54 protein-coding genes and 4 tRNA genes (2 of these 58 only partly in view) are annotated in these 57671 nt (G+C 30.4%); 47 read left to right on the top strand and 11 right to left on the bottom strand.

The window, feature by feature from the left end; translation table 11 throughout:
- The 3 genes from BUA86_RS01580 to BUA86_RS01570 form a co-directional block, all read right to left on the bottom strand.
- Positions 1–577, bottom strand: partial view of a Bax inhibitor-1/YccA family protein gene (locus BUA86_RS01580; RefSeq protein WP_072929206.1) — the 5' portion only. It extends 128 nt beyond the left edge of the window; the window shows 577 of its 705 coding nt (coding positions 1–577); the start codon lies at positions 575–577; the stop codon falls past the left edge of the window.
- Positions 578–645: 68 nt separating this feature from the next.
- Positions 646–1329, bottom strand: coding sequence for a nicotinamide riboside transporter PnuC (pnuC, locus tag BUA86_RS01575; protein WP_072929204.1), 684 nt, complete (start codon positions 1327–1329; stop codon positions 646–648).
- Positions 1322–1951, bottom strand: a complete 630-nt coding sequence (locus BUA86_RS01570; RefSeq protein WP_072929202.1) for a 4'-phosphopantetheinyl transferase family protein — start codon at positions 1949–1951, stop codon at positions 1322–1324. Before BUA86_RS01570 ends, pnuC begins: the two co-directional genes overlap by 8 nt.
- Before the next feature lie 79 nt (positions 1952–2030).
- Here BUA86_RS01570 and ahcY point away from each other — a divergent pair, with 79 nt between their 5' ends.
- Positions 2031–3344 (top strand): adenosylhomocysteinase, encoded by a 1314-nt coding sequence (ahcY, locus tag BUA86_RS01565; RefSeq protein ID WP_072929200.1) that lies wholly within the window; start codon positions 2031–2033, stop codon positions 3342–3344.
- Between the two features lie 245 nt (positions 3345–3589).
- Here ahcY and BUA86_RS01560 read toward each other — a convergent pair whose 3' ends face one another.
- From BUA86_RS01560 to hutH, 3 genes are all read right to left on the bottom strand, one after another.
- Entirely contained in the window at positions 3590–5569 is a 1980-nt protein-coding gene (locus BUA86_RS01560; RefSeq protein WP_072929198.1) for a urocanate hydratase, read from the bottom strand.
- Positions 5570–5578: 9 nt separating this feature from the next.
- Complete coding sequence (locus BUA86_RS01555; protein WP_072929196.1) at positions 5579–5959, bottom strand: ribosomal maturation YjgA family protein; 381 nt, start codon at positions 5957–5959, stop codon at positions 5579–5581.
- 98 nt (positions 5960–6057) lie between these two features.
- Positions 6058–7563, bottom strand: a complete 1506-nt coding sequence (gene hutH / locus BUA86_RS01550) for a histidine ammonia-lyase (protein ID WP_072929194.1) — start codon at positions 7561–7563, stop codon at positions 6058–6060.
- Positions 7564–7702: 139 nt separating this feature from the next.
- Between hutH and folE the strand changes: the two genes are divergently transcribed.
- The 10 genes from folE to BUA86_RS01500 all read left to right on the top strand — a co-directional run bounded on the left by folE (position 7703) and on the right by BUA86_RS01500 (position 18218).
- On the top strand, positions 7703–8380 hold the full coding sequence (folE, locus tag BUA86_RS01545; protein WP_072929192.1) for a GTP cyclohydrolase I FolE: 678 nt from the start codon (positions 7703–7705) through the stop codon (positions 8378–8380).
- An 18-nt stretch (positions 8381–8398) separates the two neighbouring features.
- The gene (cysS, locus tag BUA86_RS01540) at positions 8399–9871 is read left to right on the top strand and encodes a cysteine--tRNA ligase (RefSeq protein WP_072929190.1); all 1473 of its coding nucleotides are present in this window, start codon (positions 8399–8401) and stop codon (positions 9869–9871) included.
- A gap of 94 nt (positions 9872–9965) precedes the next feature.
- Positions 9966–11927: a putative porin gene (locus BUA86_RS01535; protein WP_072929188.1), complete on the top strand. Its 1962-nt coding sequence runs from the start codon at positions 9966–9968 to the stop codon at positions 11925–11927.
- 128 nt (positions 11928–12055) lie between these two features.
- Complete coding sequence (locus tag BUA86_RS01530; RefSeq protein WP_072929186.1) at positions 12056–13117, top strand: DUF2891 domain-containing protein; 1062 nt, start codon at positions 12056–12058, stop codon at positions 13115–13117.
- 303 nt (positions 13118–13420) lie between these two features.
- Positions 13421–14029 carry a helix-turn-helix transcriptional regulator gene (locus tag BUA86_RS01525; protein ID WP_143147215.1) on the top strand — a complete coding sequence of 203 codons (609 nt, stop codon included), beginning with the start codon at positions 13421–13423 and terminating at the stop codon, positions 14027–14029.
- A 292-nt stretch (positions 14030–14321) separates the two neighbouring features.
- Complete coding sequence (locus BUA86_RS01520; protein ID WP_072929182.1) at positions 14322–15116, top strand: hypothetical protein; 795 nt, start codon at positions 14322–14324, stop codon at positions 15114–15116.
- A 2-nt stretch (positions 15117–15118) separates the two neighbouring features.
- The gene (locus tag BUA86_RS01515) at positions 15119–15919 is read left to right on the top strand and encodes a hypothetical protein (protein WP_072929180.1); all 801 of its coding nucleotides are present in this window, start codon (positions 15119–15121) and stop codon (positions 15917–15919) included.
- Between the two features lie 15 nt (positions 15920–15934).
- Complete coding sequence (locus tag BUA86_RS01510) at positions 15935–16663, top strand: hypothetical protein (RefSeq protein WP_072929178.1); 729 nt, start codon at positions 15935–15937, stop codon at positions 16661–16663.
- A gap of 94 nt (positions 16664–16757) precedes the next feature.
- A complete protein-coding gene (locus BUA86_RS01505) occupies positions 16758–17330 on the top strand; it encodes a Crp/Fnr family transcriptional regulator (RefSeq protein WP_072929176.1) in 573 nt (190 codons plus the stop codon).
- Positions 17331–17402: 72 nt separating this feature from the next.
- A complete protein-coding gene (locus BUA86_RS01500; protein ID WP_072929175.1) occupies positions 17403–18218 on the top strand; it encodes an alpha/beta hydrolase in 816 nt (271 codons plus the stop codon).
- Between the two features lie 186 nt (positions 18219–18404).
- Here BUA86_RS01500 and dusB read toward each other — a convergent pair whose 3' ends face one another.
- Complete coding sequence (gene dusB, locus BUA86_RS01495; RefSeq protein WP_072929173.1) at positions 18405–19403, bottom strand: tRNA dihydrouridine synthase DusB; 999 nt, start codon at positions 19401–19403, stop codon at positions 18405–18407.
- A gap of 31 nt (positions 19404–19434) precedes the next feature.
- Here dusB and BUA86_RS01490 point away from each other — a divergent pair, with 31 nt between their 5' ends.
- From BUA86_RS01490 to atpG, 8 genes are all read left to right on the top strand, one after another.
- Positions 19435–19650, top strand: a complete 216-nt coding sequence (locus BUA86_RS01490) for an AtpZ/AtpI family protein (protein ID WP_072929171.1) — start codon at positions 19435–19437, stop codon at positions 19648–19650.
- A gap of 3 nt (positions 19651–19653) precedes the next feature.
- On the top strand, positions 19654–20034 hold the full coding sequence (locus BUA86_RS01485) for a hypothetical protein (RefSeq protein WP_143147214.1): 381 nt from the start codon (positions 19654–19656) through the stop codon (positions 20032–20034).
- Positions 20035–20112: 78 nt separating this feature from the next.
- Entirely contained in the window at positions 20113–21249 is a 1137-nt protein-coding gene (gene atpB, locus BUA86_RS01480) for a F0F1 ATP synthase subunit A (RefSeq protein ID WP_083580266.1), read from the top strand.
- Positions 21250–21297: 48 nt separating this feature from the next.
- Positions 21298–21507: an ATP synthase F0 subunit C gene (atpE, locus tag BUA86_RS01475; RefSeq protein ID WP_013598300.1), complete on the top strand. Its 210-nt coding sequence runs from the start codon at positions 21298–21300 to the stop codon at positions 21505–21507.
- A gap of 94 nt (positions 21508–21601) precedes the next feature.
- Positions 21602–22096 (top strand): F0F1 ATP synthase subunit B, encoded by a 495-nt coding sequence (locus BUA86_RS01470; protein WP_072929167.1) that lies wholly within the window; start codon positions 21602–21604, stop codon positions 22094–22096.
- 2 nt (positions 22097–22098) lie between these two features.
- Positions 22099–22659, top strand: coding sequence for an ATP synthase F1 subunit delta (gene atpH, locus BUA86_RS01465; protein WP_072929165.1), 561 nt, complete (start codon positions 22099–22101; stop codon positions 22657–22659).
- An 11-nt stretch (positions 22660–22670) separates the two neighbouring features.
- Positions 22671–24245: a F0F1 ATP synthase subunit alpha gene (atpA, locus tag BUA86_RS01460; RefSeq protein ID WP_072929164.1), complete on the top strand. Its 1575-nt coding sequence runs from the start codon at positions 22671–22673 to the stop codon at positions 24243–24245.
- Between the two features lie 74 nt (positions 24246–24319).
- Positions 24320–25189: an ATP synthase F1 subunit gamma gene (gene atpG / locus BUA86_RS01455; protein ID WP_072929162.1), complete on the top strand. Its 870-nt coding sequence runs from the start codon at positions 24320–24322 to the stop codon at positions 25187–25189.
- 154 nt (positions 25190–25343) lie between these two features.
- On the opposite strand, the gene glyA is transcribed toward atpG, so the two are convergent.
- Entirely contained in the window at positions 25344–26618 is a 1275-nt protein-coding gene (gene glyA, locus BUA86_RS01450; protein ID WP_072929160.1) for a serine hydroxymethyltransferase, read from the bottom strand.
- A 349-nt stretch (positions 26619–26967) separates the two neighbouring features.
- On the opposite strand from glyA, the gene BUA86_RS01445 reads away from it, so the two are divergent.
- Positions 26968–28326, top strand: coding sequence for a porin (locus BUA86_RS01445; protein WP_072929158.1), 1359 nt, complete (start codon positions 26968–26970; stop codon positions 28324–28326).
- 165 nt (positions 28327–28491) lie between these two features.
- On the opposite strand, the gene BUA86_RS01440 is transcribed toward BUA86_RS01445, so the two are convergent.
- Both BUA86_RS01440 and BUA86_RS01435 read right to left on the bottom strand, forming a co-directional pair.
- A complete protein-coding gene (locus BUA86_RS01440; RefSeq protein ID WP_072929156.1) occupies positions 28492–29091 on the bottom strand; it encodes an HD domain-containing protein in 600 nt (199 codons plus the stop codon).
- A 127-nt stretch (positions 29092–29218) separates the two neighbouring features.
- Complete coding sequence (locus tag BUA86_RS01435; RefSeq protein ID WP_072929154.1) at positions 29219–29818, bottom strand: NAD(P)H-dependent oxidoreductase; 600 nt, start codon at positions 29816–29818, stop codon at positions 29219–29221.
- Positions 29819–29910: 92 nt separating this feature from the next.
- On the opposite strand from BUA86_RS01435, the gene BUA86_RS01430 reads away from it, so the two are divergent.
- The 27 genes from BUA86_RS01430 to BUA86_RS01300 all read left to right on the top strand — a co-directional run bounded on the left by BUA86_RS01430 (position 29911) and on the right by BUA86_RS01300 (position 56556).
- Entirely contained in the window at positions 29911–30267 is a 357-nt protein-coding gene (locus BUA86_RS01430; protein WP_072929153.1) for a winged helix-turn-helix transcriptional regulator, read from the top strand.
- 121 nt (positions 30268–30388) lie between these two features.
- The gene (locus BUA86_RS01425; protein WP_072929151.1) at positions 30389–31438 is read left to right on the top strand and encodes a saccharopine dehydrogenase NADP-binding domain-containing protein; all 1050 of its coding nucleotides are present in this window, start codon (positions 30389–30391) and stop codon (positions 31436–31438) included.
- Between the two features lie 33 nt (positions 31439–31471).
- On the top strand, positions 31472–31951 hold the full coding sequence (locus tag BUA86_RS01420; protein ID WP_072929149.1) for a hypothetical protein: 480 nt from the start codon (positions 31472–31474) through the stop codon (positions 31949–31951).
- Between the two features lie 133 nt (positions 31952–32084).
- Positions 32085–32837: a helix-turn-helix domain-containing protein gene (locus tag BUA86_RS01415; protein ID WP_072929147.1), complete on the top strand. Its 753-nt coding sequence runs from the start codon at positions 32085–32087 to the stop codon at positions 32835–32837.
- Between the two features lie 22 nt (positions 32838–32859).
- Positions 32860–34023: an FAD-dependent oxidoreductase gene (locus BUA86_RS01410; protein ID WP_072929145.1), complete on the top strand. Its 1164-nt coding sequence runs from the start codon at positions 32860–32862 to the stop codon at positions 34021–34023.
- Between the two features lie 74 nt (positions 34024–34097).
- Positions 34098–34631: a DUF4269 domain-containing protein gene (locus BUA86_RS01405; protein WP_072929143.1), complete on the top strand. Its 534-nt coding sequence runs from the start codon at positions 34098–34100 to the stop codon at positions 34629–34631.
- A gap of 149 nt (positions 34632–34780) precedes the next feature.
- Positions 34781–35836 (top strand): anhydro-N-acetylmuramic acid kinase, encoded by a 1056-nt coding sequence (locus tag BUA86_RS01400; RefSeq protein ID WP_072929141.1) that lies wholly within the window; start codon positions 34781–34783, stop codon positions 35834–35836.
- A 69-nt stretch (positions 35837–35905) separates the two neighbouring features.
- Positions 35906–36619, top strand: a complete 714-nt coding sequence (locus BUA86_RS01395) for an alpha/beta fold hydrolase (RefSeq protein ID WP_072929139.1) — start codon at positions 35906–35908, stop codon at positions 36617–36619.
- A gap of 3 nt (positions 36620–36622) precedes the next feature.
- A complete protein-coding gene (locus tag BUA86_RS01390) occupies positions 36623–37837 on the top strand; it encodes a sterol desaturase family protein (protein ID WP_072929137.1) in 1215 nt (404 codons plus the stop codon).
- A 28-nt stretch (positions 37838–37865) separates the two neighbouring features.
- Entirely contained in the window at positions 37866–39026 is a 1161-nt protein-coding gene (gene nhaA, locus BUA86_RS01385; RefSeq protein WP_072929135.1) for a Na+/H+ antiporter NhaA, read from the top strand.
- 99 nt (positions 39027–39125) lie between these two features.
- Positions 39126–40346, top strand: coding sequence for a bifunctional folylpolyglutamate synthase/dihydrofolate synthase (locus tag BUA86_RS01380; RefSeq protein ID WP_072929134.1), 1221 nt, complete (start codon positions 39126–39128; stop codon positions 40344–40346).
- A gap of 162 nt (positions 40347–40508) precedes the next feature.
- Complete coding sequence (locus tag BUA86_RS01375; RefSeq protein WP_072929132.1) at positions 40509–41231, top strand: protein kinase family protein; 723 nt, start codon at positions 40509–40511, stop codon at positions 41229–41231.
- Positions 41232–41275: 44 nt separating this feature from the next.
- Positions 41276–43537 carry a hypothetical protein gene (locus BUA86_RS01370; RefSeq protein ID WP_072929130.1) on the top strand — a complete coding sequence of 754 codons (2262 nt, stop codon included), beginning with the start codon at positions 41276–41278 and terminating at the stop codon, positions 43535–43537.
- Positions 43538–43694: 157 nt separating this feature from the next.
- Positions 43695–48095, top strand: a complete 4401-nt coding sequence (gene dnaE / locus BUA86_RS01365) for a DNA polymerase III subunit alpha (protein ID WP_072929128.1) — start codon at positions 43695–43697, stop codon at positions 48093–48095.
- Between the two features lie 110 nt (positions 48096–48205).
- A complete protein-coding gene (gene trxA, locus BUA86_RS01360) occupies positions 48206–48523 on the top strand; it encodes a thioredoxin (protein WP_072929126.1) in 318 nt (105 codons plus the stop codon).
- 128 nt (positions 48524–48651) lie between these two features.
- Positions 48652–48725 (top strand) — tRNA-Asp (locus BUA86_RS01355).
- 44 nt (positions 48726–48769) lie between these two features.
- Positions 48770–48843: transfer RNA gene (locus BUA86_RS01350), tRNA-Asp, on the top strand.
- A gap of 46 nt (positions 48844–48889) precedes the next feature.
- Positions 48890–48963: transfer RNA gene (locus tag BUA86_RS01345), tRNA-Asp, on the top strand.
- A 59-nt stretch (positions 48964–49022) separates the two neighbouring features.
- Positions 49023–49099, top strand: a tRNA-Asp gene (locus BUA86_RS01340).
- A gap of 518 nt (positions 49100–49617) precedes the next feature.
- Positions 49618–50334, top strand: coding sequence for an outer membrane beta-barrel protein (locus BUA86_RS01335; RefSeq protein WP_072929124.1), 717 nt, complete (start codon positions 49618–49620; stop codon positions 50332–50334).
- A 12-nt stretch (positions 50335–50346) separates the two neighbouring features.
- Positions 50347–52017 carry a S41 family peptidase gene (locus BUA86_RS01330; RefSeq protein WP_072929122.1) on the top strand — a complete coding sequence of 557 codons (1671 nt, stop codon included), beginning with the start codon at positions 50347–50349 and terminating at the stop codon, positions 52015–52017.
- A 220-nt stretch (positions 52018–52237) separates the two neighbouring features.
- On the top strand, positions 52238–52954 hold the full coding sequence (locus tag BUA86_RS16025; protein WP_072929121.1) for an outer membrane beta-barrel protein: 717 nt from the start codon (positions 52238–52240) through the stop codon (positions 52952–52954).
- A 12-nt stretch (positions 52955–52966) separates the two neighbouring features.
- Positions 52967–54643, top strand: a complete 1677-nt coding sequence (locus BUA86_RS01320) for a S41 family peptidase (protein ID WP_072929120.1) — start codon at positions 52967–52969, stop codon at positions 54641–54643.
- A gap of 82 nt (positions 54644–54725) precedes the next feature.
- Positions 54726–55133, top strand: a complete 408-nt coding sequence (locus BUA86_RS01315; protein WP_072929118.1) for an NUDIX hydrolase — start codon at positions 54726–54728, stop codon at positions 55131–55133.
- 73 nt (positions 55134–55206) lie between these two features.
- The gene (locus BUA86_RS01310) at positions 55207–55470 is read left to right on the top strand and encodes a hypothetical protein (protein ID WP_072929116.1); all 264 of its coding nucleotides are present in this window, start codon (positions 55207–55209) and stop codon (positions 55468–55470) included.
- 74 nt (positions 55471–55544) lie between these two features.
- Positions 55545–55976, top strand: coding sequence for an RNA polymerase sigma factor (locus tag BUA86_RS01305; RefSeq protein ID WP_229731815.1), 432 nt, complete (start codon positions 55545–55547; stop codon positions 55974–55976).
- On the top strand, positions 55960–56556 hold the full coding sequence (locus BUA86_RS01300) for a PH domain-containing protein (protein ID WP_143147213.1): 597 nt from the start codon (positions 55960–55962) through the stop codon (positions 56554–56556). The genes BUA86_RS01305 and BUA86_RS01300 overlap by 17 nt, the downstream gene beginning before the upstream one ends.
- Before the next feature lie 57 nt (positions 56557–56613).
- On the opposite strand, the gene BUA86_RS01295 is transcribed toward BUA86_RS01300, so the two are convergent.
- Positions 56614–57671 carry the 3' portion of a dihydroxyacetone kinase subunit DhaK gene (locus BUA86_RS01295; protein WP_072929110.1) on the bottom strand. Its footprint extends 568 nt past the window's final position, so the window shows 1058 of its 1626 coding nt (coding positions 569–1626); the start codon falls outside the window, past its right edge; it ends in the stop codon at positions 56614–56616.

Below are 57671 nucleotides of genomic sequence, written 5' to 3'. Positions count from 1 at the left end.
AAATTGCTCCACCAGCTAATGCACACATTCCTACAGAGAACCATAATCCTAAATCGAATCCGAATAGCATTCCAGCAATAACTAGTCCTATTGCTAAGAAGAATCCAATTGTTAAAGCTCCTCTTAAAACAGAGAAATCAGCTTTTGTAAGAAATACAATTGCAGATAAACCTACAAATAATCCTCCTGTAACAACAGCAGCTTGTTTAATAACAAAAGTTCCGCCATAGTATAAAGCTATATAAAGCATAGGAACAAATATTAATGCTTCAGCAATAATATATAAAAGATATCCTAAATATTGTTTAGACTTAGATAAAGATCCGTAAGCCATTTTTTGTGCTACCCAAGTAATTCCCATAAAACCACCAAGTAAAGCTAACCAAAGATATCCATGTGTTAAACTCAACATAAATGTAACCAATGGGTCTATTTGTAATAATAACGACTCTATAATTACAAAAACTAGAACACCTCCAGCAACATGACCATACGTGTGTTTGTAAAAATTAGCTCTTTCCACATTCGTAGCATCTGCTACCAATTGGTTTGCGTTATAAAATTGTTGATTTTCCATCTTATTTTTCGTTTAGTTTTTTATCAGTTATTTAAATTTGATGCTAAAATAATGATTTTTTGAGACATTTATATTATCTCTTGTCGAGTGGACTTGTAAACTTTGATCCAATCTATTAGTCCAATTACAGATAAAACTAGTAAAACCGCATATTGGCTAGACGTTATAACAGCTCCTTTATAAATCATTAATGGAATCATAATAATATCACCAACAATCCAAAAAATCCAATTTTCTATTTTTCTTCTTGCCATCATCCACATTCCGATAAGAAAAGTAGCTGTAACAGTAGCATCTATAAAATCAATCGGTGAGTAATGAAACTTACATTGATTAATATAACTCCAATCAAAACCATTCTGAATAACAGGGCGGAAATAATAAATGCTTAGAATAAATAAAAAGCTTGCTATAAAAAGAATAGAAGCTAGGAAGTATTCTTTTTTATTAGCCCAAAAGACATCTACATGTATATGGTCTTCTTCAAGATTTTTTTGCCACAAAATCCAACCATAAATAGCCATTACTGTATAGTAAAAATTAATAATGGTTTCACCATATAAACCCCAACTAAAAAATAAATAGATAAATATAAAAGTAGAGATTACAGTAGTAGGGTAAACCCAAATATTTCTTTTATAAGTAAAGTAAACAGATATAATTCCAAATAAGGTAGCAATAATTTCTAAAACAATATTTAATGTAGAATATGTTTTATAAGGAGCTAATATATAATCTATAAAATTATTCATAATCCAATACCCAAATTAAATAATGCTCATTTACTATTTTATAAAAAGCATGATATTTTCTACTTTTTACTTCATCAGAAATCCAACAAACAATTGGTTTATTTTCTATTAAATCAAATTCTTCAATACGATAATGATTTAAGAAATTCCATAAATTTCCGCCATTCAATTTATATAGTCCTTCCTTTATTCCCCAAATAATATGCAGAAATTCTATTTCTTCATCTTTCGGAATCCACTCTATTTCATCTGCTCGAGCAAATTTATGCTTAATGTTAAGAATTTTTTTCGGACGAGATAATTCAATATCAATTCCTATGTTAAATTCGCTAACACCAACAGCAACTAATCCGTAAGAATGGGTAATAGAAATTTCTTTATTTGTGGGCAAATAAGGCTTACCTCTTTCATCGTAAAGCACATCATAATCTAAATCCAATTTCTTTAAACAAGCCCTTAATCCTAGGTATTCACGTGCTTGTTTTGGGCGAAGATTATGAAATTTCTCCACTCTATAATCCTTCAGTTGAAGATACTCTAACATTTCTTCATTACTTTCGCTTACATCCCAAGTAATTATGCGAGTATGTTTATGGTCGTTTATATAATCAATGACTGGCATTTTTATAATCGTAAATTAGTTTGTAAATTTGTATCTTATAAATTTAATAAAATTAAAAGTTAGTTAAATATATCAATTGATGGATACAAAAACGCAATACATTCCTTACAAAGTTAAAGATATTTCTTTAGCTGAATGGGGAAGAAAGGAAATTACGTTGGCCGAGGCGGAAATGCCAGGGTTAATGGCTATCCGTGAAGAGTATAAAGCTGCTCAACCTTTGAAAGGTTCTCGCATCGCGGGTTGTTTACATATGACAATCCAAACTGCTGTACTTATCGAAACGTTAGTTGCTTTAGGAGCAGATGTTACATGGTCTTCATGTAATATTTTCTCTACACAAGATCATGCTGCTGCTGCAATTGCTGCTGCTGGTATTCCTGTGTATGCTTGGAAAGGGATGAACGAAGAGGAATTCGATTGGTGTATCGAGCAAACATTATTCTTCGGTGAAGATCGCAAACCATTAAACTTAATTTTAGATGATGGTGGAGATTTAACGAATATGGTGATTGATCGTTACCCAGAATTAGTTGCTGAGATCAAAGGATTATCAGAAGAAACAACTACAGGTGTACACCGTCTTTACGAAAGAATGGAAAAAGGTACATTACCAATGCCTGCAATTAATGTAAACGATTCTGTAACAAAATCGAAATTCGATAACAAATACGGATGTCGTGAGTCTGCTGTTGATGCGATTCGTCGTGGAACAGATTTAATGATTGCTGGTAAACGTGTTGTAGTTTGTGGTTTTGGTGATGTAGGTAAAGGAACTGCAGAATCTTTCCGCGGAGCTGGAGCTATTGTTACAGTAACAGAAATCGATCCTATTTGTGCATTACAAGCTGCAATGGAAGGTTACGAAGTTAAAAAATTAGATACAGTTGTTGCTACAGCTGATATTATTATTACAACAACTGGTAACTTTGGAATTGTACGTGCAGAGCATTTCTTAAAAATGAAAGACAAAACTGTAGTATGTAACATTGGTCACTTCGATAATGAAATCGATATGGCTTGGCTAAACAGTAACTACGGAGATACAAAAGATGTAATTAAGCCTCAAGTAGACAAATACAACATCAACGGAAATGATATTATCATTTTAGCTGAAGGTCGTTTAGTTAACTTAGGAATTGCAACAGGACACCCTTCTTTTGTAATGTCTAACTCTTTTTCTAACCAAACGTTAGCGCAAATCGAATTATGGACAAACTCATCTGCTTACGAAAATAAAGTATATACTTTACCTAAGCATTTAGATGAAAAAGTTGCAGAATTACATTTAGCTAAATTGGGAGTTGAATTAGAAGTTTTATCTCAAAAACAAGCAGAATACATTGGTGTACCGGTTGAAGGACCATTCAAACCAGAATATTATAGATATTAATTAATTTTAATTTATTTTTTATTTGAAGTAAAAAAAAGCACACACTTAACTATATATACCCTCGCCCTGAACAAGCGAGGGTTTTTTTATATTATGTAGAAGTTAGATTTTAGATTTTAGAAATTAGAATTTAGATTTTTTTTCACTTTCTACTTTCCATTGTCACATTGAGCCTGCTAAAACCTTAAATGAATTAAGAAAGACTTAAAAACCTAAGAACCTAATAACTTATGTCTTAAATCTAATTAAAGCAATTTCTCATCAACCAAATTAGGTAAAGTAACTTTTAATAATGGTTCCTGTTTCATAGCGCGTTTTATAGCAAAAATAGCTTCATCATTTCTAGCCCAAGATCTGCGGGCAATTCCATTGTTTACATCCCAATGCAACATAGATTTTAAACGATTTTCAGCATCAGTAGAACCATCTAATAACATTCCGAAACCTCCGTTAATTACTTCTCCCCAACCAACGCCACCACCGTTGTGTATAGAAACCCAAGTAGCACCACGGAAACTATCACCAATTACATTATGAATCGCCATATCTGCTGTAAATTTCGATCCATCATAAATATTAGACGTTTCACGGAAAGGAGAATCTGTACCCGAAACATCATGATGATCTCTTCCTAATACTACCGCTCCAATATCACCTTTAGAAATAGCATCATTAAAAGCTTTTGCAATTTTAATTCGTCCCTCAGCATCAGCATATAAAATACGAGCTTGCGAACCAACAACTAATTTATTTTCTTGTGCACCTTTTATCCAAGTAATATTATCTTGCATTTGTTGCTGAATTTCTACAGGAGAATCTTTCATTATTTCTTCTAAAACTTGACAAGCAATTTTATCTGTTTTTTGTAAATCTTCTGGTTTTCCAGAGGTACAAACCCAACGAAATGGTCCAAATCCAAAATCAAAACACATTGGTCCCATAATATCTTGTACATAGCTAGCATATTTAAAGTCTATTCCGTTTTCAGCCATTACATCAGCACCAGCACGAGATGCTTCTAATAAAAATGCATTTCCATAATCAAAGAAATATGTCCCTTTAGCAGTATGTTTATTAACGGCATCGGCATGACGTCGTAAACTTTCTTGTACTTTATCTTTAAATAATGTTGGATTGTCCGCCATCATTTTATTAGCATCTTCAAATGATAATCCAGCTGGATAATAACCACCAGCCCAAGGATTATGTAAAGAAGTTTGATCTGAGCCAAGTTCAATATAAACATTCTCTTTATCAAATTTTTCCCAAACATCTACAATGTTACCATTGTATGCAATAGAAACAACTTCTTTATCCTCTTTTGCTTTACGAACACGAGAAACTAATTCATCTAAATCAGAAATAACTTCATCTACCCAACCTTGTTCGTGTCTTTTCCAAGTAGCAGCAGGGTTTACTTCTGCTGTTACAGAAACTACACCAGCAATGTTTCCAGCTTTTGGTTGAGCACCAGACATACCACCTAAACCAGCTGTAACAAATAATTTTCCAGCTGTTCCGTCAGCGTCTATTTTGCGACAACCATTTAAAACTGTAATTGTAGTGCCATGTACAATACCTTGTGGACCAATATACATGTAACTACCAGCAGTCATTTGTCCATATTGAGAAACACCTAAAGCATTCATTTTTTCCCAATCATCTGGTTGAGAATAATTAGGTATAACCATTCCATTTGTTACAACAACTCTAGGTGCATTTTTATGAGAAGGGAATAAACCCATAGGATGACCAGAATACATAACCAATGTTTGTTCATCTGTCATTTCAGACAAATATTTCATTGTTAATAAATACTGAGCCCAGTTCTGAAAAACAGCTCCATTTCCTCCGTATGTTATTAATTCATCTGGATGTTGTGCAACAGCGGGGTCTAGATTATTCTGAATCATTAACTGAATAGCTTTTGCTTGTTCAGAATTTCCTGGATATTCTGCTATTGGTCTTGCGAATATTTCATAATCGGGTTTTAAACGATGCATATATATTCGTCCAAACTCTTCTAATTCTTGTTTAAATTCAGGAATTAATGTACTATGATGTTGAGGTTCAAAATAACGTAAAGCATTTTTAATTGCTAATTTTTTCTCCTCATCAGTTAATATTTCTTTACGCTTTGGTGCGTGACTTACATTATTATTTCTTTCTTTTTTAACAGGTAAAATAGAAGGAATTCCTTGTTGTATCTGTTCTTGAAATGTCATTTTGAGTTTTTATTTATAGGTTTTTGTCAGTTCTTTTTTGTCAATAAAAAATAAGATAATAAACCCAATAAAGTAGCACAGTAAATCTATCCATGAGAATGATGTTCCAAAAATAATTTTTGCAGCTTTATTATGTTCCAATCCTATTAATATTATAAAGTTAAAGTATTGCAATATTTCTACTACAAAAGAAAAAATTAGAGTAAAAATAGCAATATATAAAGGTTTTATATTGATAAATGCTTTGATGAAATAGTAAATAAAAATCACAACCAAAATATCACCAACAAATGGACGAATAATTTTATCTCTTACATACAATGCAATTATCACCTCGATAATAAAGATGATACTTGCAATGAAAAATGATTTTTTATCAAATCTAAGCATGTTTATTTTTTAGTTGTACCTTATTATTTTACTAAATGTGATGTTGAAATGAATTCAACATGACACTTGATGGATTAAACTTATTTTATAATCAATTACTACGAATTCATAATTAAATCCTTGAAATCATCAGTCTGTAATAAATCTATAATATTATTGATATCATCACCAATTAAACGATCATCTTCTAATTTAGGGCATATTGTACGAACTTTTGCGAAAACTTGTTCTAGATAAGGACTAGATTTTTTTGGACGTCTAAATTCTAAACCTTGACAAGCATACATTAATTCTATTGCTAATATACGTTCTACATTATCTAAAACCTGATTAAATTTTCGTCCAGAAATACTTCCCATAGAAACGTGATCTTCTTGTCCTAAAGAAGTTGGAATACTATCTGCAGAAGCAGGAAAACATAATGTTTTATTTTCTGTACAAAGAGCCGCAGAAGTATACTGAGGAATCATAAAACCAGAATTTAATCCCGAACTTTCTGTTAATAATTTTGGTAATCCATATTTACCTTCAATTAATAAATATTGTCTTCTATCAGAAATATTTCCTAATTCAGATGCAGCAATTGTAGCATAATCTAATGCCATAGCTAAGGGTTGCCCGTGAAAGTTTCCACCAGAAATAGCTTCTTCATCAGAAATAACAATAGGATTATCTGTAACAGAATTTAGCTCAATTTCTGCTAATTCTTGTAAATGGAAAAAAGCATTTCTAGAAGCTCCATGCACCTGAGGTATACAACGTAAAGAGTAAGGGTCTTGAACACGACCACAATCTTGATGTGAATAAGCGATGCCAGAATCTTTTAATAAATTTCTCATTCGTTCAGCAACTAAAACAGTTCCTTTAAAAGCACGAATTTCATGTAATTCCTTTTTAAAAGGACTAGCAGAACCTTCATAAGCTTCTAAAGAAAGAGCGCCAACAACATCTGCTAAGTTTAATAAATATTCAAATTTCTTTAGTCCATGCAGTGCATGAGATAAAATAAATTGCGTACCATTAATTAATCCTAAACCTTCTTTTGCAGATAAATTTAATGGCTCTAAATGATGTTTTGCTAAGGCTTCTTTTGTTGTAATAATTTTATCACCTTCCCATACTTTACCTTCTCCAATTAATGGTAAAAATAAATGAGATAGTGGAGCTAAATCTCCAGATGCACCAACAGAACCTTTTTCTGGAACAACAGGAATAATATCTTTTTCTATCATTAATAGAATACGTTCTACAACTTCCAAAGTAACACCAGAGAATCCTTTAGATAATGCATGAGCTTTTGCTATTAACATCGTTTTGGAAATTTCTTTTTTAATAGGATTACCAACACCAACAGCATGACTAATTAAAAGATTGTGTTGTAGTTGACGTGTTTCTTCTTCCGAAATTTTAGTATCACATAAAGGTCCAAATCCAGTGTTTATTCCATATACTGTTTGTCCAGAAGCAATTATTTTAGCAACATTTTGTTGAGATATTATAATTTGTTCTTTACTTGTTTCATTAAGATTAATGGTACTTTTTCCGTTATCAATTGCTTTAAAATCCTCAAAGGATAAAAAGTCTATACCATAAGTTTTTGTCATTGTATTTTAATTTTGGATATGCCAAATATAACGTTTTCGGGATTATTATAAATAATAGAAATCATACTATAGGTAATTATTGATATTTGATAAGGTTTTATATCGCTATCTTTTATAAATTTGCAGAAATTTTTATGTAATGTGTGATAAACATCTTCATGACGAAATAGGAGACGATCATATGTCAGCAAACTTAGAGACTCCTCTAAGAGATGATGCTTTTGAATTGTCTGCAGAAGAAAAAGTAGAAAAGATAGAGGCGGATTTCCGTAATATCATGGAAACTTTAGGATTAGATTTAACAGATGATAGTTTGAAAGGAACTCCAAAACGAGTAGCAAAAATGTTTGTGAAAGAAATTTTTGGTGGATTATTACCAGAACGCAAACCTGGAATGTCAACTTTCGAAAATAAATATAACTACAACCAAATGTTAGTTGAAAAGGATATCGTAGTTTATTCTACTTGCGAACACCATTTCTTACCTATCGTTGGACGAGCACATGTAGGTTATATTTCGAAAGGAAAAGTAATCGGATTATCAAAAATGAATCGTATTGTAGAATACTATGCAAAACGACCACAAGTACAAGAGCGTTTAACAATGCAAATTGTAAAAGCAATGCAAGAGGCTTTAGGTACAGATGATGTTGCATGTATTGTAGATGCAAAACATTTATGTGTTAACTCACGTGGAATAAAAGACATCGAATCTAGTACAGTTACTGCTGAATATGGTGGAGCTTTCAAAGACAACGAACAATTAAGAAAAGAGTTTATTGCTTACATTGGCATGAAGACTCCTTTTAATGTTTAAAATAATAAACCCTTAAAAATGGTAAAAGAAAATCAATTAAAAGTACATAATTCCTTATCAGGACAAAAAGAAATATTCGAACCTATTAATCAAGATAATGTTGGAATGTATGTCTGTGGTCCTACCGTGTATAGCAATGTACATTTAGGAAACGTGCGAACATTTATGTCTTTTGATATGATTTATCGTTACTTAAAATTTTTAGGTTATAAAGTACGCTACGTTCGTAATATTACAGATGCTGGACATTTAACAGATGATGGTAATGTAGAAAATGATCGTTTTGTAAAACAATCAAAATTAGAGAAGCTAGAACCAATGGAAATTGTACAGAAATATACTGTAGATTTTCACCATGTTTTAGAAAAATTTAATTTACTTCCTCCAACAATAGAGCCAACAGCTACAGGTCATATTTTAGAGCAAATAGAATTAGCTGAAAAGCTAATAGAATTAGGTTTTGCATATGAAGTAAACGGATCTGTTTATTTTGATGTAGAAGCTTACAATAAAAAAGGCTTAAACTATGGTGAATTAAGTAATCGTAATATCGAGGAATTAATTAACAATACGCGCGATTTAGATGGACAGGGAGAAAAGAAAAATCCAGTAGATTTTGCTCTTTGGAAAAATGCTTCACCTGCTCATATTATGCGTTGGACTTCTCCTTGGGGAGAAGGTTTTCCTGGTTGGCACTTAGAGTGTACTGTAATGAGTACAAAATATCTTGGAGATTTCTTCGATATTCACGGAGGAGGAATGGATCTTAAATTCCCTCATCATGAATGTGAGATTGCTCAAGCAAAAGGTTGTAATGGACATGATCCAGTTAAATATTGGATGCATGCTAATATGTTAACCATGAATGGTCAACGTATGAGTAAATCGACAGGGAATTACATTCTACCAATGGAATTAATGACTGGAAATAATAATTTCTTTGAGAAAGCATTTCACCCAAGTATTGTTCGTTTTTGTTTCTTACAAGCACATTACAGAAGTGTTTTAGATATTTCTAATGATGCAATGTTGGCTTCTGAAAAAGGTTATAACCGTTTAATGGAAGCTTTAAAAACATTAGAAAATATTACACCAAAGAAAACGTCTACAGTTAATATTTCTGAGTTAGAAACGAAGTTCTACACAGCAATGGATGACGATTTTAATACACCAATTCTTATCGCTCATTTATTTGATGCAGTAAAAATGATTAATTCTATCAAAGATAGTTTTGAGAATATTACGGCAGAAGATTTAGAAAAATTAAAAACATTAATGAATGGTTTTGTTCGTGATGTTTTAGGATTAGAATCTAACGATGTTAACGAAAGCTCTGAGAAATTAGATGGTGTTGTAAAAATGCTAATCGAAATGCGTAATCAAGCACGTGTTGATAAAAACTGGGCTTTATCCGATCAAATTCGTGATGAATTGAGTGCTTTAGGTATTCAATTAAAAGATGGATCAGAAGGAACAACATACTCTTTTTAAGAGATATTTATAATATTTTTAACCCACTTAGCTATAAGTGGGTTTTTTGTATATTTTAATTTTAGATTACTTTTGTAAGGATTTATTCAAGAGGATGAAAAAAACAATCATTGGTTTATTTTTATTAGGATCAGTTTATGCTGAGGCACAAACAGATTCTACTAGAATTCTAAAACCGCTAAAAGGATCATCTACAAATGATTCTGTAACATATTTCAAAACAAAAATTGAGGATTATAAATTTTGGACAAATAGTAGAAAGCCAGAAATTATTGATACAACATTAAGTATCAAAAACTTTTATAATCAGAATTTTATTCGAAGAGATGCGTTTGGAAAATTATTTTTCCCAAATGTTGGTGGGGCTGTAGTTGATTTAGAATATCAAGATACGCCGTTTTCTACAAGCTTATTACCAACTGGAAAAAAGTATAACTACTATTTTGCAGATGATATAAAGTATTATGATGTAAAAACACCTTACACAGAATTTATTTATGAAAATGGTGTAAAAGAAGGTAACTTCTTATCATCAACATTCTCGCATAATATCAATAAACAATTTAATTATACTTTTCATTATAGAGGTTTAATTTCCGAAGGACGTTTCAGAAATGAAAAAGCACAGAATAATACATTTGTATTTTCATCTAATTATAAAACCAAATCAGAACGCTTTAAATTATGGTGGCATTACGCAGCACAAAATTTAAAGAATAATGAAAATGGAGGAATAAGCGATATTAATGATTTTATTTTGCAAGATGAACGTAGGTTATCTAACCTTCGTAATATTCCAGTAAATTCTCAAACAGCAAAGTCTGATTTTGATGCACGTCGAATTCAAGTTAATGCTTCGTATGGTATTTTAAGAAAATTAAACGAAAAAGATTCAACTTATTTTAATCCAATTCTTTTAAAGAATACAGTAACGTACGAAAAACAAAAATACCGTTACGAAGATTCATCTCCATCAGCACAGTTGTATTTTTCTCCAATAATCCAAGGAATAGGAACGTCTAGTCTAAAAAGTTCAACTGATTTTTCCAATGTTACAACCGCAGGTTTTCAATGGACAGATCGTATACAAATAGAAGCTGGAGTTAAATTTCAGAGTTTAAGAGTTTTCGCAGAACAACCTTTGGTTGCTCGTTTAGAAGATACAAATGGTAATGTTATTTACGATGTAAATAACCCAAGAGAAATTAAAGAAAACTTATTTGGAATTGTAGGAAAAGTTAATTTTGATTGGAATGAAAAATTAAAGCTTTTCGGAAATGTAGAGTATTTGCAAAGTGACAATTATAAAAGTGTTTACAATGTAGATGCGGTTTTAGATATTACACCAATTGCAGGTTATACATTATCTGCAGGAGCATTAATTCAATCTAAGATTCCGTCTTTAAATGCTATTTATAATCAAAGTTTCTATGCAAATTTTAATTATGCGAATCAGTTTCAGACAGAAAATATTCAAAAACTTTTTGCTAAACTGAATTTAGAAAAATTAAATACAACATTAGAAGGAGCTGTTTATAATATAGATAATAAAGTTTATTTAGATGCCGATTTAGTTTATAAGCAGTTAAATGATAATATCAATTACTTTAGATTAAAAGGAGAAAATCACCTTCGTTTCGGAAATATTAATTTAGTTTCTACTTTACAATATCAGAAAGTATCAAAAAATGAAGATATAATGCCTTTACCAGATTTCTTAATACGAGAAACATTATACTGGCAAGGAGAATTATTTAATAAAAATGCACAATTACAAGCTGGAATAAATGCTACATATTTTTCAAAATATAGAGGATTAACTTATAATCCAGTTTTAAATGAATTTGCTATTCAAAATGCAGCAATTCAAAGAATAGGTGCATATCCTATTTTAGATGTTTTTGTTAACTTTAAAGTTCGTAATATGCGTTTTTATATTAGAGGAGAACATTTAAATGCATCGTTTGTTTCACAACCAGATTATTTTTCAACATCTAATGTTCCATATAGAGGATTTAAATTTCAGCTAGGAATTAAATGGAATATTTTTAGTTAAAAAAAAATATATAAAAAAAAGCACCTTCAAAATGGAGGTGTTTTTTTATGCTTCTTTGTATGAATAAGTTGAAATAATTGAATTTTTAAGAATAAAGAATATTTATTAATTTAGGGAAAATTTTTCAGATGAAGTACTTTATCCCGCTTTCTATTTTGTTTTCCGCATCAATATTTGGTCAAAATTTGAATATTGAACAAGCTAAAAAAATATTTGATTTACCTAATCATTGTATTGAAGTTGAGTATCCAAATAAACTTGGAAATGTAATAGGAAGTGAAGAGGATTTAAAGACTCCAAAACAGCTTCGGCCTATATTTTATGGTTGTTTTGATTGGCACTCATCTGTACATGGATTTTGGTCTATTATAAATTTAATGAAAGACTTTCCCGAATTAGATCAAGATAATAGTGTAAGGAATAAATTAAACCATTTAATTACAAAAGAGAATGTCGAAATTGAAATGTCATTTTTTAATGATAGAAATAACAAATCTTTTGAAAGAACATATGGTTGGGCTTGGTTATTGATGTTGCAAATGGAATTAAATAATTGGCAAGATAAGGACGCTAAAATTTGGGCAAATAACTTAAAACCATTAAGTGATTTAATTGTTACAAGGTATAAAGAATATTTACCAAAGTTGGTTTACCCAATTAGAACAGGAACACATGATAATACTGCTTTTGGATTAAGTTTGTCTTTAGATTATGCTCGTTCTGTTGGTGATAAATCTTTTGAAGATGTGATTATTAAAAATGTAAATAGACTATATTCTAAAGATGTGAAATGTAATATAGCTTTTGAGCCTAGTGGGTCTGATTTTTTGTCTCCTTGTTTAGAGGAAGCTTTAGTTATGTCTAAGGTAAAAAATGAAGAAGATTACAAGAATTGGTTAAAGGGATTCTTACCTCAAATGTTTAAGAAGAAATTTGATTTGCAACCAGGTGTTGTTTCTGATAGGACAGATGGTCATTTAGTACATTTGGATGGTTTAAATTTTAGTAGAGCAACCGCGCTATTTAAAATTCAACAAAAATTACCATCATTAAAACATTTGAATGGTATTGCATTAAATCATCTTAATTACTCTTTGAATAATATTACGAATGATGATTATATGGGAAGTCATTGGCTCGGAACTTTTGCACTTTACGCACTAAAAACGAAACACGAAATTAATAAATAGAATCATAGATTAAGATATTTAATAGTCAAATTTATTTATATGCCACAAGATATTTTTATTAAAGGAAAACTTCTTAATCAATATATTTATTCGTTTTTAGCGTTATTAATAATTGTATTCCTTTTAGATATTTTTTTCGCCCAAACTATTCATATTTATATATCTTTAGGTCTATGTATATTACTTATTGTATTTATATATTTAAAAGACCAAATAAAAAATAATACTTTTTTTCGTTTTTGCATTTTGTTTGGTGTTAGCTTTCTAATATTTATATTCGATTCCTATTATTCACCAACAGCCATGGTTTTTTTATCTTATGTTACTTTAGTAGGTACCTTTCCAGTAGTGCTTAATTTAAATAAGGATAAAAATTATATTATTATACTTTTTCTTATTATCGCTTTTCAAATCATACTAAATATATCAACAGATTATAATCTGTTTAGAAATGAAAACTTAACAACTAATGATATAGAATTTAGAAGAGGTAATGAAGTTTTTCAATTGGTTTATTTTATTACCATGAATGTCTATTTTATCTATAAATTACAAACGGCTAAATTGCTTCACATAAAAGAAAAGAGTAGTAAAGTTCTAGAAAGATTACCAGTTCCATTAGATTCAGTAAAAGAATTACAACAATTAGCAATAACAAATAATCCTATTTTTTTATCTGAATTTAGATCTGTTTTTCCTGATTTTGAAATAAAACTTTTAGAGTTAGCTCCAAATATGATTATTTCTGAATTAGAAATTTGTGCATTTGTTAAATTAAATATCACTACAAAAGAAATAGCATCTTATACGAAGTCTTCTATAAGAGCGGTAGAAGGTAAAAAGTATAGAATACGTAAAAAATTAGCCTTAGATAAAGAGACAGATTTATACGTTTACATTAATAAAATTTAGTTCTGCACTAATTACTATGCTAGAATAATTTATTCGTAAGTAATTTTTTTGTTAACAAACAGAATAAAAATAACCTTTTAAGAAGTAGAAATTCTATTTTTTAAAAGGTTATTTTATTTAATATTAGATATTTAAATCGTTAGATTTTATTCATAATTTTTTTATAATAAAAAGTTAAGATTAAATTAAAATATAATTATATTTACTCAAATCGATAAATAAAAAGCGATTGTTTTGCGAATACACATTGTTTGTTTTAGAATAATTGCGATTATAATAATTTAAATTTTTGATGAAAAATACATTTATTTTATTGTTTGGGATTTCAAGTTGTTTAGTATTTGCACAAGTTGGAATTGGAACAAACAATCCAAAAACTACTTTAGATGTAGCAGGAGATCTTAATTTAAGAAGAGAATTAAGAGTAGGAGGTACAGCTTCTGTAAATGGAAATGCTGGGACAGCGGGGCAAGTATTGGTATCTAGTGGAAATAGTGCAGTGCCTACATGGAAATCTGTTAATACTCCATTTGCTTCAGCAGGGGATTATCAATTAGTTAATACAAAAGTATTATTTGATCGTACAGGAATCAATTTTTCAGCTAACACGAATAATACTCCAGCTGCGTATATTAGTACATTAGGAGAAAATATTAGTACAAATGGTTGGGTACAGATACCAGGATTACAAACTACTATACTAGTTGAACAAGAGGGGAATACGCTATCGTTAATATTTCAAACTGGTGTAGAATCTAATTCTGGAGCAAGCACAATTACAGATAATCGTTTAGTAAAGTATATGTGCGGTATTTTTCAAAATGATTTATTAGTGGCTTTTCGTGGAGATGAATTATTAGATGTTCATAGAAAAGACGCAAATAACGAAGGAGTTTATACATTAAGTTATTCTGTTGATGATTTACCAGTAGCAAATCATGTTTTTAAAGTAGCTTGTAGAAGAATACAGACCACGGCTGGAACTTATGAATTTGCAATTGGTAGACCAATAACAAGTTCAGCAATTTCAAATGCTTTCATGTTACAATCAGTTATTAAAATTGAATTATTAGAACCAGTACGTTAAATATGAAAAAAGTATTATCAATTATAGTATTATCATTTGTAATAAATTCATTTGCACAAGTAGGAATTAATACAATAAATCCAAGAGCATCTTTAGATGTACAAGGAGGAGTAACAATAAGAGGAAATATTAGAACGTCAGGGACTGATACAAATAAAGGACAAACAGGTAGAATGTCCAATCTACTTGTTTCAAGAGGAGCAGGTAACTCACCAGAATGGAGATCTCTTCGTCTTCCAATTGTAAAATCGGGACGTTATTACATGTTATTTGCAAATTCATATAGTGATCGAGTTGGAATTAGACCAACAACATTAACAGGAACAACTCCTGTAACTTACGATATGGCTTTACCAACATCATGGTCTGTTATTTCAAATTTAACGCAAACATTTTCAGTAATTAATCCTGTAAACAGAGTTTTTGTTTTATTTGAAGCAGTTGCACAAATAAACTCTTCTGCACAATACCACGGAGTCGATTTTACATGTGGAGTTTTTATTGATGATAAATTGGTTGGAGCTAGAACAGTTGATCTTTATCAAGCAACTACAGCTGGTAACAGTGTTTTTAGGACTTTCACAATTTTAGCAACTACAGATCAACCTTTATCAGTTAGTAATTCTCATGTTATAAAAATTGCTTGTACTAGAAGAAGTAATTACGGAGGATTTACAGGAAATCTTGGGATAGGAATACCTGAATCTGCAACTACAGCTAATATCAATGATTTTATGTCACAATCATCTCTTCGTGTAGAGGTTTTTGAAACACCTGCTAGTACTTTAAATGTTGTTAATTAATAAAAAATATTACATATGCTTAAGAATATATTTTTTACAGTTTTATTTCTTCCCGTTTTTGGATTAGCACAATTGGGGATAGGTACAAGTTTACCTAATGCAATGTTAGATGTTAATGGAGATATGAATGTTCTCAATCAGTTGTCTCTTGGTGGAAGCGAATCTGATGCTGGTAATACTGGTGTTAGTGGACAAATAGTTGCTTCTAACGGAGCAAATCCTGCTTCATGGCAAGATATAAGAGTTCCAGCAGGAACTAGTGCATTAGTTTTATCTTCTAAATATGTTCAAGATGATCAAGTTGGGGTAACGCTTGTTCAAGGGTTGACAACTCCATATCTTGAAAATTCTGATATTTCAGCCGAATGGTTAGTGATTGATGGTTTAACAACCAATTTTGAAGTGAAAAAAACAACGAATAAGGTAAATTTCGCAGCGCAAACTGTTGCGCAAAGAGATAATAGTGATGTAGCGAGTTATGCATGTGCTGTATTTGTTGATGATAAATTAAGAGCAGTACGTACAGATGCTATTAACACAACTGCAGGTGGGTACAGAGTTTATAACATGAATGTTACCTTAAGTAATTTGGCAGTAGGAGTACATGTAGCAAAATTTGCTTGTAGAGGAAGAAATTTTAATAGTACAGGCTCACTAGCTGTAGGAAGAGTTTTAAATGCAACTTATCTTACTCCTGGAATGGCTAAATCTGTTCTAAAAACTATAATACTAGAAACTTTATAATTTTTTTAAATTTTTATTATATTAATTAATCGTCTTTATCATTCCTGATAAGACGATTTTTTTATATCTTGGTTTATATAAAAGAGTAAATTAAATGGAAGTTTTTCTTAATCAATTCGATGATTATTATACACTTTCTCAAAATACCAAAAGCGAATTATTAAAAATTTGCAATACACATCACTATAATAAAAACGAAATTGTTTTATCACAAGGAGATTTAGCATCTAATTATTACATTGTAAAAAAAGGCCTTTTAGGCTATTATACACTCAATGAAAATGGAACAATAATTTATAAGATTTTTTTTGAGGAAAATAGTTTCGTTGCCTCAACAGTTTCTATTATAGAAAATAAACCAAGTGATTTTAGTATAATTGCATTAGAAGATACAGAGTTAATCTCTTTGCCGGCAGAGAAGTTTAGGAAATTATTTTATGAATGTCATGATTTGGCACTTTTTCAGATTAACTATTTAGAGAGAAACTGGGTAGTTGAAAAAGAAAAACTAGAGATTGGATTGAAAACTGATTTAGCAAAGCATAGATATGAAGAGTTATCTAAAAACACTTCGTTAATTAATCGATTAAAACAACATCATATAGCCTCATATTTAGGCATTACACCAACACAATTAAGTAGGATACGTAAAGAATTAAAATTATAAATTTATCAACATATGTAAATGTTTTACTTTTTATTTAAAATTATTTTTGACTAGTATTTAAAACAAAAAGAAATGAAAATATTAAATAATTTGCTTTTAGTTATAGTAATGGCTATAACAGTTTCAGCACAAGAAGTTGTTCGTAAAAATATTCATAGCAATAAGATGAATAAGGATGTAAAAACAATAATTATTGTACCTAAATTACAAAAAGAAAAAAAGTATAAAACAGTTTATATACTGCATGGTTTTAGTGCTTCACCAGAAAGAGCTTATGAACATGATATTCCTAATCTCGAAAAATTAGCCGAAAAATATCAAACCATTTATATTCTGCCAGATGGTAATTACAGTAGTTGGTATGTTGATAGTCCAATAGATTCAAAATCTCAATATGAAACGTTTATTGGCGAAGAATTAGTTCATTATATTGATGAAAATTATCCAACAGAAAGAAATAAAAATTCTAGAGGTATTTTAGGATGGAGTATGGGAGGTTATGGTGCTTTAAGTATCGGTTTGGCTAAACATGAAACATTTTCTGCGGTAGGAAGTGTTTGTGGAGCATTAGATTTTAATCGCTTTGGAGCAAGTTATCATAATTATCAAGTAGATAGCGTTTTGGGAGATTTAAAGAAGTTACCAAGTCAATATTTTACTTTTAATAAGATTGGACAAATGAAAGCTAATGCGCAATATTATATTATTGATTGTGGAACTGAAGACAGTGAAATGATTGAAATGAATAGAGATTTCCATCAACGTTTAACAAAAGAAAAGGTAGAGCATCTTTACATAGAGTCACCTGGGGTTCATAATCCAGATTATTGGAGAAAAGCATTAGGAAATCAATTGGCATTATTTAACGAGCATTTTGATAAATTATAGAATTATAAGTTAGTATTCGATTAAATTTATCAGAGTTTATATTTTGAACTTAATCGTAATTTGTATTTTGTCAAATGAAATAAAAAAGCCTTGTCAAGACTAAATCTTGACAAGGCTTTTATTTATGCTTTACATGAATTAAAGATTTTAGTAGGTTTCTAACCTCTAACCTCTAACCTCTAACCTCTAACCTCTAACCTCTAATGTAGGAATGAATTCAGATTCTATTTCCGAGAATGTTTTTTCCAAATCGATTAAATTATCTTGTGTAACAAGTTTTGTACGATAAGGTTTAAAGTTCGGAATACCTTTAAAATAATTAGTGTAATGCATTCTTGTCTCTAAGATTCCAGTACGCTCACCTTTCCACTCTACAGCCCATTCTAAATGGTTTTTAGCAGCTTCCATTCTTTCGTAAATAGTTGGATCTGGTAAAATTTCTCCAGTTTCACGGTAGTGTTTAATCTGATTAAAAATCCAAGGATAACCAATAGCAGCTCTACCAATCATAATCCCATCAACACCATATTTTTCTTTGTATTCGATTGCTTTTTGAGGCGAATCAATATCTCCATTTCCAAAAATAGGAATTTCAATATTTGGATTTGCTTTTACTCTGGCAATATGCGACCAATCAGAATGACCTTTGTACATTTGTGCACGAGTTCTTCCGTGTATAGCCAATGCTTTTATACCAGTATCTTGTAAGCGTTGTGCAACTTCATCAATATTAATAGAATCATGATCCCAACCTAAACGAGTTTTTACTGTAACAGGTAAATGCGTGCTTTCTACAACCGATTTTGTTAATTTAACCATCAAATCGATATCTTTTAAAACTCCAGCACCAGCACCTTTACAGACTACTTTTTTTACAGGACAACCAAAATTAATATCAACAATATCTGGCTGAACAGTTTCAACAATCTTTGCAGACATTGCCATTGCTTCTTCATCTCCACCAAAAATCTGTATACCAATTGGTCTTTCATAATCAAAAATGTCTAATTTTTGACGACTTTTTATAGCGTCACGAATTAAACCTTCAGATGAAATAAACTCTGTATACATAAGGTCTGCACCGTGCATCTTACATAAACGACGAAATGGTGGATCGCTAACATCTTCCATTGGAGCAAGCAACAAAGGAAAGTCTGGTAACTCTATGTTTCCTATCTTTACCACGATAAAATTTTTTGCAAAATTACAAAAACTTATGAAACAAGAACGAAAGACAGAAGGAGTCAATCAATATTTAAAATTTTCTGCTATGGGAATTCAGATGGCAGTAACGATTGCGCTATTTGCTTGGCTAGGAAATTTTTTAGATAAAAAATACGAAACAGATCAGCCATTCTTCACAGCTGGCTTATCTTTGCTGGGAGTTTTTGTAGCATTATACTTAATGCTAAAACAATTACCAAAAAAATAAAGAATGATAAAAAAGTTTTTATTACTTGGATTTAGTTTTGTGTTAATGGTGACAATTTTTTGTGTCATTCATTACGCAATTGTACTTCAGTTTAATTTTAGCGAAAATCCGCTAATTGTTCCAAAAATGTATTTAATAATTGGATTAATTACTTTAATGATTATACAAATGGGTTGTTTTATTAAAGTAAAATACCCAGAATATGTTGGTTTTTCCTTTATGGGAGGGATGATTGCTAAGATGGCAGTTGTGTTAGCATTGGTTGTTGTAAATCAAGAAATTAAAATAAATATCATACAATTAATTATAAGTTATTTTGTAATTTTGCTTGCCGAAGTTTTAATTTTTATTCGGTTAATTAATTTAAAGTTAAAAAAAGTTTAATGATTTTTAGCATTTGACTTTGGTAAGTGGTTAATTTACTATAATTTTGCACGCAATTTAGAAACAAAGGAATTATACATGAAATTTTCAGCGTTATTAGCGTTTTTATTACTTTTCAACTTCGGATTTGCTTCGACAGCAACTTCGCACGAGAATTTACCAAAAACGTTTGAGGAGTTAATTAAAAGTGAAGAAGTAAAAAGCCACGAAGAAGCTGCTAAAGTGAAAGCTGGCGAATCTACATTTAACCCAGTACCAGTTATTATGCACCACATTGCTGATGCGCACGATTGGCACTTCTGGGGAGAAGGAGAAAAAAGTGTTACTATTCCATTACCAGTTATCTTATGGGATAATAATGGATTAAATGTTTTTATGTCTTCTAAATTTCACCACAACGAAGCAGTTGTTGAAAGCAATGGAAATTACTACATTAATTTTCATGAAAAAGTCTACAAAACAGATGCACAAGGGACAATCCATCCTCATGTAGATGAGAAAGGAGCTCTTCATTTAGAAAATGAAAAACCATTAGATTTTTCAATTACTAAAAATGTTGCATCAATGTTATTATCATTTGTAATCTTAATTTTAGTATTCTCTGCAGTTGCATCTAACTACAAAAAAGGTAATGTTGTACCAAAAGGTATTGCTGGTTTCATAGAACCAATCATAATTTTTGTACGTGACGAAGTAGCAATTCCAAATATTGGAGAGAAAAAATACGCGAAATTCATGCCTTACTTATTAACGTTGTTTTTCTTTATCTGGATTAATAATTTATTAGGGTTATTACCAGGAGCAGCAAACGTTACAGGAAATATCGCAGTTACATTTGTTTTAGCATTTATTGCTTTAATCGTTGTTAATTTTTCAGGAAATAAAGGTTATTGGGGTCACATGTTATGGATGCCAGGAGTTCCAGTTCCAGTAAAATTAATTTTAGCTCCAATTGAATTAATTGGAATTATCACAAAACCTTTCGCTTTAATGATTCGTTTATTTGCGAACATTACTGCAGGTCACATCATCATTATGTCTTTAATCTCGTTAATTTTTATTTTCCAAACAGAAGCAATGTCTGCAGGATCTATTCCTTTAGCTTTATTTATCTACTGTTTAGAATTATTAGTAGCGGCATTACAAGCATTTGTGTTTACAATGTTAGTTTCATTATTCATCGGAACAGCAGTAGCAGAACACGATCATCATTAAGAACAAAAGAACAATAAAATAATTTTTTAATAATTAAATACAATTATCATGACAGGAAGTATTGCAGCAATCGGAGCTGGTTTAGCAGTTTTAGGAGTTGGTTTAGGTATCGGTAAAATCGGTGGATCAGCTATGGAAGGAATCGCTAGACAACCAGAAGCGGCTTCAAAAATTCAAACAGCTATGATTATCGCAGCAGCCTTAATCGAGGGTGCAGGTTTATTTGGTATCGTAGTTGCGTTATTAGGTAACGGATAATATTTGAATTTAAATTAGCTTCAGTAACGGTTGGTTGTTGAAGCTAATTCATTAAAAAATTAATTAAAAAAATAAAATTTAATACATATAAACAATGGATTTAATTACACCTTCAGTTGGTCTTATTTTTTGGACTGCGGTAGTATTTATCATCTTATTAGTATTGTTAAGATCATTAGCGTGGAAACCAATTTTATCTGCTGTTAAAGAAAGAGAGCAATCTATTGAGGATGCATTAAACGCAGCGAAAAAAGCGAAAGAAGAGATGGCTTTATTAAACGCTCAAAACGAGAAAATCTTAAAAGAAGCTCGTGCTGAACGTGATGCAATCTTGAAAGAAGCGCGTGAAATGAAAGAAAATATCATCAACGAGGCGAAAAATGCTGCTACTGTAGAAGCAGACAAATTAATTGAAAACGCGAAAGCGGCTATCCAAAATGAAAAAGCATCGGCTATGGCTGATATCAAAAATCAAGTTGGACAATTATCTATTGAAATTGCTGAAAGAATCTTAACAAAAGAATTGTCAGATAAATCTGCACAAGAATCTTTAGTTAATGATGTTATTGATCAAGTTAAATTTAATTAATCATGGCAGGATTCAGAGCAGCACAAAGATATGCTAAAGGTTTGATGGCTTTTGCTAACGAAGCAAAGCAAACAGACGTAGTGTATGCTGAAATGAATGATGTAAGCAAAGCTATTAAAGAGAACGAAGATTTAAGAATCTTTTTAAATTCTCCAATTATCGATGCTAAGAAAAAAGAGGTTGCTTTAAAAGAAGTTTTTAAATCTTTATCTGTAACTACTCAAACATTCATTTCATTGATCGTACGTCAAGGTAGAGAAAATATTTTATCTAAAATTGCAGAACAATTTATTGCAATCTATGATAACTCAAATAATATTGTTACAGCAGAAATTGTTTCAGCTGTTCAATTAGATCAAAACACAATAGACAACATTATTGCTAAAGCTAAACAAACATTAGCAGTAGGTAGTCAAGTAAAAGTAGAGAACAAAGTAGATGCATCATTAATTGGTGGTTTCGTTTTGAAAATTGGAAATAATCAAGTAGATTCATCAATCAAAACTAAGTTAGCTACATTAAAAAAAGATTTTTCGAAAAACGAATACATTCCTAAATTTTAAATATTTCAGAAATGCCAGAAATAAATCCAGCTGAAGTTTCAGCTATATTAAAACAACAACTTTCAAGCTTTGATTCTGCAGTTGAATTAGCTGAAGTTGGAACCGTTCTAACTGTTGGGGATGGTATTGCTCGCGTTTACGGGTTAGACAATGCTCAATACGGAGAATTAGTAGAATTCTCAAACGGATTAGAAGGAATGGTACAAAACCTTGAAGAAGATAACGTAGGTATTGTACTTTTCGGACCTTCAAAAGGAATTAAAGAAGGGGATACAGTAAAACGTACAAACAAAATTGCTTCTATTAACGTAGGAGAAGGAATGTTAGGACGTGTTGTTGATATGTTAGGAAATCCTATCGATGGGAAAGGTCCTATCGAAGGTCAATTATATGAAATGCCTATCGAGCGTAAAGCTCCTGGAGTTATCTACCGTCAACCAGTAAACGAGCCATTACAAACAGGTATCGTTTCTATTGACTCTATGATTCCAATTGGACGTGGACAACGTGAGTTAATCATTGGTGACCGTCAAACAGGTAAAACTTCTGTTGCTTTAGATGCAATCTTAAATCAAAAAGAATTTTACGATAGAGGTGAAACAGTTTTCTGTATTTACGTAGCAGTAGGACAAAAAGGTTCTACAGTTGCAGGAATTCAAAAAACTTTACAAGATCATGGTGCAGATAAATATACAGTGATTGTTGCAGCTAATGCATCTGATCCTGCTCCAATGCAAGTATATGCTCCAATGGCAGGTGCTGCAATCGGAGAGTTTTTCCGCGATTCTGGTCGTCCAGCATTAATCGTTTATGATGATTTATCTAAACAAGCGGTAGCTTACCGTGAGGTATCATTATTATTACGTCGCCCACCGGGACGTGAAGCTTACCCTGGAGATGTATTTTACTTACACTCTCGTTTATTAGAGCGTGCTGCTAAAGTTATCAAAGATGATGGTATTGCTGCTCAAATGAATGATTTACCAGAATCTATGAAAGGTATCGTAAAAGGTGGTGGTTCTTTAACTGCATTACCAATTATCGAAACGCAAGCTGGTGACGTTTCTGCTTATATCCCAACAAACGTAATTTCGATTACAGATGGACAAATTTTCTTAGAGTCAGATTTATTCAACTCTGGTGTTCGTCCAGCGATTAACGTAGGTATCTCTGTATCTCGTGTTGGTGGTTCTGCACAAACAAAACCAATGAAAAAAGTATCTGGTACATTAAAATTAGACCAAGCTCAATACCGTGAGTTAGAAGCTTTCGCTAAATTTGGTTCTGATTTAGATGCTGCTACAATGAATGTTATTGGAAAAGGTGAGCGTAACGTTGAGTTATTAAAACAAGGTGTTAATTCTCCTATTTCTGTAGAAGAGCAAGTTGCTTTTATCTATGCAGGTACTAACGGATTATTGAAAAATGTTCCAGTTAACCAAGTTAAAGAATGGCAAGCTGATTTTGTTGAATTAATGAGAAACAAATACGCAGACACTTTAACAGCAATCCGTTTAGGTAAATGGACTGACGAAATTATAGAAGTATTGAAGAAAGTTGTTACAGAAACAACTTCTAAATATTAATAAAATATAAAAAGAAACTTGAAAGTTGTTTTTAACTTTTAAGTTTCTTTTAATCCTTCATCTCAAATAGAATTATGCCAAATTTAAAAGATATACGTACACGTATTACTTCTGTAGGTTCTACTATGCAGATTACAAGTGCTATGAAATTAGTATCTGCTGCAAAATTAAAACGTGCTACAGATTCTATAGTACAGTTACGTCCATACGCAGATAAATTACGTGAACTTTTACAAAATGTAAGTTCTACTTTAGAAGCTGAAGTGGGAGGTGCATTAACAGAACAACGTGAAGTAAATAAAGTACTTTTAGTTGTAATAAACTCAAATAGAGGTTTATGTGGAGGATATAACTCAAGCATCATCAAAAGAGTAAATGCTTTATTAGCTGGTGAATTAGCTGGTAAACATGTTGAGCTTTTAACTATTGGTAAAAAAGCAAACGATACTTATAGTAAAACACAAACTATCTACAAAAATGCATCTAGCATTTGGGATAATTTAAATTTTGCAGATGTAGCAGAAGTTGCAGAGGATTTAGTAGCGAAATTTGAAGCTGGTGATTTTGATCAAATCAGAATTATTTACAATCAATTTCAGAATGCAGCAGTACAGATTGTTCAAGATGAACAGTTTTTACCAGTTGTTATTGAAAAATCTCCAGAAACTGCAAATCAAGCCGAGTTAGATTATATCTTTAATCCTTCTAAAGAAGAAATTTTAAAGGATTTAATTCCTCAAACATTAAAAACTCAATTATTTAAAGCTGTATTAGATGCGAATGCTTCTGAACATGGTGCGCGTATGACTGCAATGCATAAAGCAACAGACAATGCAAGCGAGTTACAGAAAGGTTTGAAGATTCAGTACAACAAAGCTCGTCAGGCTGCTATTACAAACGAAATCTTAGAGATCGTTGGTGGAGCAGAGGCATTGAATGCTTAAAAATAAACGACAAATCTTATTTTAAATACGGAGCAACTTCATTTTGGAGTTGCTTTTTTTTATTGATGAGTGTTTTAGATGGAAAAACTTCAACAATAAAAAAAGAGTATCCAACAACTTGAATACTCTCTTCTTGTATTATATATATTAAATCTTAATTCATTTGAAATAATGGACGACTGCTCATAAATTCATTTACTTTATCAGCAATTGTATCAATTAACTCTTCGTTATCAATGTTCATTAAAACCTCATCAATAAAGTCAGCTACTGTTTGCATATCTGCTTCAACTAAACCACGAGTTGTAATTGCTGCAGTACCTAAACGAATACCAGAAGTAACGAACGGAGATTTATCATCAAAAGGAACCATATTTTTGTTACATGTAATTTCAGCTAAAACTAATGCGTTTTCTGCTTGTTTACCAGAAATTCCTTTGTTACGTAAATCAATTAACATACAGTGATTATCTGTTCCTCCAGAAACAATATTGTAACCTTTTGCAATTAATGCAGCAGCTAATGCTTTAGCATTTTTTACAACTTGAACAATGTACTCCATGTAACCATCAGACAAAGCTTCTTCAAAAGCAACTGCTTTAGAAGCAATAACATGCTCTAAAGGACCACCTTGAGTTCCTGGGAATACAGCTCCATTTAAAATTTGAGACATCATTTTCACTTCTCCTTTTGGAGTAGTTAATCCCCATGGATTTACAAAATCTTTCCCCATCATAATAACTCCACCACGAGGTCCACGTAAAGTTTTATGTGTAGTAGTTGTTACAATATGACAATGAGGCATTGGATCATTTAAAATTCCACGAGCTATTAATCCAGATGGATGAGAGATATCTGCTAATAATAAAGCACCAACTTCATCAGCCACTTCACGAAACTTAGCATAATCTATATCACGAGAATAAGCAGAAGCTCCACAAATAATCATTTGAGGTTTCTCTTTACGTGCAGTTTCAGCCATTGCATCATAATCAATTCTTCCTGTTGCTTTATCTACCCCATAAAATGAAGTTTGATACGTAATACCAGAAAAATTAACAGGTGAACCATGTGTTAAGTGTCCTCCGTGAGATAGGTCAAAACCTAAAATTTTATCTCCAGGTTTTAAACAAGCTAAGTAAACAGCTGCATTTGCTTGAGAACCAGAATGTGGTTGAACGTTAGCATATTCAGCACCAAATAAAGCTTTCAATCTTTCTATTGCAATTGTTTCTACTTCATCAACAACTTCGCATCCTCCGTAATAACGTTTTCCAGGATATCCTTCTGCATATTTATTTGTTAAAACAGAACCCATCGCTTTCATTACATTATCAGAAACAAAGTTTTCTGAAGCAATTAATTCAATTCCATTTAATTGTCTTTCTTTTTCCTCTTCAATTAAATCAAAGATTACATCTTGTGCCATGTTTGTTGTTTGTAAAATTATATATCAAATATAAGATATTATCTCCTCATTTTAAATATGTTTTTCTAATTGTATCGTTTTAAATGATATAAAGAATATTCTATCAATTTTTTATTTTCATACTTTTAATATTTTTTGAATAATATATTATCTATTTGTAAACGACTTTAGGTTTTTATTAGAGAAACATAGCGGTTTTTAAAATGAAATTTTTATTTTAAACTAAAAGAATATCAGTGATTTACATTTTTTTTATTTTTCTATTTCGATCTTTTTTTATAAGTTTGCAACTCAGAAAAAATAAAATAATTTTTCTAAAAAAAAACAACCTAACCAAAACTTAAAAAAGATGAACAAAATAATTTGCGGATTATTTGTTTTTATGCTTTCTCTATGTCACGTTTACGGTCAAATAGAAAAGGATACTATTGTAAAAACAGATAGCATTCCAGACTTAGCAATTACTTCACAAGAAGACACAATTACCAAAGAAACTGAAAAATTTAAATTTCAACAACAACCAGGATTAGGCTTAGCCGCCTCCAAAATTTTCTTTTCAAAGAAACGTTGGTCCATTAGTGGGTTTGGAGAGTTTAATTATGTTCCTCTTCAAAAAAAGAGTAGTACAGATTTAGGAGACTTAGAGTTATCTTATTCAGGTTTATATAGATATTCGACTTTTTTCGGTTATAGAATTACCGATAAATTAATATGGAATTCCGAGTTTATGATGGAGTTTTTACATGACAATTCAAATAAAACTCATCATGAAATTATGGTTGAAGCTTACTTTGATTATTTATGGAAAGATTATTTAAAAGCGCGTGTTGGTTTTTATCCTATAACGATTGGGTATGTAAATAACAACGATGAGCCAGTTATGTTTTATTCAGTCAACCGTTCAGAAGTTGAAAGAATAATAGTACCAAGTACTTGGATAGAATTTGGAGCTATGTTTTATGGAAATATTTCGAAAGATTGGAGTTATGCATTTGGATTATCTCAAGGATTAATAAGTAAAAATTATTTAAGCGGAACTTGGATTAGACAAGGTAGAGAGATGAGAATTGCTCAACCAAAGTCTATTGCGATAAATCCTCAAATAAATTATACTGGAGTTAAAAACCTTACATTATCTGCTTCTGGTTATTATGGAAACTCTGGTCAAGGAGAAAAAGTAGAAATTGCCGGAAAAGAAGTAGAATTAAAAAGTAAAATTAATTTAACTACAGCTTATGCTAAATACGATTGGAATAACTTTCGTTTTGTTACTGTAGGTGTTTACGGAGAGTTGGGAGATACGGAAAAAATTTACCACTTAACACAAGATGATAATGGAAGTAATGGACAAGTGTTAGGGAAAAATGTTTACGGTTACTTATTCGAAGTAGGTTGTGATATTTTACCTTACATAAGAAAAACAGGAACAATAAAACATAAAAAGAATTTCTTTTTCGATAATCACGAAATGAAATTTAGTCTTTTTTCTCGTTACGAACGTTTAAATACGCATCATAAAATTCATCCTGATTTAAGAAATTTAGAAAGAGTAGAGAATAATTTAAATATTTGGACTTTCGGATTCAATTTCAATACAAAAGAAAATATTGTTTTCAAAGCCAATTATCAATATAGAACAAGTGTTGCAGTAGGAGATTTACAACCTACTAATCACATTATAGAAACAGGAATAGGATTTATATTCTAGTCATGGAACCTATTTGGTTCAACATTTACACACACACATAAAAACGAGAACCTCTTTTAGCATTGCTAAAAGAGGTTTCTTTATTTTAATTCAAGTATTAACTCGTTACATTTTATGTAAGTCTTGTTTAAAATTAACTCCAAAAAAATATAAATATTAACAAAGCTAATTTCGCTCATCTTTTAAAATTCCTTTTTTTACACCTTCATTTAATAATGATTCCGCATATGGCCAAATACTTTCTGCACCTTCTTTTATCGCACTTTTTTTAGCAAATACTTTTTTATAAGTTACGCCTGGCTCATTCCAAGTACCACCATTGTTAGAACTATTTTGTAACAAAGGTTCTAATCTATCCATTGCTTTAGCAAATTTTGCTTCTGCAGTTTCACTAGCTTCAAACTCTTCCCAAATAGCAATTAATTCTTCTGCTTGCTCTTTAGGTAATATTCCAAAAATACGTTGAGCAGCCAATCGTTCTTCGTCTGTATTTGTATGGTTTTTTTCTGTATCATAAATAAAAGTATCGCCAGCATCAATTTCTACAATATCATGTATCAATACCATTTTTAATACTTTTAATATATCAATCTTTTCATTAGAATGTTCAGCAAGAACAATTGCCATCATTGCTAGATGCCAACTGTGTTCTGCATCGTTTTCTTGACGATCGCTATTAAAAAGTTTTGTTTTACGTTGGATATATTTGATTTTGTCTATCTCTTTTATAAAATCTATTTGTTTTAGTAAAGTATCTAAAATCATCTCTTAAAGTTTTAGTAGAATGTTTAATTAATGTGATATAAAGATAAAGTATACATTTCATAACTCGTTAACTTAACTAATAAGAATTGATATCGAAAGTGTATGTTTCAACTTCTGATTTCTAATTTTATAAAGTTTGAACAACTTCTGTCATTTGTAATCTACTTTTAGGAGTTAAAGATGGTTGATTAGAATCTTCAGTATTTCGATAACCAATAGCCACTGCAAACAAAGTTTTGTAGTTTTCTAATTGTAGAATATCATCATACTCGTTATTTTTTATACCTTCCATAGGCGTGCTGTCAATACCAAGCTCTGCACAAGCAGAAAGAAAAAATCCAAGAGAAAGATAAACCTGATGTTTTAACCATGCTTTTATTTCGTTTTCACCTTTTACTTTTACAAATTCATTGTAATAATTAATACTTCCTTGGTTAAGATGCTCATTAATTTGTTTCTCAAAAATATCGATGTTATCAAGAACACTAAATATAACTAAATTGCTAGCCTCATTTATTTTTTGACCATTCCAATAAGATGATGCTGCAAATTTTTCTTTCATTTTTTCGTTTGTAACAAATGTAAACTTCCATGGTTGACTATTAATTGAAGAAGGGCTTAAACGAATAATCTCTTTTAATAGATTAATTTTTTCATCAGAAATTTTATTATCTGTTGAGTAAGTTTTGGCTGTATACCTTGTTTTTGCTAAATCTAAAAAGCTCATAATGTGATGTTTTTTATACTATAATTTTTATAGTAGCAAAACTAAATATAGTTATGTATATTTGCAATAACGGTCAAAATTGATAGTAACAGATGTATAGTATAGATGATAAAAAATATCCATGTAACACAAGTCTAACAATGAAGTTTATTGGTGGTAAATGGAAAGCTGTAATTCTTATTCATTTAATAGAAAAGAAACGTTACAGTGAATTAAGAAAAGAATGTCAAAATATTACAGAAAGAACATTAAGTCTTCAGCTAAAAGAGTTAGAAAATGATGGATTATTAAAACGTACTGTATATACAAGTAAGCCACCTCTTAAAGTTGAGTATGAATTAACAGATTTTGGAAAAACATTAATTCCTTTACTTCATGCAATTGCATCTTGGGGAGAAGAAGCATTAAAGCTAAACAAAAATATAAAGGTCTTAGAAGAAGTAAAATAAATATTTTTTCTTTTATATTTTAATGCATGAATCAACAAATCATGCAACTTTTTTAGTGAATAGTATAATAAAATTTTTTCTTCGTTTTTAGAATTTTACATCAATTTAAACGTAAAATAAAATGAGAGATAAAATTCTTATTATTGGTGGATATGGTAAGGTCGGTTCTATTGTAAGTGAACATTTAGCTAAGCTATACTTAAATAAAGTTGTTGTAGCGGGTAGAAGTTTTCACAAAGCAAAAAAACTAACAGATCGTATTCTGAATGGATCTGTACCTTATGAATTTGATATTGATAAAGGAGAAGATTCTGCATTATTAAAACAAGTAATGCTAGTTGTAATGTGCATCGATCAGAAGAATACGAATTTTGTAGAAAAGTGTATAACAGAAGGAATTCATTATATAGATATTACCGCTGATTACAATTTTATTGAAAAAATTGAACGTTTAAATAACCAAGCTAAACTTAATTCTTCATCTTTAATTCTAAGTGTTGGCTTGGCGCCAGGAATTACAAATCTCTTAGCACAACATTGTGCAAATAAATTTAATGAAATAAAATTGATAGATATCTTAATTCTATTAGGTATCGGAGAAAAACATGGTGATGCCGCTTATCGTTGGACTTTTGATAATTTACATTCAACTTATAAAGTTCACAACTTTTCTCATTTTGTAAAAAGTTTTACACTTTCTAAAAAATCTAATCTTTTGGGAAGCAGAACATTTTACACATTTAATTTTTCAGACCAACATACACTCTCTAAAACAATAAATGCAGAACAAATTATTACACGAATGGCTTTTGATTCGAAGTTATTAACATTGTTGATAAAGTTGTTAAGAACGGTAGGAATTACAATCCTATTTAAGAATAAAGTAATTCAAAATATTGGTATTAAGTTGTTTAGTAAGTTGAATGTTGGTAGTGATTTATTTGCAGTGAAAGCTGTTGTAGAAAACTATAAAGGAGAAGTATATGAATCTTCAGTCTCTGGAAATGGTGAAGCAGAAATTACAGCTTATGTAGCAACTGAAATGGCTTATTATCTTTTAGAAAATGAAGTAAGCTACGGTGTAAATCATGTTCATAACATTATAACAGATATTCCATCTTTCCTTAATAGATTAAAAAAATACGATGAAACAATAAAAATAGAATTGTAGAATAAATAGAGTAGATTTAACTAAATTTTATTAATGAGAATATTAACGTTATTATCTATTCTTTTCTTTATTTCATGTGATGCAAATAAAGAACCTGTTGAATACATTCATATAAAAGAATCTTTAAGTAACGATATCTACATTAAATATCCTAAATCTGAGTATGTAACTCATTTTTACGATAAAAAAGATGATACGATAAAGTTTGATTTATCTAAGAACGAATTTGATTCAATTCAAAATTTATATACCAAATATGTAAACTCTTACCCAACAGATACAGAAATTTATTTAAAAAATAAAAATTTTTATGTTACGCATGGAGGTTCTTCAGAATATCATTTTAGTTTAAAAAATAAGAATAATAAAGTTATAACTTTAATATATACAGGAGGTAATGATGTTGATAAGGAATTTGAAAATTTCACGAAGTTTGATACTTATGTACAAAAACTTCTTAATAGAAAGAAAGAATTAAAAAATAAACCACTATCTAATATTTTTGTTCTTTAAATGTTTTTTATAATTGAAATTGATTTATAACTAAATATAGCTTTATAATAATTGTGTATAAAATGAAACTCTTTTTTTATTCTAAGCATTCTAATATTTTATAAATTAGTTATACTATATAATCGATGTAACGATGACAAGTATAGCGTATAAAACAATTCAACCAGATAATGCTATAAAAGCTTTTGTTGAGAATTTTTGGTGTTTACATAATAATTCAGACGAAGATAAAGAAATGATCATTTTACCAGATGGTAGAGTAGATTTAACTTTATTTAAAGCAGATGCAGAACCTTTACAAATTATTCGTTCGGGAATAGAAACATATCCAGATCGAGTAATACTAAAAGCCCGTACACTTATCTTTTCTATTAGTTTTAAATTAACTGCAGTCGAATATATTTTTAAAAATTCTATTGCAGAATATTTAGATTATGCAGAGTTTCTACCCCATGATTATTGGTCATTTAATGAGAATGATTTAAAAGATTTTGATTCGTTTTACTTAAAAGCATCAAACAAAATAAAAGAGCTTATTCCTAAAGATGTAGATAATAGAAAACAAAAACTTTTTGATTTAATTTATGCTACAAATGGAGCAATTACAGTACAAGAAATATCAGAAAAGGTTTCATGGAGTGCTCGTCAAATTAACCGTTATTTTAATCAGCGATTTGGAATATCACTCAAAACATATTGTAAAATTATTCGATTTAGATCTTCATTTCAACATATAAAAGACGGGAAATTATTTCCAGAAGAAAACTTCTCCGACCAATCTCATTTTATAAAAGAAGTAAAAAAACTTTCAGGAGTTTCTCCCAAAGATTTAAGAATAAACAAAAACGACCGATTTATACAATTTTCTACTCTTCGGTCTAAGTAATTTTGTTGTAAATAAAACAAATATGAAATTACAAGATAAAAAAGTAGCAATAATAGGAGGAGGACCTGGCGGATTAACATTAGCACGTCTTTTACAACAAAAAGGAGTAAACGTAAATGTTTATGAACGTGATTACGATAAGAATGCAAGAGTACAAGGATCTCCGTTAGATTTACATCAAGATTCTGGTTTGGCAGCAATTATAAAAGCAGATTTGTTAGAAGAATTTAAAGCAAATTTTATGCTAGGTGCTGATAGAACAAAAATAATGAATGATAAAGGAGATGTTGTGTTTGATGAAGATCATAAATCAATTGAAACCAATTTTGATGATCCTTATTTTCGTCCCGAGATTGATAGAGGTCAGCTTCGAAAAATTTTACTAGCATCTTTAAGAGAAGAAACAGTGCATTGGAATAAACATTTTATTTCGATGGATAAACATAATGACGGTTGGTTATTAAATTTTAAAGATGATATTCCTGTTTACGTAGATATTGTTATTGGTGCAGATGGTGCAAACTCTAAAATACGTTCATATATCACAGATACAAAAGCCATTTATTCTGGCGTAACAATGATTGAAGGGACAATATATGATGCGGAAAAACATTCACCTGTCATCTATAAGAAATTGAATGGAGGTAAAATAATGGCCTTTGGAAATAAGAAAAATATATTAATAGGACAAAAAGGAAATGGAGAAATTGGTTTCTATTTAAGTCTAAAAGTAGATGAAGATTGGATAAAAAATAGTAAACTAAATTTTTCTAATAAAACTGAAATATTAAATTGGTTTAGAGGAGAATACAAAGAATGGGATAAAAGCTGGGAAGAATTAGTAGAAAACACAACAGAATCTTTTATTCCTCGATCTATTGGTTATATGCCGCTTAATCAAAATTGGGAAACAATCTCAAACCTTACACTTATTGGAGATGCTGCTCACGTAATGCCTCCATTTGCTGGCGAAGGTGTAAATATGGCGATGTTAGATGCGTTAAAATTAAGTGAGAAATTAACAGCCATAGATGCTATTTCTGTAAAAGATGCTATTTCAAACTATGAATCTGAAATGAGAAAACGAGCAGCTATCATAACAAAAGAATCTATAGAAAATGGAGAAAAAATGCACAACGAAAATTCATTAGAAATAATGTTACGATTCTTTACAGAACATAAATAGTTTATGTCTACGATAACGAGGTTGTTACTTTTATAATTAATATTTATTTTTGATTGATTTAGTTACCTACCCAAATGGAAAATATAGATTTTACAGCTATAGCATACTTAGAAAAAGGAAATGCACTTCAGCAAAAGACTTTTCGAATCATATCAGAATATAATATTCTTCAAAAATTAGAAGGTTATGATCCACTTGTGGTGGGAACTATTCCGATTAATATAGATGTAGAGAACAGTGATGTAGATATAATTTTGCAAACAAATAATGTGGAAAAACTTCAAGATATAATCCTTTTACATTTTCAACAATTCGATGATTTTAGTGTCACTGTAAATGAAAAAGAATCAGAGAGAATTTTAGTGAGTAATTTTACAATAGATAATTTACCATTTGAAATTTATGCTTCATCAATTCCTACAAATAATCAAAATGGATATTTGCACATGCTCAAGGAATATGAAATTCTACAACATTTGGGTGAAGATTTTAGAAAAAAAATCATCCATTTAAAAGAGAACGGATACAAAACAGAGCCTGCTTTTTGTAAGTTATTGAATATTGAAGGGAATCCCTACATCGAATTATTAGATTATGAATTTGATTAATTCTGAGCCCATCGAAGAATAGAGTTATAAATGTTTCGACAAGCTCAATTTTGTACTTTTTATTTATTAAACTAAAATGCAAACTTCATAACATCACTTATATCTTACAACTTTAAGTCTTGTGTCTAAAAACATATTACCTTTACTCAATGGAAAAATCTACTTTTTGTATAGGACTAATGTCGGGAACATCTTTAGATGGATTAGATATTTGTTATGTTCGTTTTGATTCGGATACTTCTTTTGAGATATTACATGCTGAAACGATAGAATATTCCACAGAATTGAGAAATCAATTAAAAGAGGCTTTTACAATTTCTGCAATGGAATTGTGCGAACTAGATATTCAGTTTGGGTATTACTTAGGAGAGCAAGTAGCAGAATTTATGAAAAGATATCAAATAAAAAACATAGATTTTGTTGCATCTCATGGGCAGACTATTTTCCATCAGCCACAAAAAAACTTTACATTACAAATAGGGAATGGAGCAGCAATTTCTTCGCGCTGTCAACAAAAAGTAATTTGTGATTTCCGTACACAAGATGTTGTTTTGGGAGGACAAGGTGCACCTTTGGTTCCAATTGGAGATGAACTATTATTTTCTGAATATGATGCGTGTCTTAATCTGGGTGGATTTTCTAATATTTCGATGAATAGAAATGGAAAGCGAATAGCTTTTGATGTTTGTCCAGTTAACATTGTTCTTAATCATTATGCGAACCAATTAGGATTTGACTATGATAGTGAAGGACAATTAGCAGCAAAAGGAAATGTAAATTTAGATTTGGTAAATGAATTAAATAATCTTCCATTTTATCAACAAGATTTACCAAAATCTTTAGGTTTTGAATGGATAGAAAACGAGTTCTTAACAATTGTTGAAAACTATAAGATTTCTGCTGAAGATAAGTTAATTAGTTGTATTTCTCATGAAGTAGATCAATTAGTGAAATGCTTTAATCAATACGATATCAACAATGTGTTGATAACTGGCGGAGGTGCTAAAAATGATCTACTTATCAAGCTATTAAAAAGTAAAGTATCAACAAAAATTATTATTCCAGATAGTTATTTAATAGATTTTAAAGAAGCATTAATTTTTGCTTATCTAGGATATAGAAAAAGTAATAACCAAATAAATTGTTTAGCATCTGTTACTGGAGCAAGTAAAGATCATAGTAGTGGAATTGTTTATAATATATAAACTCTATTAATTAAGTAGAGTTTAAATTATTTTTTTACATTTGTTGCATAATAAGTAATAAATGTAACTATGGATACAATTCCAAAAAGAGATGTTATTCTTCTTCACGGTTTGTTTGGAAGTCTTAGTAATTGGTCAACAGTTATTGAAACGATAGGTTTAGAATATAACGTTTATGCACCAGAATTACCTCTGTTCAATCGTTCTGTTCGTAGAAATTCTTTAGAACAGCTTGTATTTTATGTTGAAAAATATATAAAAGAAAATAAAATAGTAAATCCTATTCTTATCGGAAATTCACTTGGAGGACACGTCGCATTACTTTATGCGTTAAAAAATCCAAATAACTTCGAAAAACTTGTTTTAGCAGGTAGTTCAGGATTATTCGAAAATACACTAAGTGCTTCTTTTGTTCGAGTAAAAGATTACGATTATATAAAATCTAAAGTAGAAGAAGTTTTTGAAACCAAAGAGGTCATTACAAAAGAGCTAGTAGATGACGTTTATTCAACAGCAAATAATCCATTAAAAGCACTTTCACTTATTGCAATTGCGCGCGATGCAAAACGACAAAATTTAAAAGATGTTTTACATAAAATTAGTCGACCTGTTTTATTGGTCTGGGGGAAACAAGATCATGTTACGCCTCCAGAAGTAGCAGAAGAGTTTTATCAACATCTACCTAATTCTAGATTAGAGTATATAGATAATTGTGGACATGTTCCTATGATGGAGCAACCACATGTATTCAATAAATTTTTGACACAATTTTTATCCGCATAGATTATGGAAAATTCAGCATATTTAGCATTTGCAATTCCAGCCTTTTTCTTATTTGTTTGGTTAGAGTATAAGATTGCAAAGCGTAAGAAAATGAAAAATGTATTTAAATATGAAAGTTCTATTTCTAACATTTCCATTGGTATTGCAGAACGATTACTTAACCTCTTTATTACGGGAAGTTTTTATCAACTATTTATATTTATTTACGATAATTACCGTTTATTTACTTTACCCAATACGTGGTGGATTTGGATAGTAATGCTTTTAGCAACAGACTTTGTGTGGTATTGGTACCATCGCTTAGGACATGAAATTAATATTTTTTGGGGAGCACATATTGTACATCATCAATCAGAAGAATTTAATTATACCGTTGCAGCACGCATTACGACATTACAAGCAATTGTACGTAATGTATTTTGGTGTGTTCTTCCTTTTGTTGGGTTTCATCCAAGTTTGGTAATGGCGATATTGGTTGTTCATGGTGTTTATTCATTTTTTACACATACACAAGTAATTGGTAAATTAGGATGGCTAGAACATATATTAATAACACCATCATTACATGGTGTGCATCATGCATCAGATGAAAAATATCTAGACAAAAATTATGGAGATGTTTTTGTTTTCTGGGACAAATTATTTGGAACTTTTCAGGCAGAAGAAGAAAAGCCCAACTATGGGTTAACTCATCCTATTAAAAGTTATAGTTTCTTGTGGCAACATTTTCATTATTATTTAGAATTGTATGAAGCAGCCAAAAGACAGCAAACAATAAAAGGAAAATTAAAAATTTATTTCGGTAGCCCTGCTGTAATGGATCAGGATATTAGACCAGAGATAGAAAAAAAATGGCTATCAAAGAATAAAAAGGATGGTTATCATTTTCCGTTTAAGACTTATTTAAATATTCAGGTTTTTGTAGCATTTAGTACAATGTTAGCAATGACATATTTTTATAGCTCTCTTGACAGTTTAACATTATTAACAGGAACAGCCTTTGTTTTAATCACATTAATTAATATTGGTGCACAATTAGAACAGAAGAGATGGGTTCCGTATTTAGAACATATTCGTTTTCTAATTTTTAGCTTATTTATAATTTATGAATCAGGTTATTATTATCTTTTAATTTTTCCTTTCATTTTAATTTTAATAATAGAAAGAATTTTTAATTTTAGTAAATGGTATCAACAAAAGGTTTTGAAAATTTTTTAGTATTTTTGGATAACCTTTAAAAAATATCATGCTATCAACTAAACTTTTTCAAGATTTCTTCAAAAGTCAAACTTCTGGAGGTATCATCTTAATCTTTTGCACATTATTTTCATTAATTTTAGCCAATTCACCATTTGCATCATCGTATCATGGAATTTGGGAAGTAAATGTCTTTGGACATCATTTATCGCATTGGATTAATGATGGATTAATGGCAATTTTCTTTTTCTTGATTGGTTTAGAACTAAAAAGAGAAATATTTGTAGGAGAATTATCTAGTATAAAAAAAGCCACTTTACCAATATTTGCTGCACTTGGAGGAATGCTAATTCCTGCATTCATTTTCTTTTTAACCAATAATGGAACAGATACAATAAGTGGATTTGGAATACCAATGGCAACAGATATTGCATTTGCAGTAGCCATCATTACAATGTTAGGAAAACGAGTTCCTTTATCCTTAAAAATATTTTTAACAGCTTTGGCTGTTATAGATGATTTGGGAGCAATTATAGTAATTGCTTTGTTTTATCCAAATCCAGAATTACCATTAGATTTTACACAATTCGGAATTGCTATAGCAATCCTATTAGTTCTATTTGCACTTAACAAAGCAAAAATTAAAAATAGTATATTTTATATAGTTGGTGGTATTGCCGTTTGGTGGTTTATGTTACACTCTGGTATTCATGCAACAATTGCAGGAGTTCTAGTTGCATTTACAATTCCATTTGATAAAGATGATGCCAAGTCATTATCAGCAAAAATGGAACACGCTTTACATTTACCAGTTGCGTTTATTATTCTACCACTGTTTGCGTTAGCGAATACTGCTATTACAATAGATAGTGGAAGTTTAGAACATTTTAGTATGCCTTTAGCATCTGGAATTTTCTTAGGATTGGTAATTGGGAAACCTATTGGAATTACTTTATTTACATTTATTGCTGTAAAATTAGGCTTATGTGAATTACCAACTGCGGTTAATTTTAAACGTGTTTTTGGTGTTGGTATTCTTGGTGGAATAGGATTTACAATGTCTATTTTTGTGTCGATGTTGGCTTTTACAGATCCAGATTATATTAACGAAGCTAAACTAATGATTCTCGTAGCATCATTAACTGCTGCGGTTGTTGGTTTCTTTACATTGAAAGTTTTATTAAAGAATAAACAAGATTATTCTAATTAATAATCAAGATAAAACATATTAAAAATCGAATTTTTCTTTTGAGAAATTCGATTTTTTTATGGAGATGAATTGTATATTCGTGTAAATTTATTTGAATAGATGAAAACTTATCAAGAAACAATCGATTGGTTGTTTACAAATTTACCAATGTTTCAACGTGTAGGGGCTTCTGCAATGAAAGCAGATTTAACCAATATAACAGCTTTATGTGAATACTTAGGAAATCCGCAAAAGAAATTTAAATCAATACATGTTGCAGGAACAAATGGTAAAGGAAGTACATCTCATATGTTGGCTTCAATATTTCAAGAAGCAGGTTATAAAACTGGATTAACAACATCTCCGCATCTTAAAGATTTTCGCGAAAGAATTCGTGTAAATGGAATAATGGCAGAAGAGAGTTTTGTGATTGATTTTGTTGAGAAGCATGAAGAGAAAATTATCAATCAAAAAGCTTCTTTTTTTGAGATTGCAATCGCAATGGCCTTTGAGTATTTTGCACAACAAGAAGTTGATATAGCAATTATAGAAACAGGATTAGGTGGAAGATTAGATTCAACAAATATTATTTTACCAGAATTAGCTGTAATAACTAATATAGGTTTAGATCATACACAATTTTTAGGAGACACATTAGATAAAATTGCATTTGAAAAAGCTGGAATAATAAAACCCGATACCCCAGTTATTATTGGTGAAACAACAAGCGAAACAAAACCAGTTTTTACAGAAGTAGCAAAGAATAGAAATGCAGAAATTATTTTTGTTGAAGATAAATTTTTTCAAGATTTACCTTCAGATTTAAAAGGAACATATCAAATTAAAAATAAGAGAACTGTTTTATCTGCTATAGAGCAAATGCAAAAGAAAGGATGGGAAATATCAGATAATAACATTAAGGCTGGTTTATTAAACGTTATTAAGAATACTAATCTTAGAGGACGTTGGGATGTTTTAGGTCATGATCCATTAATTATTGCAGATACCGCACATAATCCACACGGTTTGGTTGAGGTTGCAAAACAATTAAATGAACAATCATATAATCAATTGCATTTGGTATTAGGATTTGTTAATGATAAAGATGTAACATCAATTCTAAATTTCTTTCCTAAAAAAGCAACTTATTATTTTTGTGAACCAGATGTTCCTAGAAAATATAGTATAGATGAACTGTATAAAATTATTCCAGAAGAAATAAAAGATAAACATTTTTTTGATTCGGTTTATAAAGCACTAAATGCTGCAAAAAGTAATGCAAAAATACACGATTTAATTTATATCGGAGGAAGTACATTCGTTGTAGCAGAGGTAGTTTGAGATAGATTTAGTTTATAAATCAATAGGATATAAAAAAAACACACTTTTTGGTGTGTTTTTTTTTATTTTTCAAATTTTTTAATGAACTTTATACTTTATTGTTTATTTGAAAATAGATTCCATTTTTAATAATGATATAAACCTAACTAACAAAAAATGATCATGATGAAACATTTATTATTTATCGTATTAACTTTTATCTCTTTAAGTACTTACGCGCAGGTAGGTATTGGAACTGAAAATCCAAGAGCAACATTAGATGTCGTTGCAACAAATAGGACAGGAAGTTTAACCAACGTAGAAGGAATTTTAATTCCAAGAGTTAGTAGACAAAGAGCGCAATCTATGTTGAATGTAGAAAAGTCTACATTAGTTTTTATTGATGATGTTTCTTCAGGTACACCTGACAATGCGATGGCTACTGAAGGGTTCTATTATTTTACAGGAACTAGATGGCAAAATGTTTCAGAAACTTCGATTGCAGCGCCACCAAAATTCTTTTACATGCCATCTGTCGTTTTACCAACAGCGACAACAGATACAAGAATAGTAGACACAACAAATACAGATTATACATACGTAGGAGGAGAATACATTGTTAATTTATATAACCTTTATAAAAATCAATTTACTACTCCAATAATATCTAGTATTACAGATCCTACGAATCCTAGTTTACCAGTAGGAACAGTTGTTACACCAAACGATACATTAGAATCTTTAGTTAAACCAGCCACTTCATATCATTATTTTGTTACCTACGCAGATCCAAATGTTTTTGAAGAGATTAAACTAGATGCAAATGGTATTTTGAAATATAAAGTAAAAAGCAATTCAATTATAAGAACAGGTACGTTTATGAACATTGTAATAAAAAATAAATAGTTAGCAAAAGTTAATCATTTTAATAATCTAAAAATTATTACAATATGAATGGAAGTATCAAAAAATATATTTATAGCATTTTTACGTTGCTAGTTTTTGGATTGGTCTATGGACAAACGTTTAATCCAGGAACTATAGCAGTAGAAAGAGCGAATACATGTTACAATGGTTCTGTTGCAGTTAATAATCTTGTGGCAGGAACTGCTGCAGGAGGTTTAGGAGTAACTACAGCCTATGCATGGGAATTGAGTTCTGATAACGGAGCTACATGGAGAAACTTTACAAATGAAAGTGCTGGGGAAGTATTAGTAGATTTCTTAATTGATGGAGGAAATAAAATAACTATTAATGGATTAAAAAAGACAATTTTAGTTAGAAGACAATTTTCGAGATCAACTCTCTTAGGAGGCGTTACGAATTTAGATTATTCGCCTGCTGTTACTGTACAAGTGCAACAGCAAAATATTATTTCTTTTCCAGATGGTAGAAATTCATTTGCTATACAACAAGGAACAAACTTTACTTTACCAACTGCTACAGGAAGTTTACCATCAACTTTTCAAATTACAGATAGAGCAGGAAATATAGTTTCAGGAGTAATTTCAAATCTTCCGAAAGGAGAATATTATTTTACATATAAAGCGACAACAACAAGTACTGGAGGTACTTTAGCTGGTTGTGAAAGTTTTGCAACTTTACAACTAATTGTATATGATTTAAATAACTGTAACTTAACGAAGCAAAGAAGATATGCGACAAATCAGCATGGTTGGGCATCTGGTTTAAGTGCCGTGAATAATGCTGGTAATGCAGTAAACGGAGATCGCTCGCAATATGCGACTTTAGCAGGAGGAGTTGTTCTTTTAGGTATTGGAACAGTCGGTATAGATTTATATTTTACAAAACCAGATGGAACATTGTATACGGGTGAAGAGTTACGAAATAAGAAAGTAACAATAAAACTTGGAGAACAATATTCTGTCTTAAAATTAATAGGAGGAATTTCTGTTGTAGGTCGTAATGCAGCTAGTTTAGCAGCAATTAATACATCTTCAAACACATTAAATTCTGGAAATACTTTTTCTGTAAAAGGAGGATTATTAGATTTATTAAAAGGTGATAATGTGTTCGAATATTCTTTTATTCCTGCTGCTAGTAATGGTGCTTCTGTACCTTATAATGGTGTTCGTATTATACTTAGTTCATTATTAGGTGTAGCAGACCAAGCAACTGTCTTTCATGCTTACATTGAAGATGAGGTTGAAATTAATCCTGGAACTAATTCATGCGCAAATAATAATCCAATAACTGTAAATCCTCCCGTAGCATATCCTGCTACTCAGAATGGAGTAAATGTAGTGAACAGCCCAATTACGTTAAATCAATTTGTGGAAGATGTAAATTGGGGAAATACAACTGCAGGATTAAACTTAGCTACAGCATTATCAACTGTAAATTATCCTTATTATGCAGTGGATAATGATTACAATAGTTTTGCAGTTTTTAATACAACAGCAGGTGTTCTTAATCAACAGTTTCTAAATGTACGTTTTCGTCAAAATGCTCGTCCAGGCGACCAAGTACAAATTACTTTAGGGACGGAAAATGCGAGTATACTTACGTTGGGACTTCTTAATTTATCAAGTTATAGAATAAAATATTATTTAGGAGATACACAAGTAGGAACCCAAACTTTAGATCAATTTAAATTATTAGATTTAGGTTTATTAAGACTAACACAAGGTCAGAAAATTGTGATTTCTTCACCAATTTCAATTCCTTTTGATAAAGTTCAAATAGAACAGTTTAATACAGTAAATGTTAATCTAGGAAATCAATTCTATGTATACGATGTTCGTATAAATCCTCAAATGTTATTCGAAGGACAAACAGATCCAAAGCAAATAACAACAGTTTGTGCCGCAGATTATTTAGCCATTCAAACAATGGACTATTGTACAACTTATGATGTTTCATTTGCAGAAGTTACAGAATTTGGAGAACAATTAAGAAATGAGCAAGGACAGCCAATTGTAGATAGTCAAGGCAATCCTATTTTAAGTATTGTTTCTGTAAATGATATACCTAACTCACAATTAAAATTCAGCCATTATGGTTCAAATATGGCTTATTACGAAATAGATAGAATGTATAACGAATACCAAGGTAGATTAGTTATCAAGATTCAAACGAAACGCCAGGGATGTAATTATGGAGATGCTCAGTACTTACGTGTTAATTTAATTAACTGTAATGATGCTGTTGTAAATCCCATAATAAAGACTGGAGTAAAATCATTCAAGTAGTTTGTTAAATGAGGATAGCGTCCCAACTTGGGGCGCTATTTTTTTAAGCAGAAACTGCATAACTTTTTTAGGATTTTAAGTGCATCTTTTGTAATTTAACTTAACGAAATCTTATGATAAGAATTTCGTAATTTTGCATACTCAAACAACAAAATCAATGTACTTAATATACGATACAGAGACAACTGGTCTTCCTAAAGATTGGAATGCTCCTATTTCTGACTCTGATAACTGGCCAAGATGTATACAAATAGCATGGCAGTTACACGACGAAATGGGACAGTTAATAGAGCATCAAGATTATTTGGTTCGTCCAGATGGTTTTGATATTCCGTATGATTCTGAACGTATTCATGGAATCTCTACAGATTTAGCTACAGAAAAAGGTATTCCTTTAAAAGAAGTTCTAGACAAGTTTAATGAAGCTTTAGGAAAAGCTAAATTTATTGTTGGACAAAATTTAGGTTTCGATATTAATATTATGGGAGCCGAATTTTATCGTTTAAATTATGAAAATAACTTAACCGAAATTCCTGTCTTAGATACCTGTACAGAAGTTACAGCAGAATTATTAAAATTACCTGGTGGACGTGGAGGTCGCTATAAATTACCAACGTTAACAGAATTACATCAATATTTATTTGGTGTTCCATTTGGAGAAGCGCACAATGCTACTGCCGATGTGGAAGCAACTACACGATGCTTTTTCGAATTAATACGTAAAAGAATTTTTACAAAATCTGAATTAGAAGTCGAAGATGATTATTTTGTTCGTTTCAACGAAATTAATCAGACGAATATTCAGCCAGTTGGTTTAAATCATGTCAACCTTAAAAAAGCTTCTGAAACAATTGCGAAGAAAAAAGCAAAAGAAGAAGGTGACGATGACCTTGTAGAAATTTCTGATGAAATCTTAGAAAAGTTTGAAAAAGCAAAATTTGCTCATCTTCATAATCATACACAATTCTCTATTTTACAGTCTACAATTTCTGTAAGAGATTTAGTTGCCGAAGCAGCAAAACATAAAATGCCAGCTGTTGCAATGACAGATCATGGTAACATGATGGGTGCATTTCATTTTAACTCAGAAGTGCAGAATCATAACAAAGCTGCCAGAGCTAAAAACGAAGAATTAATAGCAGAAGGACAAGAACCTACAGAAGTTGAAATAAAACCAATTATTGGTTCAGAGTTTTTTGTGTGTGAAAATCATTTAGATAAAACAAAAAAAGACAATGGTTACCAAATTGTAATTTTTGCAAAAAATAAAAATGGGTATCATAACCTAGCAAAAATGGCTTCTAAAGCTTATACAAATGGCTTTTATTATGTACCAAGAATAGATAAATCTGTTATAGAAGAATACAAAGAAGATTTAATTGTTTTATCTGGAAATCTACAAGGTGAGGTTCCAAATAAAATTCTTAACCTTGGAGAAAAGCAAGCAGAAGAAGCACTACTTTGGTGGAAAGATCAATTTGGAGAAGATTTTTATATCGAGTTAATGCGACATGGTCAAGAAGATGAAGATCGCGTTAACCAGACATTAATTGCCTTTGCTAATAAACATAATGTAAAATTAGTTGCAACAAATAATACATATTACGTAAAGCAAGAAGATTCTAATGCGCACGATATTTTATTATGTGTAAGAGATGCAGAGAAACAAGCTACGCCAATTGGTCGTGGACGAGGTTTTCGTTTTGGTTTACCAAATCAAGAATATTATTTTAAGTCGGAAGCAGAAATGAAACAATTGTTTCAGGATGTTCCGCATGCAATTGTCAATATTCAAGAAGTAATAGATAAAATAGAAGAATACACACTTTATCGTGATGTATTACTTCCGAAATTTGATATTCCAAAAGAGTTTCTTCATGAAGAAGATAATTTAGATGGAGGAAAACGAGGAGAAAATGCCTATCTAAAACATTTAACGTACGAAGGTGCAAAAAGACGTTATGAAGAAATTACAGACGATATAAAAGAACGTTTAGATTTTGAATTAATAACAATTGAGAAAACGGGTTACCCTGGGTATTTCTTAATTGTACAAGATTTTATTGCAGCAGCAAGAGAAATGGGCGTTTCGGTTGGTCCAGGTCGTGGATCAGCAGCAGGATCAGCAGTAGCATATTGTTTAGGAATTACCAATTTAGATCCTATACAATACGACCTACTTTTTGAGCGTTTTCTTAATCCTGACCGTGTATCCATGCCCGATATTGATATCGATTTTGATGATGAAGGACGTTCATTAGTTATGGATTATGTGATAGATAAATATGGCTCAAATCAAGTAGCTCAAATTATCACGTATGGTACAATGGCAGCGAAATCTTCTATAAAAGATACGGCACGTGTTTTAGATTTACCTTTGTTTGATGCCAACAGAGTTGCAGGATTAATTCCGAATATGAAGTTAGCTAAAATCTTCAATTTAGATGAAAATGCACTAAAAGGAGCGCTTCGGCCAGAAGAATTAGAAGCTGTTAATGAACTGAAACGTTTATCTAACGGAGACGATTTAGCGGCAGAAACAATACAACAAGCTAAAATTTTAGAAGGGTCTGTTCGTAACACAGGAATACATGCATGTGGAGTAATTATTACCCCAGATGACATTACTAATTTCGTTCCTGTAACAACAGCAAAAGACTCTGACTTATATGTAACACAATTCGATAACTCTGTAGCTGAAAGCGCAGGATTATTAAAAATGGACTTTTTAGGTTTAAAAACATTAACCTTAATTAAAGATACCATTAAGTTGATAAAAGCACGAACTGGAATTGAAATTAATGCCGACGAAATTCCGATAGATGATGTAAAAACATATGAACTGTTCCAAAGAGGAGAAACAGTTGGAGTATTCCAATATGAGTCACCTGGAATGCAAAAGTATATGAAAGATCTTCGTCCAACAGTTTTTGCCGATTTAATTGCGATGAATGCCCTTTATCGTCCAGGACCTATAGAGTATATTCCATCCTTTGTTCGTCGTAAAAATGGAGAAGAACCAATTTCTTACGATTTAGAAGCAATGGAAGAATACTTGGCAGAAACTTACGGAATTACAGTTTATCAAGAGCAGGTAATGCTACTTTCTCAGAAACTAGCAGGATTCTCTAAAGGTGATGCCGATGTATTGCGTAAAGCAATGGGTAAAAAACAAAAAGCAGTTTTGGATAAAATGAAACCAAAATTTGTTGAACAAGCTGCTGAAAAAGGACATGATCCTAAAGTATTAGAAAAAGTTTGGACAGACTGGGAAGCCTTTGCATCTTATGCTTTCAATAAGTCACACTCAACTTGTTATGCTTGGATTGCTTATCAAACAGCTTATTTAAAAGCACATTATCCTGCCGAATATATGGCTGCTGTGCTTTCTAATAATATGAACGACATAAAACAAGTTACATTTTTCATGGAAGAGTGTAAACGAATGGGATTAGATGTTCTTGGACCAGATATTAACGAGTCTATTACTAAGTTTAACGTAAACGAGAATTACGAGATTCGTTTCGGAATGGGAGCAGTAAAAGGAGTGGGACAAGCTGCCGTAAATTCTATTATTAAAGAACGAACAGAGAATGGACCTTTTACGGATATTTATGATTTCGTGAAAAGAGTCGAATTAAGAACTGTTAACAAAAAAACAATAGAGAATTTAGTTTTAGCGGGTGGTTTTGATTCGTTTGAATTTCATAGAGGACGCTATTTTTATATAGAGAATACCACTACAAACTTAGAAAAGTTAATTAAGTACGGAGGAAATTATCAAGAACAGAAAAACTCTTCTCAAACATCTCTTTTTGGAGATTTCGGAGGAGACTCTGTGATAGAAGATGTAGTTCCTGCATTACCAGATTGCGAGAAATGGAACATGTTACAACGACTTTCTAAAGAAAAAGAAGTAGTAGGAATTTACATTTCATCTCATCCATTAGACGACTTTAAACACGAGTTAAAAATGTCATCTAATTGTAGCATTTCTGATATTAATGCAAACGAAGATCAATTTGCAAATAAAGAAGTTTCAATTTGTGGAATGATGTCGAATATTCAGCACAGAATAGCGAAGAATGGAAACGAATTTGGGATTTTCACTTTTAGCGATTATACAGATGCGATGGACATTATGGTTTTTGGTTCAGATTATTTAAAGTACAGACATTACATGCAAGAAAATATGTTCTTGAATTTGAAATTGAGTATAACGAAAAAAGAATTTAAAGACAAAGACGGAAACGTTACACAAGGAAGAGTTTACAAGAACATTACAAATATTTTATTGCTAAATGAAATTGTTGAGAAGCAATCGGAGAAAATGACGATTAAAATTGAAGTAAATGATTTTTCTGAGGAGGTTCTGACTAAATTATCAACAATAATGTTCAAATATCAAGGAGACAAATCGTTAAGAATTCAGTTAATCGATCCTAAAGATCATCTAAATAATTTAGACTTATCTGCAAATAAATTAAAAATTAACATTTGCAGAGATTTGCTTCAAGAACTTGATGAACTGCAAGAAATATCATTTAAATTAAATTAATTATACGTTTATTCTATTGTATAATTGACAGATTATATAAACCTAAGTTTTGATGAACTAAAATTTTGTGTAGATTTGTAGACACAAGATTAGATAAAAAATATAAGATTATGGCAGTAGAAGTAACAGACGCATCATTTGCATCAGATATTATAGAGTCAGGAAAACCAGCAATGGTAGATTTTTGGGCTGTATGGTGTGGTCCTTGTAGAATGGTAGGTCCAGTTGTCGAAGAGCTAGCTACGGAATATCAAGGAAAAGCAGTTATAGGGAAAGTAGATGTTGATACTAACCAAGAAATAGCAGCAAAATATGGAATCCGTAACATTCCTACAATTTTATTCTTCAAAGATGGAGAAGTTGTAGATAAAGTTGTTGGTGTTGTACCAAAAGAACAATTAGTAGAAAAATTAAATGCAATTTTATAATTCATTTAAATTACTGATAATGAAATGTAAAAATCTCGTAAGTTAAATTTACGAGATTTTTTTTGCAAAAAATTTAGGAAAGTTCAGAATTACGCCTATATTTGCAATCCGAAATCAGTACTGATTTTGATCCGGTAGTTCAGTTGGTTAGAATACTTGCCTGTCACGCAAGTGGTCGCGGGTTCGAGTCCCGTCCGGATCGCAAAAAGTTTCGTTCTTTTACAAAATATATTTTTTATAATTTCTGATCCGGTAGTTCAGTTGGTTAGAATACTTGCCTGTCACGCAAGTGGTCGCGGGTTCGAGTCCCGTCCGGATCGCAATTTTTTTAAAAATCTTAAAAAATATATTATTTTATAATTTTCTGATCCGGTAGTTCAGTTGGTTAGAATACTTGCCTGTCACGCAAGTGGTCGCGGGTTCGAGTCCCGTCCGGATCGCATCTATTTCTTTTTTCTATTTTAGATCGATCAAGAAAATTATAATAAAAAAACAAACTGATCCGGTAGTTCAGTTGGTTAGAATACTTGCCTGTCACGCAAGTGGTCGCGGGTTCGAGTCCCGTCCGGATCGCCAACTTTTTAAAGCCTCACAAAATAATTTGTGAGGCTTTTTTTATTTCTATTATTCAGTTTTAATATAGATTAAGAAATTGTCGAAACATCATTTATATATTTACTTAGCTTATGGGAATATTTAGCACTCTCTGTGTCCTTTGCGGTTAAAATAATATAAAACGAAGTTAGATAACTTAAACCTTATATCTATTTCAGTAATCTTTGTTTATTCTACTGTATATCAGCTTCGCATCTTAAATAAACTTAAGATTATAAAAACTGTCATCTTTTTTAACTTATTTCAGATTTTAACAAAATTTTATAAAATTAACCCATGTTGTTATTTGGAATTGATTTTAATAACTCAAATTATTGATAGATAGAAAATTATAAATTATCTATTTAATTAAATGTTTATTTTTTAGCTAAATAAATGATTATGTATTGCTTGTGAGGAGGTTTTGATTAAGAAAATTTAATATTTTATTCATTACATTTAAATTAATATTAACAAACTATTAAAAAATCATCTCTTTTATGAAGAAAACTTTTCTCAATGTGTTATGCGTTGGTGCTGTATTATTAGGCACAAGCTTATTCGCACAAAAAAAAATTAAACTAGGAGTAGATGCAGGTTATACTTATACCTCATTAAATCAAGATTTATCAAATCTAGTAGATTCCAAATACAATAGTCGCTATGGCTTTGGAGTTAACGTTTCTGTAGAGTTACCTGTCTGGAAAAGTTTATTTGTTTCTACAGGACTTTCTTATTTACAAGAAAATTATGAATTTGAAAGAACAGGAACAAGAGACGGATGGTACACAAAGTACAATAACGACTTTGTATCTCTTCCATTACTTGTTGGTGGATATATTATTAATAATCCATACGTGTCTGACGGTGTTTGGGTAAAAGTAGCAGGAGGAATGTATACGGATTATTGGTTAACAATGAAAAGAGAAGGACAATATCCTGTTTTTTCTGAGTTACAACCCGATGGAACTTTTAACTACACAAAAGTTTCTGATAAATACGATTTCAAGGAAAATGAAAATAATCTAAGAAGATTAGGTTTTGGTTTACAAGGACAAGTACAATTAGGCTATTCGTTAGATAAGATAGATGTATTTGCTTCATATAATTACCAATATGGTTTATCTGATATGACAAAAGATAACATTAGTGATAATCAGAAGATGACTAGAAACTCTTATATGATTTCTGCAGGTATAGCTTATAAATTCAACTAAAAAACACAAACTATGAAAAAAATAAAAACTAGATTTTTAGTATTAGGTTTATCAATGTTATCATCTTTTACTTTATTAAGTTCTTGTGTGAATAATGACGATACAGCAATTACAGAACCTACACGATATACAGCTCAAGATATTAAATCTTATTCAGATTTATTTGATGTTTTTTGGACAACTATGGATCAGCGATACAATTATTTCTACGAACAAAAAAGAAGAGACGGAATGGATTGGAGTGCTATTTACAGAGAATATTCTCCAAAATTTAAAGCACTAAAAACGTTTGGTCGTTCTACAGATAACGATAAAGAAGTAAATGATGACTTTCTAAAAGCAAAACAATACTTCGAAGAAATTATAGATCCAATTATAGATCGGCACTTCAATGTACAAATAGCATTACCAGCAACAAGTAATGGGGTTAATTTTACAGCTACTTTTTATGGAGGAATGATAAGCGAAGAACGAGTTAACAGATATCCGTTTGCTATGAGATATCCCTATATGAGAAGTAAACTTGCTCCTAACTCTTTTAACTCTGTTAATTATGCATTAGGAGGATATTTAAACTCTAATCCCGATATTTATTATTTTTCTTTTCTTCAGTTTTCATTATCTCAAAACTATCAAATTAACTTAAATGATAAATATTTAAGTCCAGATGAAGGAAATGGTTTAGTTTTAACACAAGAGAGAATAGATAAAAGTGAACTTTTAAATGCTATAACTAATCCAGCAACTCGTCAAAGAGTAAGAGATTTTACAGTAAATATTTTAAATGAATGGAATAAATTTCCAAAGTCTACAGATGTAACAGCCTTTCATGATGAAATAGCTAAGTTTAAATCGACGGAAATTGTTTCTGATCAATTTACATCAGCAGCTCAAAATGCTTTAACTAAATCAAGATCATTAATCGATTATTTAAGTTCTTCAACGTATGCTTCGGTTACAACAACAGAAACTATTCCTTATTTAAATTGGTTTATAACAGAAATGAACACGCATGTAACTTGGGGATATAGATTACCACAATTTCAAGATGCTGCGGTAGCTGTTATTAATAGAGGACCTTTATATAAACAATTTTTAAATCCATTACATAAAGGAGATATTAAGAAAATTATTATCGATTTAAGAAGTAATGGAGGAGGAGCTGTTGTAGATGCTCGTTTCTTTTCAGATAGATTTATTACGAAGAACCAGATATTCGCTTATCAAAGAACCAAAGAAGGAAATGGACGCTTTAATTACACGCCTTGGGTAGAAGCAAAAACAAATCCACATAAATTTGGTATACCAGCACATATTCCAATTACAATTTTAACAGACAAGGGAAGTGCAAGTATGTCGGAGATTACGACATTAATGTTGAAATCGCAAGGTAATGATGTTGTGAGTATTGGAGATTACAGTGCAGGAGCAACAGCAGGATTAGGTGGTTCTGATGATTTTAATGGAGGAACAAGAGATGCGATAGGTGGTAGATTAACTTTTTATATGCCATTATTAGCAATGAAAGATGCAAAAGGGGAAGTGATAGAAGGAATTGGAGTAAAACCCGATATTTATGTTACGCCACCAACAAACGAAGAATTAATTGCAATGCAAACAAGTCCATCGACTTTTGTTGATAGAGTTTTAAATGAAGCAATAAAATATTTGTCTTCTAAATAATAAATAGGAGTAATATTTAACCTTATAAATAAAACACCAAAAATCCGTTTCATTTTTTTTGAAACGGATTTTTTAATGATTAGATTATAATCTATTTTCTATTTTAATGTATTGTTATTTAATTAGTTAAACTTATCTGTTTTTGATTTTTAACATAATTTTTAGAAAAAAAAGATATATTTGTAGAACTTAACAATTATTAAATTTAACTCACTACCTAATGAAAAGAAAATTTTATAATGTGTTATACGTTAGTATTTTATTTTTTAGTACAAGTTTATTTGCGCAGAATAAACTTAAATTAAATGTAGATGCTGGGTATACATATTCTTCACTTAATACTAATTTATCTAATCTTATAGATTCTAAGTATATTGGTCGTTATGGCTTCGGAGCCAATTTATCAGCAGAACTATCAATTTTTAAAAGCTTATTCATTTCCAGTGGATTTTCTTATTTGCAAAAGAATTATGAGTTTACTAGAACTGGTGCAAGAGCTGGTTGGTACACAAAATATGACAATGAATTCCTTTCTTTACCATTACTTATTGGTGGATATTTAATTAACAATCCTAATGAATCTAATGGGGTTTGGATTAAAGTGGCAGGAGGAATGTACACTGATTATTGGTTGTCGATGAAAAGAGAAGGGCAATATCCTGTTTTTTTTGATCAACAGCCTGATGGATCTCATAACCATGTGAAAGTTTCTGATAAGTACGATTTTAAAGAGAATGAAAATAATTTAAGAAGATTCGGATATGGACTTCAAGGACAAGCTCAATTAGGATATTCATTTAATAAACTTGGAGTTTATGTATCTTACAATTATCAATATGGTTTGTCTGATATAAAAAAAGATAATATAAATAGAAATCAAAAGATGACGATTAATTCTTATATGTTATCAACTGGTCTTACTTATAAATTTAATTAACAATCAAAAATTATGAAAAAAGCAATTAAAAGATTCCTATTTTTAGGATTATCTATACTATCTTCTATATTAGTATTTAATTCTTGTGTAAATAATGATGATTTATCAATAACAGAACCTACACGATATACAATTCAAGATATTAAATCCTATTCAGATCTGTTTGATGTTTTTTGGACAACTATGGATCAACGTTATAATTATTTCCATGAGCAAAAAAGAAGAGATGGGATGAATTGGAATAGCATTTACAGTGAATATTCACCTAAGTTTAAGGCATTAAAAACATTCGGTAGAGCTACAGATGACGAAAAAGAGATATATGAAGATTACCTTAAAGCGAAACAGTATTTTCAAGAAATAATAGATCCAATTATCGACAAGCATTTTTATGTGAATATTTATCTGGAAAAAAATAATAAAAATTCATACGATTATACGAAGTATAGTGGAGGAATGTTATCCCAAGAAAGTGAAAATAATACCTATCCTTTTATAAGTAAATATGGTTATATGAAAGATAGAGTACTTCCTGGTTCTTTTATTTCAGAAGATTTTGCAATAGGTGGATATTTAAACTCTAATTCGGATATATATTATTTTGCATTTTCTGATTTTCAGTTAGCAAATAAATTTCAAATTCAGCTAAAAGATAAATATCTTACACCTGATAATGGAGGAGGATTATACCTTACAGTTGATAAAATAGATAATAGTAAAGAATTAAACTCAATACAAGATGTTGCTACACGTAAAAAAGTAAGAGATTTTACAGTTAATCTTTTAAATGAGTGGAACAAATTTCCAAAATCAGAAGAGGTTGCTACATTTAATAATGAAATAACAAAATTTAAAGCGACAGAAATCGTTTCAGATCAATTTGTAAATGCTGCGACTAAAGCATTAGATAGTTCTTACAACTTAGTTGATTATCAAAGTGGCTCTGTTTATACATCGGTCTTAACTTATGAAACATTGGAGTATATTGTTTGGTTTAGAAATAACATGTATAATCATGTAATGGTTGGACACGCTCTTGGTCTTTTTCAGATGGATATTTATAATGCTCTTAATAAAGTGCCATTTTATAAACAATTTTTAAACCCTCTACATAGTGGAGAAATTAAGAAGTTAATTTTAGATTTAAGAAGTAATGATGGAGGATTGGTTTTAGATGCTCGTTTCTTTTCGGATAGATTTATTACGAAGAATGAGATTTTTGGTTATCAGAGAACAAAAGAAGGAAATGGACAATTTAATTATACACCTTGGATAGAAATGAGAACAAATCCACATCAATTTAATATTCCTTCATCAATTCCGATTGCTATTTTAACAGATAAGGAAAGTATGAGTATGTCAGAAATTACCACTCTAATGTTGAAATCTCAAGGAAATCACGTGATGAGTATAGGAGATTATAGCATTGGAGCAACGGCAGGATTAGGTATTTCTGATGATTTTAATGGAGGACTAATGGATGGTGTAGCTAGTAGTAGACTAAATTTCTATATGCCATTAATGGCATTTAAAGATGCAAAAGGAGAAGTAATAGAAGGAATTGGTGTAAGACCAGATATTTATGTCACTCCACCAACAAACGAAGAATTAACAGCAATGCAAACAAGCCCAACAACTTTTGTTGATAGAGTTCTAAATGAAGCAATAAAATATTTGTCTTCTAAATAGTAAAATATAAAACAAGTGATAAATTAATCTGTCTCAGTTCTGAGGCAGATTTTTTTATACTTTAGATTTTTAATAAAAAAATATGAAGAATCTTTATTTAGCCAATGCATTGGTAACAGATAATGAGGGAAGAATGCTTGCTGTAAGAAAAAATAAATCAATTTATTTCCAAATGGTTGGTGGGAAAATTGACGGTGCTGAAAAACCAATTCAAGCTTTAGAAAGAGAATTTAAAGAAGAAATAAATATCAATATTAACTTACATAAAGTATCTTTTTTAGGAACTTACACTACAAATGCTGTTAATGAAGAAAATACATTAGTAAACGCGACTATTTTTCATGTACACTTAAATTCTATAAATACAATAAAGATAGACGCCGAAATAGAAGAAATAGCATGGATAACAAAAGAAGATTATAAAGACTATCAATTCGCCCATTTATTAAGAGAATTTAGTCTACCAATTTGGCTTAAGATGAAGTTTTAAATTTTTTTATTAAAATTTATGTAACATTATAGTTAGTTGTATACTAACTAATAAACACTAAAATAATTAAAAGATGAAATCTATTTGGGAAGCAACTTTAGAAGATAATGTGATTAGAATTGAAAATAATTGGTTCGCAGGAGAAAAGTTATTTGTAAATGAAAAACTACAAGATTTTCAAGTAAATTATTTCTCCTCTCCTATTCTTACAGGACATTTAAAAAATTCTGAAGGAAATAAATTGAGAATAAAAGCTAATATTATACAAGAATTTTTTGGTTTAAACTGTGTGTTATTTATTGATGACGAACAAATTCCATTGAAAAAAGTAAAATAATAATTTTGAAAACACAGCAAGAGTTTTTAAATCTGATAGATCAACATAAAGGGATTTTGCATAAAGTCTCCAAAATGTATATGGATGATATTGAAGATCAAAATGATTTGGTTCAAGAAATTGTTTTACAACTATGGAAATCTTATGAACGTTTTCAATCAAAAAGTCAGTTTTCAACTTGGATGTATCGTGTCTCATTAAACACAGCTTTAACATATTTCAAAAAAGAGAAAAAAAAATCTGATCGTTATACTTTTTTAGAAAATCTAGATAAAGTAGATGAAACAGATACGCTAGAAAAAGAAACACAATTAGAGTTATTTTATAAAGCTGTTCATGAGCTAAATAAAGTAGAAAAAGCGTTAATATTTCTTTTTTTAGAAGGGCAAAGTCACAAAGAAATTGCATCTAATTTGGGTATTACAGAAGTTAATGCTCGCGTAAAATTAAATAGAACAAAAGAAAAAATACAAATCATCATAAAAACTTATGGCTATGAATTTTGATGAATTAAAAGAACAATGGAAAGAACAATCTTCTGATGATATTAAAATTAATAAAGATTTTGAAAATCATAAAGAAGCCAATACAATTATAGATAAAGTTAGAAAAGTAATGAGAAAGGATTTTTTCTTTCAATTAACAAGTTTTCCTCTTTTATTACTCTATCCATTTATTTTTGATATTGCAACACCCTTAGTTTGGTTTGTAATTATGTGCTATGTATTTATCATGATTCTTCCACTAAGAATATTGGTTAATTTTTATAGAAACTCTTATAAATTAGAATACAATTCTCTTAAAAACATCAATTGGTTTTATTACAATTATAAATTTTCTATCGAAATATTTAAGGTATATAGTTACATTATTTCTATTCTAATTGTTATGTTTTTTGGAATTGTATACATGGAAAAAAAGACTTTTTTACATTTTGATACGCTTTGGCAATTATATGTATATATTATTTCAACACTAATTATATATGCCGTAATATGCATATGGATGTTGAGATGGTGGATAAAGAAATTATATGCAAAACCACTAGAACAGATCAAACAAATTTTAGAGGAATTAGAAGAATAAAAAAATCCCATCAACTCACAGAATAAATTAGAGTTGATGGGATTTTTATTAATGATATTATTTTGTCAATTGTTCAAAAACTCTTGCCATAGCCTCAGCTCCGGGATCTTGAATTCCTTTTAATAATTCTTCTGGAATATAAGAAGAACGACCAAATAATGTTTTTTTAATTTCTTTCGTACTTTCTGTTCCAGTTCTTGCAGCTTTCGCAGCCTCTGCAATAGATTTTCCTTCTGCTAATAGATTAAAAGCAGGTTCTAAAGCATCAATCATTGTTCTATCACCAACTTTAGCACCTCCGTATTCTTTTACTTTATTTAGACCACTAAGTAAGGCTTTACCAATATTATTATCTTCTTCGTAATAATTTCCTGCTCCAATAAATAAAATTGACATTAATACACCACTAGATCCACCGGCTTCTCTAGAAAAAATACGTCCGATGCTTTCTAAAGTTTCAGTAATGTTATTTAAAGGTAGTTGATCAATTAAATTAATTATCGATTTAGAAACTAGGGCAAAAGTTGCTCCCGCATCACCATCGCCAACTTTAGCATCTAATTCATTAATTTCTTTTTCGATGGCTATAAATGTATTTGCAGCAGATAAAATAATATCTTTTACATGTTCATTTTCTGAAGCTTTAAAAGGAATTAATTCTTTTAATTTTGGTGTTTCAACAATAGAAATAGAAGTTAATTTCTGTGCTTTTATCCATGCACTAGGTTCTACTTCTGCTAATAAACCTTTTTCTATTTCTGGATTTAATTTTATGGCAGAAATAGAAAAACCATTCATATTTAAAGCAGTCATAAACAATCCTGGTCCAACGATATATGTTGTTTGTTTTGCAAGACTTGTTTTAGTAAATGAATTGGCTAAAATATTCATTTCAATAGGTGTAACAGTTCCTAAATTATTAATTAAAACAGAATATTTATCTGATAAATTATTAAAATGCTGTTCAATTTTACTTGTAATTAAACTCATTAATTTATCAGGAGAATCCAACTTAATTACTTCAGCTCCTGGTTCTCCATGAATTCCAAGACCAAGCTCAGCTTCATTTTCATTTAATCTTATTTCCTTTTGTCCATCAAATAATTGACATTCAT

It is taken from the genome of Chishuiella changwenlii (assembly GCF_900142565.1).
Lineage (GTDB): Bacteria > Bacteroidota > Bacteroidia > Flavobacteriales > Weeksellaceae > Empedobacter > Empedobacter changwenlii.
The sequence above is the reverse complement of the archived record's forward strand: the minus strand, read 5'-3'. Positions and strand labels throughout refer to the sequence as shown.

Excerpts from the sequence above, each read along its gene's own strand:
- BUA86_RS01380 (WP_072929134.1), top strand. The coding sequence starts at position 39,126 with ATGAAAACTTATCAAGAAACAATCGATTGGTTGTTTACAAATTTACCA.
- BUA86_RS16025 (WP_072929121.1), top strand. The coding sequence starts at position 52,238 with ATGAAAAGAAAATTTTATAATGTGTTATACGTTAGTATTTTATTTTTT.
- BUA86_RS01505 (WP_072929176.1), top strand. The coding sequence starts at position 16,758 with ATGGAAGTTTTTCTTAATCAATTCGATGATTATTATACACTTTCTCAA.
- BUA86_RS01510 (WP_072929178.1), top strand. The coding sequence starts at position 15,935 with ATGCTTAAGAATATATTTTTTACAGTTTTATTTCTTCCCGTTTTTGGA.
- BUA86_RS01560 (WP_072929198.1), bottom strand. The coding sequence starts at position 5,569 with ATGACATTTCAAGAACAGATACAACAAGGAATTCCTTCTATTTTACCT.
- BUA86_RS01375 (WP_072929132.1), top strand. The coding sequence starts at position 40,509 with ATGATGAAACATTTATTATTTATCGTATTAACTTTTATCTCTTTAAGT.
- BUA86_RS01535 (WP_072929188.1), top strand. The coding sequence starts at position 9,966 with ATGAAAAAAACAATCATTGGTTTATTTTTATTAGGATCAGTTTATGCT.
- BUA86_RS01300 (WP_143147213.1), top strand. The coding sequence starts at position 55,960 with ATGGCTATGAATTTTGATGAATTAAAAGAACAATGGAAAGAACAATCT.
- BUA86_RS01555 (WP_072929196.1), bottom strand. The coding sequence starts at position 5,959 with ATGCTTAGATTTGATAAAAAATCATTTTTCATTGCAAGTATCATCTTT.
- BUA86_RS01400 (WP_072929141.1), top strand. The coding sequence starts at position 34,781 with ATGGAAAAATCTACTTTTTGTATAGGACTAATGTCGGGAACATCTTTA.
- cysS (WP_072929190.1), top strand. The coding sequence starts at position 8,399 with ATGGTAAAAGAAAATCAATTAAAAGTACATAATTCCTTATCAGGACAA.
- BUA86_RS01390 (WP_072929137.1), top strand. The coding sequence starts at position 36,623 with ATGGAAAATTCAGCATATTTAGCATTTGCAATTCCAGCCTTTTTCTTA.
- BUA86_RS01435 (WP_072929154.1), bottom strand. The coding sequence starts at position 29,818 with ATGAGCTTTTTAGATTTAGCAAAAACAAGGTATACAGCCAAAACTTAC.
- atpH (WP_072929165.1), top strand. The coding sequence starts at position 22,099 with ATGGCAGGATTCAGAGCAGCACAAAGATATGCTAAAGGTTTGATGGCT.
- BUA86_RS01515 (WP_072929180.1), top strand. The coding sequence starts at position 15,119 with ATGAAAAAAGTATTATCAATTATAGTATTATCATTTGTAATAAATTCA.
- atpA (WP_072929164.1), top strand. The coding sequence starts at position 22,671 with ATGCCAGAAATAAATCCAGCTGAAGTTTCAGCTATATTAAAACAACAA.
- trxA (WP_072929126.1), top strand. The coding sequence starts at position 48,206 with ATGGCAGTAGAAGTAACAGACGCATCATTTGCATCAGATATTATAGAG.
- BUA86_RS01440 (WP_072929156.1), bottom strand. The coding sequence starts at position 29,091 with ATGATTTTAGATACTTTACTAAAACAAATAGATTTTATAAAAGAGATA.
- BUA86_RS01330 (WP_072929122.1), top strand. The coding sequence starts at position 50,347 with ATGAAAAAAATAAAAACTAGATTTTTAGTATTAGGTTTATCAATGTTA.
- glyA (WP_072929160.1), bottom strand. The coding sequence starts at position 26,618 with ATGGCACAAGATGTAATCTTTGATTTAATTGAAGAGGAAAAAGAAAGA.
- pnuC (WP_072929204.1), bottom strand. The coding sequence starts at position 1,329 with ATGAATAATTTTATAGATTATATATTAGCTCCTTATAAAACATATTCT.
- BUA86_RS01500 (WP_072929175.1), top strand. The coding sequence starts at position 17,403 with ATGAAAATATTAAATAATTTGCTTTTAGTTATAGTAATGGCTATAACA.
- dnaE (WP_072929128.1), top strand. The coding sequence starts at position 43,695 with ATGTACTTAATATACGATACAGAGACAACTGGTCTTCCTAAAGATTGG.
- atpG (WP_072929162.1), top strand. The coding sequence starts at position 24,320 with ATGCCAAATTTAAAAGATATACGTACACGTATTACTTCTGTAGGTTCT.
- hutH (WP_072929194.1), bottom strand. The coding sequence starts at position 7,563 with ATGACAAAAACTTATGGTATAGACTTTTTATCCTTTGAGGATTTTAAA.
- BUA86_RS01370 (WP_072929130.1), top strand. The coding sequence starts at position 41,276 with ATGAATGGAAGTATCAAAAAATATATTTATAGCATTTTTACGTTGCTA.
- atpE (WP_013598300.1), top strand. The coding sequence starts at position 21,298 with ATGACAGGAAGTATTGCAGCAATCGGAGCTGGTTTAGCAGTTTTAGGA.
- ahcY (WP_072929200.1), top strand. The coding sequence starts at position 2,031 with ATGGATACAAAAACGCAATACATTCCTTACAAAGTTAAAGATATTTCT.
- BUA86_RS01410 (WP_072929145.1), top strand. The coding sequence starts at position 32,860 with ATGAAATTACAAGATAAAAAAGTAGCAATAATAGGAGGAGGACCTGGC.
- BUA86_RS01335 (WP_072929124.1), top strand. The coding sequence starts at position 49,618 with ATGAAGAAAACTTTTCTCAATGTGTTATGCGTTGGTGCTGTATTATTA.
- BUA86_RS01315 (WP_072929118.1), top strand. The coding sequence starts at position 54,726 with ATGAAGAATCTTTATTTAGCCAATGCATTGGTAACAGATAATGAGGGA.
- BUA86_RS01530 (WP_072929186.1), top strand. The coding sequence starts at position 12,056 with ATGAAGTACTTTATCCCGCTTTCTATTTTGTTTTCCGCATCAATATTT.
- BUA86_RS01310 (WP_072929116.1), top strand. The coding sequence starts at position 55,207 with ATGAAATCTATTTGGGAAGCAACTTTAGAAGATAATGTGATTAGAATT.
- BUA86_RS01415 (WP_072929147.1), top strand. The coding sequence starts at position 32,085 with ATGACAAGTATAGCGTATAAAACAATTCAACCAGATAATGCTATAAAA.
- BUA86_RS01320 (WP_072929120.1), top strand. The coding sequence starts at position 52,967 with ATGAAAAAAGCAATTAAAAGATTCCTATTTTTAGGATTATCTATACTA.
- BUA86_RS01485 (WP_143147214.1), top strand. The coding sequence starts at position 19,654 with ATGATAAAAAAGTTTTTATTACTTGGATTTAGTTTTGTGTTAATGGTG.
- BUA86_RS01395 (WP_072929139.1), top strand. The coding sequence starts at position 35,906 with ATGGATACAATTCCAAAAAGAGATGTTATTCTTCTTCACGGTTTGTTT.
- BUA86_RS01520 (WP_072929182.1), top strand. The coding sequence starts at position 14,322 with ATGAAAAATACATTTATTTTATTGTTTGGGATTTCAAGTTGTTTAGTA.
- atpB (WP_083580266.1), top strand. The coding sequence starts at position 20,113 with ATGAAATTTTCAGCGTTATTAGCGTTTTTATTACTTTTCAACTTCGGA.
- BUA86_RS01305 (WP_229731815.1), top strand. The coding sequence starts at position 55,545 with ATGTATATGGATGATATTGAAGATCAAAATGATTTGGTTCAAGAAATT.
- nhaA (WP_072929135.1), top strand. The coding sequence starts at position 37,866 with ATGCTATCAACTAAACTTTTTCAAGATTTCTTCAAAAGTCAAACTTCT.
- folE (WP_072929192.1), top strand. The coding sequence starts at position 7,703 with ATGTGTGATAAACATCTTCATGACGAAATAGGAGACGATCATATGTCA.
- BUA86_RS01420 (WP_072929149.1), top strand. The coding sequence starts at position 31,472 with ATGAGAATATTAACGTTATTATCTATTCTTTTCTTTATTTCATGTGAT.
- BUA86_RS01470 (WP_072929167.1), top strand. The coding sequence starts at position 21,602 with ATGGATTTAATTACACCTTCAGTTGGTCTTATTTTTTGGACTGCGGTA.
- BUA86_RS01430 (WP_072929153.1), top strand. The coding sequence starts at position 29,911 with ATGTATAGTATAGATGATAAAAAATATCCATGTAACACAAGTCTAACA.
- BUA86_RS01525 (WP_143147215.1), top strand. The coding sequence starts at position 13,421 with ATGGTTTTTTTATCTTATGTTACTTTAGTAGGTACCTTTCCAGTAGTG.
- BUA86_RS01445 (WP_072929158.1), top strand. The coding sequence starts at position 26,968 with ATGAACAAAATAATTTGCGGATTATTTGTTTTTATGCTTTCTCTATGT.
- BUA86_RS01570 (WP_072929202.1), bottom strand. The coding sequence starts at position 1,951 with ATGCCAGTCATTGATTATATAAACGACCATAAACATACTCGCATAATT.
- BUA86_RS01425 (WP_072929151.1), top strand. The coding sequence starts at position 30,389 with ATGAGAGATAAAATTCTTATTATTGGTGGATATGGTAAGGTCGGTTCT.
- BUA86_RS01490 (WP_072929171.1), top strand. The coding sequence starts at position 19,435 with ATGAAACAAGAACGAAAGACAGAAGGAGTCAATCAATATTTAAAATTT.
- BUA86_RS01405 (WP_072929143.1), top strand. The coding sequence starts at position 34,098 with ATGGAAAATATAGATTTTACAGCTATAGCATACTTAGAAAAAGGAAAT.